This window comes from Citrobacter sp. HN-141 (assembly GCF_033341895.1).
Classification (GTDB): Bacteria; Pseudomonadota; Gammaproteobacteria; order Enterobacterales; family Enterobacteriaceae; genus Citrobacter.
Genome location: NZ_JAWPBF010000008.1, coordinates 57,672 through 115,342, shown reverse-complemented (window position 1 = coordinate 115,342; position 57,671 = coordinate 57,672). Strand labels below are relative to the sequence as shown.

The following is a 57,671-nucleotide window of genomic DNA, read 5'->3' as shown; positions in this document are numbered from 1 at the left end:
GCGACGTTATCATCCTGGCGGCGTGCTCGGTGCTACATTGCTGAGCTGGTTTAGCGAACAGAAGTGGATTAAAACGCAGACAGGTAGCCGCCACGTCACCTTTACCCCCCTTGGTGTGCGCAAACTTCAGACGGAGTTTGGCATTAAACCGACACGGTAGATCCCTCATTTTTGCGAAAGCGTTCCCGGAAAAATGTCATATATCTGTCACACTCTGTGGTGATTGATAACAACAAGAGGTCGTAGGGATGAAAAAATCGTTAATCGCCACCGTCGTGGCGGGGGCTGTATTGCTGTCAACGGCTGCACAGGCGCAGACGGCACCAGAAGGTTATCAGCTTCAGCAAGTATTGATGATGAGCCGACATAACTTACGTGCACCTTTAGCCAATAATGGCAGCGTTCTCGAGCAGTCGACCCCCAAACAATGGCCGGAGTGGGATGTCCCGGGCGGACAACTCACCACGAAGGGCGGCGTGCTGGAAATTTATATGGGCCATTACATGCGTGAATGGCTGGCAGAACAGGGCATGGTGAAATCCGGTGAATGTCCGGCACCGGGCACGGTTTACACCTATGCTAACAGCCTGCAGCGGACAGTGGCGACGGCGCAGTTTTTTGTCACGGGGGCTTTCCCGGGGTGTGACGTTCCGGTCCATCATCAGGAAAAAATGGGTACCATGGACCCCACTTTTAACCCGGTGATCACCGATGATTCTGCGGCATTCAGTCAGCAGGCTGTTCAGGCGATGGAGAAAGAGCGCGGCCAGATGCAGCTTGACGAGAGCTACCAACTGCTTGAGCAAATCACAAACTACAAAGACTCGCCGTCGTGTAAAGAAAAACAGCAGTGTTCCCTGACTGATGCGAAAGACACATTCAGTGCGAAGTATCAGCAGGAGCCTGGTGTTTCCGGGCCACTGAAGGTGGGGAATTCGCTGGTTGATGCCTTCACCTTGCAATATTACGAGGGCTTCCCGATGGACAAGGTCGCCTGGGGGGAGATCAAATCCGATCAACAGTGGAAGGTGCTGTCGAAGCTGAAAAATGGTTATCAGGACAGCCTGTTCACCTCTGCAGAAGTGGCGCAAAACGTCGCCAAACCGTTGGTCAAATATATCGACAATGCGTTGGTGACTGAACGGGCGAAAGCGCCGAAAATTACGCTGCTGGTGGGACATGACTCGAACATTGCTTCATTGCTCACGGCACTGGATTTTAAACCGTATCAGCTTCATGACCAGAACGAACGTACGCCGATTGGCGGTAAAATTGTCTTCCAGCGCTGGCATGACAGCAACGCAAATCGCGATCTGATGAAAATTGAGTATGTGTATCAGAGTGCACAGCAGCTGCGAAATGCGGAGGTTCTGACGCTCAAATCCCCGGCCCAACGTGTGACGCTGGAACTGAAAGGCTGTCCGATTGATGCCAATGGCTTTTGCCCTGTTGATAAATTCGATAGCGTACTGAATGAGGCTGCGAAGTAAGCCAGGAAAACTCCCCCGTGTAAACGGGGGAGTCAGAATGCTAAACGTTTTTGCGTTCGATAGTCTGTTCACCCCAAAAGAGTGAATCTTTGTCAGTTTTCTCAAAGGCTTTGATCAGTACCTCATCGCTACCTTCTTCCCAAATCTTTTCCGCCAGTTTCTCGTCATAGTGAGCGACTTCAAAAATGGCTTCGGCTATTTCTGGCGATGTGTTGCGCAGACTTGCCCATTCGCCGACGCGATGGGCTTTCGCTTCTTGAGTTGGCATTCGAATCCTCCTGTTGAAGATTAGCCGTTGAGTTTTACTGCCAGACCTGCGACATATTCACCCTGATAGCGGGCGATAGATAACTCTTCCTGACTTGGCTGTCGGGAGCCGTCACCCCCGGCAATGGTGGTTGCGCCGTACGGCGTACCGCCACGAACTTGTGAGACATCAAACAGCTCTTGCGCCGCATAACCAATGGGAACAATCACCATCCCGTGGTGGGCAAGCGTTGTCCAGGTCGATGTAATGGTTTGTTCCTGACCGCCGCCAGTGCCTGTTGAGCTGAATACGCTGGCGAGTTTGCCGTAAAGGCCGCCAGATGCCCACAGTCCTCCAGTCTGATCCAGGAAGGTACGCATCTGACCTGACATGTTGCCAAAGCGCGTGGGAGTACCAAAAATAATGGCGTCGTAATCAGCCAGTTCCTGCGGGGTTGCGACTGGTGCGTTTTGTGTTTTACCGCCTGCTTTCAGGAAGATTTCAGGCTGCATTGTCTCTGGCACACGCTTAATAATGACTTCCGCGCCATCTACCTTATTTGCGCCTTCTGCGACTGCATGGGCCATGGTTTCAATGTGTCCGTACATGGAATAATAAAGCACCAGAACTTTTGCCATTTTACACTACTCCTCGAGTTAACCGTGTCCGTAGCGATTCGCTACCTCCCTTTAAAGATATGACGTACGGCCAGGAGTGCAAATTTCACAATCACTTCTTTGATTTATAACAATTTTTATAACAACTGTTTTTGTTGCAAAATGATACATTTTTAACCGGACGGAATTTGGTAGCCATAAGAAAGACTTATTGATTTCACGCTGCGATTATTAACATCTTGTGGCCATTCCTGTTGCAGAATATTACAGTTCGTCGGTCATCCGGTTACTCTTCACTATGCTTAATCCCACGCAGTAAACATCAGGGCACGGCCCATGCGCTGCGTGAGGTATCACTCCTCAGTACCTATGCAATATGATGGCTAATCAATGACGGAGGTCAGTAATGGCAAACCATCGGGGCGGTTCCGGCAACTTTGCGGAAGACCGTGAAAGAGCATCAGAAGCAGGTCGAAAAGGTGGCCAGCACAGCGGGGGCAACTTCAAGAATGACCCGCAACGCGCTTCAGAAGCAGGCAAAAAAGGGGGCAAGAATAGCCACGGCAATAACAAATCGTAATTGTCGGGCTGTCTGTTAGAGATATCGTGACGGCTGAGTGTTCAGAGACAGACGTTACGTCGCCACCGCCGCCGGGTCGTTCCGGCGGTTTTTTTTGTCTGCAAGGTTGAACTGTAACAAAACGCAACGCAGACTAATGACATTCAGCTAATCGGGTGTCTCATGTCATTACTTTCTCGTTATTCCTTCTCTGTTAAACCCCAGGAGGCGATCCTCATTGTGATCACCATGTTCTGGGGCGGAACGTTTTTGGCTGTGCAATATGCTGTCACGCTGAGCGGTCCCTTTTTCTTTGTCGGCGTGCGCTTTGCGACAGCGGCACTGGCGGTGGCGTTGCTGTCATTGCGTACATTGCGTGGGCTGACATGGCTGGAAGTCAAAGCCGGAGTGGCGATTGGCGTAGCAATTGCACTGGGCTATAGCCTGCAAACCTGGGGATTACAGTCTATTCCCAGCAGCAAGTCGGCATTCATTACTGCGATGTATGTACCACTGGTACCGCTGCTGCAGTGGTTGTGTCTGGGACGAATGCCAGGAGTTATGCCGTGCGTCGGTATTGTGTTGGCCTTTATCGGACTGATCTTTCTTGCCGGGCCGGATGGCAATTTACTGGCGCTTGGTGAAGGGGAGTGGATCACGCTGGTGGGTGCGGTGGCGATAGCGGCAGAAATTATCCTGATCAGCGCATGGGCTGGAAAAGTGGATGTACGTCGGGTCACGGTGGTGCAACTGGCAACCGCTTCGGTGGTGGCGTTTATTGCGATGGGGCCCGCAGGTGAGTCGGTTCCTCCCATGTCGACAGGCTTGCTGGTCGTGGCATTAGGATTGGGTATTTTTAGCGCGATTATCCAGGTTACCATGAACTGGGCGCAGCGCAGCGTTTCGCCGACACGCGCAACGGTAATCTATACCGGTGAGCCTGTATGGGCGGGGATTTTTGGTCGGCTCGCAGGGGAACGCCTGCCGCTGCTTGCTCTGTTGGGGGCGGCATTCATTATCATTGGCGTACTGGTCAGCGAACTGAAGTTCAAAAGGAAGAAAACCGTTCAGCAGGAGGCTCCGCCCGAGTCGCTTTAATTTAACGTTTCAGTGTGCGATTTGTTATGCTGGCGCCCTCAGAACAAGGAGAGGGTGCATGGCTCAAGGCGCAGAGAAAAAAACAGGTAAACGCTCGCAGGCCGTGAGTGCAAAACGCCAGGCTATCTTAACCGCGGCATTAAATGTCTTTTCCCAGTATGGCATTCATGGCACGCGTCTGGAGCAGATTGCGGAACTGGCGGGGGTGTCTAAAACGAATCTGCTTTATTACTACCCTTCTAAAGAGGTGCTCTATATTGCCGTATTACGCCAGATCCTCGATATCTGGCTGGCGCCGCTGAAGGCCTTTCGTGAGGACTTTGCACCGCTGGTGGCGATAAAAGAGTACATCCGACTCAAACTGGAAGTGTCCCGCGATTATCCTCAGGCATCGCGACTGTTTTGTATGGAAATGCTGGCAGGCGCACCTTTGTTGATGGCGGAATTAACGGGCGATCTTAAAACGTTGATTGACGAGAAATCCGCATTGATTGCCGGATGGGTCAGCAGTGGAAAACTGGCGCCGGTTGACCCGCATCATCTGATTTTTATGATTTGGGCTTCAACGCAACATTACGCTGACTTTGCCCCACAGGTCGAGGCAGTGACGGGCGCAACGCTGCGTGATGAAGCCTTTTTTAACCAAACGGTGGAGAGCGTACAGCGAATGATTATTGAAGGGATCCGTGTGCGCTAGTTGGCGGGGGGTAACGGGCAGCTTAAGTCGCCCTCTTCACATTGCAAGAGGGAGGCGAGAAATGCTTCTCGCTCGTTGGTTTTGTCCGTTAAACACTGGCTGGTGATCATCGACTGTATGCTGCCGCCTTCCGTGCCTGAACTGATCAATGCGCAGTCTGCATCACGCAGGGTAATCCATGCGACCTGTGCTTTTTTCAGTAAATCACGTTGGGTGGGGGCGGCGCGTTTCAGTGCATTCTGATAAGTCTCATTTAGCTTTGTGTCGGCCGTCTTATACTGCTCAGCGGCGCAGGTATTCATTTCAAGCTGGTTGTTTGCGTTTGCGCAGTCATCCGCCAGTGCGTGACTGCTTAGCAGCAGTGCTGCACAGGTCAGTACAATTCGTTTCATGCTTCCCTCTGGCTTAATAAAAAAGGCCCCGTAACCGGAGCCTTAATTAACCATAACCTTAGCCGATTGTCATCAGGCTGGCGTTCCCACCCGCCGCGGCGGTATTCACGCTCAACGAGCGTTCAATATACAGCCTCTCCAGCAGGATATTGCTCTCGCCGCGGGCAAATCCTTGTACCGAAACAATCGCACCTTCCCGTGCCGCTACCGATTCGCACAGTGCGCGTAGCTGGTCGGAATCGCCGTGGAAGATAACGGCATCGAACGGCTGCGCGGTGAGGGTGTCTGCTTTGGCAAACTGAATGCGCCCACAGAGGGCCGCAGGCAGACGTTTTGCCAGTTCGCGATGGAAAGCATCATCTTGCCACAGGATAAGACTGCCAACCGAGGCCACGGCAGCAACCTGCACCAGCGCATCCTGCTCGTTATCGGCCATACACAGCACGCGTTCACGCGGCAACAGCGTCCAGGTATTGCGCTCGCCGGTTGGCCCTGGCAGCAAACGCTGGGTTCCGGCTTGTGCCAGTTCGGCAAACTGTTGGCAGAGCGCATGCAGCGACGGACGATCGCTTGCCCATGCGGTGAGCGCCTCCAGCGGTTGAATCAGCGCTGATTTAAGCTGTGCATCGACAGGGTAGTCTGCATCCTGGCGGGCCAGCGTGACGGCCAGTGCATTTTCCGGACGGTTTGCCAGCAAACGGTACAGATACAGTGGGCCACCGGCTTTGGGTCCGGTTCCTGACAATCCTTCGCCACCAAATGGCTGCACGCCGACCACAGCACCGACCATATTACGGTTAACGTACAAGTTACCAACGTGCGCGGACCCGGTGACCTGCGCGATGGTTTCATCAATACGAGTATGCACGCCAAGCGTCAGGCCGTAACCGGACGCATTGATTTGCTCAATCAAATTGCCGAGGTTATTACGGGTGTAACGCACGACGTGCAACACCGGGCCGAACACCTCTTTTTGTAGCTCATCAAAGCTTTCCAGCTCAATCAACGTTGGTGCAATAAAGGTCCCGGTTTGCCATTCACGCGCATCATCGCTGTTCTCACGTACGGCCTGGAATACCGGACGTCCTTTGGCACGCATGGCCTGAATATGACGTTCAATATTGGCTTTGGCTTCTTCATCAATAACTGGCCCAATATCGGTGGTCAGACGGCCTGGATTACCCATACGACATTCGGCCATCGCGCCGCGCAGCATTTTCAGCGTATGGTCGGCAATATCATCCTGCAGGCACAGGACGCGCAGTGCCGAGCAACGCTGTCCGGCGCTGTCAAACGCAGAGGCCAGCACGTCCACCACAACCTGTTCTGTTAACGCGGAGGAGTCGACGATCATGGCGTTCATCCCGCCTGTTTCAGCGATGAGCGGAATTGGACGACCCTGCGCATCCAGACGAGTAGCAATATTTCGCTGCAACAGCGTGGCGACTTCCGTTGAACCGGTGAACATGACGCCGCGTACGCGTTCATCGGAGGTGAGTTGCGCGCCGACGGTTTCCCCTTGGCCTGGCAACAGTTGTACCACGCCTGGCGGTACACCGGCTTCCAGCAAAATAGCGATGCCCTGAGCGGCAATCAGCGGGGTTTGCTCCGCAGGTTTTGCCAGCACGCTGTTACCTGCTGCCAGCGCAGCCGCAATTTGCCCGCTGAAAATGGCCAGTGGGAAGTTCCACGGGCTGATACAGACCACCGGGCCGAGCGGACGATGCGTTTCGTTGTCGAAATCATCACGAACCTGGCCGGCATAGTAGTGCAGGAAGTCAACGGCTTCGCGCACTTCCGCAATGGCGTTGCTGAAGGTTTTACCCGCTTCACGCACCAGAATGCCAATCAGTTGCTGCATCTGGCCCTCCATTAAAATAGCGGCGCGATGCAAAATGGCGGCACGTTCTTGTGGCGGTGTAGCAAACCAGATAGGGGCATTATTGACGGCGTTCTGTAGCGCCTGCTCCACTTCAGCGTGAGTCGCTTCTCGCACGTATCCCACAATGTCTTTCGGCTCAGCCGGGTTGACAACCGGCGTCATTTCACCGTCAGCGACCGGATGTTCGAGCATCGGTTTGGCGTGCCATTTTTGCAGCGCGCTATTGAGCAGGGCAGAAGACAGCGAGGCCAGGCGGTGTTCATTCGCTAAATCCAGCCCTGCGGAGTTTTCGCGGCCTTTGCCATACAGGGAACGCGGGAGCGCAATCTTCGGATGCGGCAGCCCGGCCTGACCTTCCTGCTGCGCCAGTTTCTCGACCGCTTCAACGGGATCGGCGACCAGTTCATCCAGCGGCAGGGTGGTATCCGCAATACGGTTGACGAACGAGGTGTTGGCGCCATTTTCCAGCAGGCGACGAACCAGGTAAGCCAGCAGCGTTTCATGTGTGCCGACGGGGGCATAAATACGGCATGGGCGGTTGAGTTTACCGTCCGCGACTTTGCCGGTGACCTGCTCGTACAGCGGTTCACCCATGCCGTGCAGGCACTGGAATTCGTACTGGCCCGGATAGTAGTTTTGGCCTGCTAACTGATAAATTGCCGCCAGCGTATGCGCGTTGTGGGTGGCAAACTGCGGGTAGATCAGGTTCGGTACCGCAAGCAGTTTTTTCGCACAGGCCAGATAGGAAACGTCGGTGTACACCTTACGGGTGTAGACCGGATAGCCTTCCAGACCGTCCATCTGGGCACGTTTGATTTCACTATCCCAGTACGCACCTTTAACCAGACGGATCATCAGGCGACGGCGGCTACGGGTTGCCAGGTCGATCAGGTAGTCGATGACGTACGGGCAGCGCTTCTGGTAGGCCTGAATAACAAAACCGATCCCGTTCCAGCCTGCCAGTTCGGGTTCAAAGCACAGTTTTTCCAGCAGATCGAGGGAGATCTCCAGTCGGTCAGCCTCTTCGGCATCGATGTTAATGCCGATGTCGTACTGACGCGCCAGCAGGGTCAGCGACTTCAGGCGCGGATAAAGCTCATCCATCACGCGGTCATACTGCGCACGGCTGTAGCGCGGGTGCAGTGCAGACAGTTTGATGGAGATCCCCGGGCCTTCATAAATACCGCGCCCGTTTGAGGCTTTACCAATGGCATGGATCGCCTGCTGATAGGAGACCATATAGGCCTGGGCATCGGCGGCGGTCAGCGCGGCCTCACCCAGCATGTCATAGGAATAGCGGAAACCTTTCTCTTCCAGTTTACGCGCGTTAGCCAGTGCTTCTGCAATGGTTTCTCCGGTGACGAATTGCTCACCCATCAAGCGCATCGCCATGTCGACGCCTTTACGCACCAGCGGTTCACCGCTCTTGCCGATGATGCGGTTCAGCGAGCGTGAGAGGCTGGCTTCGTTATGAGTGGAGACCAGACGACCGGTAAACAACAATCCCCACGTTGCAGCGTTAACGAACAGAGACGGGCTGCGTCCGATGTGTGATTGCCAGTTGCCGTTGCTGATTTTGTCGCGGATCAGCGCATCGCGAGTGGCTTTGTCGGGAATACGCAGCAGTGCTTCAGCCAGACACATCAGCGCGACGCCTTCCTGTGAGGAAAGGGAGAATTCCTGCAACAGTCCCTGGACCATGCCGGCACGCCCGCTGGCCGTCTTTTGGTTGCGCAGTTTATCGGCCAACTGATAGGCCAGTTTATGGGCCTGCTCTGCGATAGGTTGCGGCAGACGAGCCTGTTCCATCAACATTGGCACCGCATCGGTTTCAGCACGGCGATATGCCGCGGTAATGGCCGCACGGGAAACAGACTGCGGCAGGATCTGCTCTGCAAATTCAAGGAAAGGCTGGTGCGCTTCATTTTGTTGCGCAGTGGATTCCTCGCTCTCATTTGCTGCACCCGCCAGCAGGGCAGGCAGCTCCGGGAGCGCATCGTCATTTTCCAGTCTTTCGAGATAATTAAAGATGGCCTGCTTGATAAGCCAATGCGGCGTGCGATCGATTCGTGATGCTGCTGTTTTAATCCGCTCGCGTGTGGCGTCGTCCAGTTTAACCCCCATCGTGGTGGTTCCCATGCCATTTACTCCTGTTGTACTGAAATACGGGGCTGATAGTTACCGAGAAATATCCACCATGTTGCAACTTTGTGCAACCATGTTAAATGTGACTTGGTTTGCAAGCTTGAAAATGAATGAAATGTTAATAAAGATGATGTTTATAACAAGGGCTGTAAAAAACGCAGAATCTTTTTCTCTGCGGTAGTTAACACTTTTTAAAGGTGCAACCAGAAAAAATGTGAGAGAGTGCAACCTACAGAAAAATGCTATCTACTCTGGATCAAAATTGATGTAAATGGTGTGTTAAATCGATTGTGAATGGCCATGGCTTCCGGCAGGATACGGTCGCCCTGGTCAATACAGATATCTTTGCCACGTTCCGGCAGGGTAATAAAACGGCAAGCCACGGCATTGCCGATACATAATTTTGGAGAGTTTTGATGGCTATTAGCACACCGATGTTAGTCACATTCTGTGTCTATATTTTTGGCATGATATTGATAGGGTTTATTGCATGGCGTTCGACCAAAAACTTTGATGATTATATTCTGGGTGGACGCAGTCTGGGTCCGTTCGTAACGGCGTTATCCGCTGGGGCATCCGACATGAGCGGCTGGCTGCTGATGGGGCTGCCAGGTGCGATTTTCCTGTCGGGGATTTCAGAAAGTTGGATCGCTATCGGTCTGGTATTAGGTGCCTGGATCAACTGGAAACTGGTGGCCGGGCGTTTACGTGTACACACCGAATATAATAACAATGCACTGACGTTGCCGGATTACTTTACCGGCCGTTTTGAAGATAAAAGCCGCGTGCTGCGTATTATTTCCGCACTGGTTATTCTGCTGTTTTTCACCATCTATTGTGCTTCAGGTATTGTGGCAGGGGCGCGTTTATTCGAAAGCACCTTTGGTATGAGCTACGAAACTGCGCTGTGGGCGGGAGCGGCCGCGACGATCATTTATACCTTTATTGGTGGCTTCCTCGCGGTGAGTTGGACCGATACCGTACAGGCCAGCCTGATGATCTTCGCACTGATCCTGACACCGGTGATGGTGATTATTGGTGTCGGCGGATTTGAAGACTCGCTGGAAGTGATTAAGCAAAAGAGCATTGAAAACGTCGATATGTTCAAAGGGCTTAACTTTGTTGCCATCATTTCCCTGATGGGATGGGGACTGGGTTATTTCGGTCAGCCGCATATCCTGGCACGCTTTATGGCTGCCGATTCCCACCATAGTATTGTCCACGCACGTCGCATCAGTATGACCTGGATGATCCTGTGTCTGGCTGGCGCTGTTGCCGTTGGTTTCTTCGGCATTGCTTACTTCAATAACAACCCGTCGTTGGCGGGTGCCGTGAACCAGAACGCCGAGCGCGTGTTTATTGAACTGGCGCAGATCCTGTTCAACCCGTGGATTGCCGGTATTCTGTTGTCTGCGATCCTTGCAGCGGTGATGTCGACGCTGAGCTGCCAACTGCTGGTATGCTCCAGTGCGATTACCGAAGATTTGTACAAAGCGTTCCTGCGTAAAAATGCCAGCCAGAAAGAGCTGGTATGGATTGGGCGTATCATGGTGCTGGTCGTGGCGCTGGTGTCCATCGCGCTGGCGGCAAACCCAGAGAACCGCGTGCTCGGCCTGGTGAGCTACGCCTGGGCTGGCTTTGGTGCTGCCTTTGGTCCGGTTGTTCTGTTCTCCGTAATGTGGTCGCGTATGACCCGTAACGGCGCGCTGGCAGGGATGGTCATTGGTGCTGTGACGGTTATCGTCTGGAAGCAGTTTGCCTGGTTGGGTCTGTATGAAATCATCCCGGGCTTCGTGTTCGGCAGTATCGGGATTGTGGTCTTCAGTCTGTGGGGTAAAGCGCCATCAGCAGCAATGCAGAAACGTTTTGCCGAGGCTGATGCTCATTACCATTCAGCACCGCCGTCGCGTTTGCAGGAAGAATAACCGCTGTATTGTTTTTAAAGCCCGCCGCGAGCGGGCTTTTTTATGTCTCCATCCCTTCGATCCAGCGTGCAATAACTGTTACCCACCTAACTGTTTACATTAAGTCATCATTCTCAAAACATTCTGCTTGAGTTTTTCCTTGCTGTAATGATAATCACTATCACTGTAATTTACTTTTCTTTGCATCAGTTGACTGAGAATAACGTTAAAGGGTACTTCGCATGTTTGTTCCATTTCTAATTATGTTGCGCGAAGGGTTAGAGGCCGCGCTGATTGTCAGCCTGATTGCCAGCTACCTGAAACGGACTCAGCGTGGTCGCTGGATTGGCGTGATGTGGATTGGTGTGTTGCTGGCGGCGGCGCTGTGCCTCTCGCTGGGAATTTTCATCAATGAAACCACGGGCGAATTCCCGCAAAAAGAGCAGGAGCTCTTTGAAGGTATCGTGGCGCTTATTGCCGTGGTGATTCTGACCTGGATGGTCTTCTGGATGCGTAAAGTATCGCGCAACGTCAAAGTTCAACTGGAACAGGCTGTCGATAACGCGTTACAGAAAGGCAATCATCATGGCTGGGCGCTGGTGATGATGGTCTTTTTTGCCGTCGCTCGTGAAGGGCTGGAGTCTGTCTTCTTTCTGCTGGCGGCATTTCAGCAGGATGTGGGTATTTGGCCACCGCTAGGTGCGATGCTGGGACTGGCAACTGCGGTGGTACTGGGTTATCTGATTTATCTCGGTGGGATTCGCCTCAATCTCGGGGCTTTCTTTAAATGGACCAGTCTGTTCATTTTGTTGGTTGCCGCAGGTCTTGCTGCGGGGGCCATTCGTGCATTCCACGAAGCTGGGTTATGGAATCATTTCCAGGACGTGGCGTTTGATATGAGCAGCGTTCTGTCAACGCATTCGCTGTTTGGCACATTGATGGAAGGGATCTTCGGCTATCAGGAAGCGCCAAGTGTTAGTGAAGTTGCTGTCTGGTTTATCTATCTGATTCCGGCATTGATTATGTTTGCACTGCCACCTCGTTCAGGCACTACGGCATCACGGACCGCACCCTGATAAAACGTGATGCAAGAATATCATTTAGTTACAACATACTTTTTATAGGGATGGGTCATGACGATTAATTTCCGCCGTAGTGCGCTGCAGTTGGGTATTGCCGCGCTGTTTACTTCTGCTTTTACCGCTCACGCTGCTGATATCCCGCAGGTAAAAGTCACGGTAAATGACAAACAGTGTGAACCGATGACAATCACGGTGAATGCCGGGAAGACTCAGTTCATCATTCAGAACCACAGTCAAAAAGCGCTGGAGTGGGAGATCCTCAAAGGCGTGATGGTGGTCGAAGAGCGTGAAAACATTGCGCCCGGTTTTAGCCAGAAAATGACGGCTAACCTACAGCCGGGTGAATATGATATGACCTGCGGTCTGCTGACCAACCCGAAAGGCAAGCTGATCGTGAAGGGGACGGCAACGGCAGATGCCGCGCACAGCGATGCTCTGCTGAGCCTGAGTGGTGCAATTACTGAATACAAAGCCTATGTAACGGCAGAAACAGCGCAACTGGTGACAGGCACGAAAGCCTTCACGGATGCCATTAAAGCAGGCGATCTGGAGAAAGCCAAATCGCTGTATGCGCCAACCCGTCAGCATTATGAGCGTATTGAACCGATTGCTGAACTGTTCTCCGATCTCGACGGCAGCATAGATGCGCGTGAAGATGATTATGAGCAAAAAGCCGCCGATCCTAAATTCACCGGCTTCCACCGCCTGGAGAAAGCGCTGTTTGGCGACAATACCACTAAAGGTATGGACAAGTACGCCGACCAATTAAACAGCGATGTTCTTGACCTGCAAACGCGTATTAGCGAACTTGCTTTCCCGCCGTCTAAAGTGGTTGGCGGGGCAGCAGGGCTGATTGAAGAAGTCGCAGCCAGCAAAATCAGTGGAGAAGAAGATCGTTACAGCCACAGCGATTTGTGGGACTTCCAGGCTAACGTTGATGGCGCGCAGAAAATCGTCGATCTCCTGCGTCCTCAGTTACAAAAATCCAATGCTGATCTGTTGGCGAAGGTGGATGCGAACTTCAAAAAAGTCGATACCATTCTGAGCAAGTACCGTACCAAAGACGGCTTTGAAACCTATGACAAACTGACCGATGCCGATCGTAATGCGCTGAAAGGGCCAATCACGACGCTGGCGGAAGACTTGTCGCAATTACGCGGTGTTTTGGGCCTGGATTAAGCACTATGCAGCACGATAATGAAAACGGCGTGAGCGAACCGTCACGCCGACGTTTACTGAAAGGGATGGGGGCGCTGGGTGGGGCACTGGCGCTGGCGGGCGGATGCCCGGTCGCTCACGCGCAAAAAACGCAAAGTGCGCCGGGAACACTGTCACCTGATGCACGCAGTGAGAAACAACCGTTTTATGGCCAGCACCAGGCCGGTATCCTGACGCCGCAGCAAGCCTCAATGATGCTGGTGGCGTTTGATGTGCTCGCCAGTGATAAAGCTGACCTTGAGCGTCTGTTTCGTTTACTGACCCGCCGGTTTGCATTTTTGACAACCGGAGGGCCGGCACCAGAAACGCCGAATCCACGTTTACCGCCAATGGATTCCGGTATTCTTGGGGCATACATAGCGCCGGATAATCTGACGATGACGCTGTCGGTTGGATCTTCACTGTTTGATGATCGCTATGGTCTGAAAGCACAGATGCCGAAAAAACTGCAAAAAATGACGCGTTTTCCGAATGATTCACTGGATGCGGCGCTATGTCATGGCGATTTGCTGTTGCAGATTTGCGCCAATACGCAGGACACCGTTATCCATGCGCTGCGCGATATCATTAAGCACACGCCGGATCTGCTCAGCGTACGCTGGAAACGTGAAGGGTTTATCTCTGATCATGCCGCACGCAGTAAAGGTAAAGAGACTCCCGTCAATTTGCTGGGATTTAAGGATGGAACCGCGAATCCAGACGCTGCCAATGCCACGCTGATGCAAAACGTGGTGTGGGTCACTGCGGAGCAGGGAGAACCGGCATGGGCACAAGATGGTAGCTATCAGGCCGTCAGGCTCATCCAGTTCCGCGTGGAATTCTGGGACCGTACGCCGCTAAAAGAGCAGCAAACGATTTTCGGCCGCGATAAACATACCGGCGCACCGTTGGGAATGCAGCACGAGCATGATGTGCCGGATTACGCCAATGATCCCGAAGGCGAGGTGATCGCACTCGACAGCCATATTCGTCTGGCGAACCCGCGCACGAAAGAAACAGAGACCAGCCTGATGATGCGTCGTGGCTACAGCTATTCGCTTGGCGTGACCAATTCCGGGCAGTTGGATATGGGACTGTTGTTCGTTTGCTATCAGCACGACCTGGAAAAAGGGTTTTTGACGGTTCAGAAACGCCTGAACGGTGAAGCGCTTGAGGAGTATGTCAAACCTATTGGTGGGGGCTACTTCTTTGCTTTGCCTGGTGTCAAAACCGCCGACCACTATCTGGGGCAAGCCCTGCTCGAAGCATGATGATTGTGCCCCGCAGTGCTGCGGGGCATTTCCTGACACTCTGATGAATGAAAAAATTATTTTTCATGATCGGCGGCGACTGAAATAATTCTGTCATCTCTCTGCAAGAGACTGTTGCTGGCGATAAGATGAAATTAAGTTAACAACAAGTAAAAATATTGTTGCATTAACGAAAGGTTATGATGTAATTATAAGTAATAGCGGTAGTTCCCGGCGGTGATAGTCATTCACTATGGAGATCGCGAATGGAAAAGTCCTGTACTGGACACGTTTTTCAAAGTTATTGCAGTCCCTTACGCGGACGTTTCTCTTCCGGTAGCCATCTCGTCACCGTTAAATCTCTCTCCCTTTCACTTCTTATCCTTGTAACTGACACCCTGTACGGTGCGCGTAGCCGTGTATGGCGTCTTATCCGAAGGCAGGCAATGGCTTACAAGGAAGCCAACCCTCAGATGTTCGTGCGCATAATCGTGCCGCCAACGGCGCGTGTGATGTATACCTACAACTCAAGGTGCTATCCATGGGAAGACAAAAAGCAGTGATCAAAGCTCGTCGCGAAGCAAAACGTGTGCTGAGGCGGGATTCGCGTAGCCATAAACAGCGCGAAGATGAATCGGTCACCTCGCTTGTGCAGATGGGCGGTGTTGAAGCGATTGGTATGGCGCGTGATAGTCGCGATGCCTCACCGATCACGGCGCGAAATGAAGCTCAGGCGCACTACCTGAATGCTATCGAGAGTAAGCAGCTGATCTTCGCCACGGGCGAAGCAGGGTGTGGTAAAACCTGGATCAGCGCGGCGAAAGCAGCAGAAGCCCTGATCCACAAAGATGTGGACAGGATCATTGTAACCCGTCCAGTTCTGCAAGCTGATGAAGATCTCGGCTTCTTACCTGGGGATGTCTCTGAGAAGTTCGCTCCCTATTTTCGTCCGGTTTATGACGTGCTGGTAAAACGTCTGGGAGCCTCCTTTATGCAATATTGCCTGCGACCTGAGATTGGTAAGGTAGAAATCGCGCCGTTCGCGTATATGCGGGGACGTACATTTGAAAATGCCGTTGTTATTCTGGACGAGGCTCAGAATGTGACTGCTGCGCAAATGAAGATGTTTTTGACTCGCCTCGGAGAGAATGTGACGGTGATTGTGAATGGGGATATTACCCAGTGCGATCTCCCTGCTCATGTTCGTTCAGGGCTAAGCGATGCGCTGGCCCGTTTCGAAGAAGATGACATGGTTGGGATCGTTCGATTCAACAAAGATGATTGCGTTCGCTCGGCACTGTGTCAGCGGACGCTCAATGCTTACAACTGATCTGTTTTGCGTCTTCAAGGCCCAGGAAACCGGGCTTTGTTTTTTGTTCCCCTATGAGCACAACGGACTGATGGCGTGGCCGACATTGTTGGTGAGGTCAGGTGTTCACGTTGTATCCCATATGGGAAAATAGCAATAAAAAAGCCGCGGGTAGCGGCTTTTTAAACAAGACAGAGGTTACTGTGGGAACCACTGGTCACTGATTTTCTGGTACGTGCCGTCAGCTTTGATGGCGGCCAGCGCACTATTCAGTTTTTCCAGCAGGGCTTTGTTATCCGGGCGAACCGCAATGCCAAGACCGGTACCGAAGTATTGTGGATCGGTCACTTTGTCGGTAGCCACGCCTAACTGCGGGTTAGTTTTCAGCCACTCGTTAACGACGGCGGTATCGCCAAATACGCCATCAATACGGCCATTTTTCAGGTCGATAATCGCATTCTGATAGCTGTCGTAGGCCACGGTTTTTACTTCAGGATGTTTGTCCTGCAGGTACTTCTGGTGCGTGGTGCCGTTTTCCATCCCGATACGTTTGCCTTTCAGATCATCAAAGCTCTTATAGGTGTCTTTCTTCGCAATCACCAGCGCTGAGTTGGCATAGTACGGCTGGGTGAAGGAAACCTGCTTGCTACGTTCAGGCGTGATGTCCATACCGGAAATCACCGCATCATATTTTTTGAATTTCAGCGCGGGGATCAGGCTGTCGAAAGCATGATTAGTAAAAGTACATTCAGCCTGCATTTGTTTGCACAATGCTGTTGCCAGATCGATATCAAAACCGACAATTTTATTGCTGGCATCCAGTGATTCGAAAGGCGGGTAGGTTGCGGATACACCGAAACTAATCTTATCAGCAGCTGCGGCGCCAGCGGCGAAAGTAGCAAGTAATGCGGCCAGTACTAACTTTTTCATGGTGGAACTCCCGTCTGTCAATCTTATGATTATTTACCGTGTCTGCGGCGTGGATTCACAATGCCATTTAATGAATTTATATGCAATAAAAATGATTAACTATTTTTCAGGTATAAAAAAAGACGGACAATTTAGGTTCTTGTCCGTCTTTATGTTTTTTACTTTATGCACATTTTGTCGGATGGTCTGACGCCATCAGGCATGAACATCGTTAATTCCGGTGTTCAAACGCCAGAGCTTTACGTTCGATCAGGCGCATCATCAACGTCAGCAAGCCATTGACGATCAGGTAAATCACGCCCGCGGCACCGAAGACCATGACGTCATAGGTACGGCCGTACAGCAGTTGGCTGTAGCCCATGACTTCCATCAGTGTGATGGTGTACGCCAGAGAGGTACTTTTAAAGACCAGTACCACTTCGTTGGAATACGAGGAGAGGGCGCGTTTAAAGGCATACGGCAGCAGAATGGCCAGCGTATCCTTTTTGCTCATCCCCAGCGCACCACAGGACTGCCACTGGCCTTCCGGGATTGCTCGAATCGCACCGTAAAACAGTTGCGTGGTATAGGCCGCACTGTTTAACGACAGCGCAATTAACGCGCACAACCACGGTTCAGAGAGTAGATGCCACAGTACCGGATATTCTTGCAATGCCGGAAACTGCCCTGGTCCGTAGTAGATCAGGAAGATTTGCACCAGCAGCGGTGTACCGGTAAACAGCGTGATATAAGCGCGAACCAGCCAAACCAGCACCGGCGTTTTCAGTGTCAGGATAACAGTGAAAACCAACGCCAGAACCAGTGCCACCACAATCGAGGCGACCGTCAGCGTCAGGCTGGTGTGCAGCCCTTTCAGTAGTTCAGGTAAATACTCAAGCATTAGCCTGGTCTCCGCTCAAAACGTGTCGCGCGCAGGTCAATGCGTTTGAGAATGTACTGACTCACCAGCGTAATCACCAGGTAAATAGCCGCCGCGACGATGTACCAGGTAAAGGGTTCCTGAGTACGGGTCGCAATGCTTTTGGTTTGTAGCATCAGATCGTTCACGCTGATAAGGCTAACCAGCGCGGTATCTTTCAGCAACACCAGCCACTGGTTTCCCAGACCCGGCAGAGCATGGCGCCACATTTGCGGCATCACCAGGCGAAAGAAAATCGCGGTTTTAGATAAACCCAGCGCCTGGCCTGATTCCCATTGTCCAAGCGGAACCGCTTTCAACGCACCGCGCAGCGTTTGTGAGGCATAGGCTGCGTAAAGCAATGACAGCGCAATCACACCGCACAGGAACGGGCTGACGTCGAAGTTTTCAATCTGCATCTGAACGGGGATTTGCACGAACCCGAGATTGATCGTAAAGCCATCGGCCAGCGTCAGCAGCAGTTGAGAGGAACCGAAATAGATAAACAGAACGACCAGAATTTCTGGTAACCCGCGCAGAATAGTGACCAGCGCTGAACCTGCCCATGCCACTGGACGCCATTTTACAGACTCCCAGACGGCAAAGAACATGGCGAGCGCAAGGCCAATAATCAGCGCACAAACGGCAAGGCCGACGGTCATCCCGGCGGCGCTTGCTAAAGGAAAAAATTCATTCATCAAATATTACTTCTGGAACCATTTGTTATAGATGGTTTCGTAAGTCCCATCTTTCTTCACTTTTTCCAGCGCAGCGTTAAATTTCTGCTGCAGCTCGGTATTACCCTGGCGCACCGCGATGCCCAGACCGGTACCGAAGTAATCTTTATCCGTCACTTTATCGCCAACGGCAGCCAGTTTCGGATTGTCTTTCAGCCATTCGGTTACCACTGCGGTATCACCAAAGACGCCGTCAATACGACCGTTTTGCAGATCCAGTTTGGCATTCTGATAGCTGTCATATGGCACGGTCGTCACTTCCGGATGTTTATCCATGATGAATTTCTGGTGCGTGGTACCGTTTTGTACGCCGACTTTTTTGCCTTTCAGCTGGTCGATGCTGGTGTATTTACCCTGCTGGCCGACAAACAGTGCCGAGTTGTCGTAGTAAGGCGTCGTGAACAGGACCTGCTTTTCACGTTCTGGTGTGATGTCCATACCGGCCATTACCGCGTCAAAGCGGCGGAACTTCAGGCTGGGGATCAGGCTGTCGAAGGCCTGATTGGTAAACGTACAGGTGGCGTCAATCTCTTTACACAGCGCATTCGCCAAATCAACGTCAAAGCCCACGATCTTGTTATTAGCATCGATGGATTCAAACGGAGGATAGGACGCTTCGGTAGCGAAACGAATGGTTTGGGCTGCGGTAGCGGAAAGACTAAAACCTGCGATTAGCGCGGCAATCAGAACTTTTTTCATTGTATTGTCCCGAATCTTAGTGAGAAAGATAGTTTTTAAACGCTTCGGTTTGCGGGTTGGCAAAGCAGCTCGCATCCCCAAACTCGACGATATGACCGTTTTCCATATACACCACACGACTGGCTGTTTTACGTGCAACTTCCACTTCGTGGGTGACGATCACCTGAGTAATTTTGGTTTCCGCCAGCTCACGAATGATGCTGACGATTTGGGCCGTGATTTCCGGGTCAAGCGCTGCGGTAGGTTCGTCAAACAGCAGCACCTGCGGTTCCATCATCAACGCACGGGCAATCGCTACACGCTGCTGTTGGCCACCGGACAAATGCAGTGGATAGCGATCGCTGTAAGGCTTCAGGCGCAGACGCTCAAGCAGTTTTTCAGCACGCGCCAGTGCTTGTTCTTTCGTCAGACCAAGTACGCGGCAGGGCGCTTCAATCAGGTTTTGCTGTACCGTCAGGTGCGGCCAAAGATTGTATTGCTGGAAGACCATGCCCACGTTTTGACGCAGCTCACGAATGGCTTTATCTGATGGGGTTTTCGTGAAGTCGAAACGGTTACCCGCAATAGAGAGCGTGCCCGAGCGCGGCATCTCAAGCAGATTGAGTACACGCAGTAGCGAGCTTTTCCCGGCTCCACTTGGGCCAAGTAACACCAGTGTTTCACCCTGAGGGCAATCCAGCGTGATATCGAACAGCGCCTGATGTGCGCCGTAGAAGCAGTTAATGCCGTTTAATTGAATACTCATTGATTCTCGTATGCTGGCAGTCTGATAGCTATACACTTCATCCTTCAAGCTGCCTCTTTGTTGGCTGCGTTCATTCACTCCAGTCACGTACTATTCGTACGCTCCTGGAGATTCATTCACTTGCCGCCTCGACGCATCATGAATGATTTTGTGTATATTGAAGCCGCAGATACTACCTTTGACAGAATAGTTATGCAATATTTATGCGTTAAAAGTTAAATGCAAACCGCATTCTTATCTAAACATAGCACAAAATAGCGGGGCTACCAGTGGGCAAGAATAATTGTCGGCATTCTATGCAGAATGCCAGACAATTTATGGGGGTTATGATTCAGGTGGGTGAATGGGGCGGTTAGCGGTTTTCGACAGACTGGCGCAGCGTCCCGGCCGGCGCGTGTACGCTGCCGCCCAGATAACGCACATCATCGACCACCCAGCACTGGCCTTCACGGATCATCAGCACTTCATCGCGCCAGCTCTGATCGCCTTGTTTGAGTTCGACGCGCAGAGGAATATTGCGTGCATCACTATTCGGAATGGTTGATGCGCTGGCGACGCTGGCGCTGTCCGGTAACGTGGCGCGACTGGAGAACGGATCGCTGTTAAACAGTTCGCGATGCGCGTTATCACGGCTGGCATCGTTCAGCAGTTTCGCCAGGTTGTCACTTAAGTACGGGCGCAGGGCGGTAATGTCATTGTTACGATGCTGGATGCGGTAATCATAGAATTGCTGGGCCACGCTGTCTGGCCCGCCTTCTACGCATGAACCGCTACGCGTGCCGTTATCTTTATAGACCGGCGTCACGGTAGTACAGGCGCTGAGAAGAAGTGCACAGGGGACCAGCAGAGAGAGTTTCGAGTAGCGCATAATGATTTCCTTATTAGCTTTCTACGATTAGTGTTCTACGTTGATAGAATATATCCTTTCAATGATAGTGGATCGGTTCGATAATGCTTTTGAGATCGTGCTCTTAGCGCAACAAGGAGATTAACCATGCAGTTTTCGACTACCCCTACGCTTGAAGGGCAGAGCATCGTGGAATACTGCGGTGTGGTAACCGGCGAAGCTATTTTAGGCGCAAATATCTTCCGCGATTTCTTTGCGGGTATCCGCGATATCGTCGGTGGGCGCTCCGGCGCGTATGAAAAAGAATTACGTAAAGCGCGTGAAATTGCTTTCCAGGAACTCGGCGAACAAGCCAAAGCATTGGGCGCTGATGCGGTTGTCGGTATTGATATTGATTACGAGACCGTCGGGAAAGATAGCAGTATGCTGATGGTCAGCGTCAGCGGTACCGCGGTAAAAACTCGCCGATGAAGCGTCTGCTGTGGTTGCTGGCGTTCACGCTGCTGTTGGCCGGGTGTGCCGGCGAGAAAGGGATTATCGATAAAGACGGGTATCAGTTAGATACCCGCCGTCAGGCTCAGGCGGCCTACCCCCGCATTAAGGTGTTGGTTATTCATTACACCGCAGATGATTTTGATTCATCACTGGCTACGCTGACGGATAAAAACGTCAGCTCACATTATTTGATCCCGGCGGTGCCGCCGTTATATCACGGCAAGCCACGTATCTGGCAACTGGTCCCGGAAAAAGATTTGGCCTGGCATGCAGGGATTAGCTTCTGGCGTGGCGCCACGCGCATCAACGACACATCAATTGGTATTGAGCTGGAAAATCGCGGCTGGCAAAAGTCGGCGGGAACGAAGTATTTCACCCCGTTTGAAGCAACACAGATTCAGGCGCTGATCCCGCTGGCAAAGGATATTATCGCCCGTTACGACATCAAGCCACAAAACGTCGTGGCTCATGCGGATATCGCGCCACAGCGTAAAGACGATCCTGGCCCCCTGTTCCCGTGGCGTGAGCTGGCGGCACAAGGTATTGGCGCGTGGCCGGATGCGCAGCGCGTCACGTTTTATCTCGCTGGACGTGCGCCTCATACGCCGGTAGACACCGCCTCGTTGCTCGATGTGTTGTCGCGCTATGGCTACGACGTTAAACCAGAAATGACGCCACGTGAACAACAGCGGGTGATTATGGCGTTCCAGATGCACTTCCGGCCGGCGTTGTGGAACGGCGTGGCGGATGCTGAAACCCAGGCGATTGCCGAGGCGTTACTGGAGAAATACGGGCAGGGTTAGCGCGGTAACTTGCCGTGGTCGCGTAACCAGGCCGCGGTACGTTCAATCCCTTCGTCCAGCGTGACTACGGGCTGATAGCCTAACTCTTCCTGAGCGCGCGTTGTATCCAGCGTAAAATCAAAATTAAGCTTCGACACACCGTAATGCGTGAGCTTGGGTTCTTTAGCCGATTTATTACCAAGACGTTCCATGCTGCGGGCTATCATGTCCAGCATCGGATAAGGAACCGAACGAATACGGCAATCAATATTCAGCTCATCAATGAGCTTCTGCACGATGCTGCGCAGGGTGCGATGCTCGCCGTTGGTAATGTTATAGGCACGACCTGACGGCAGTTTATCGCAGGTTGTCTGGCTTGCCAGCCACATCGCATGCACTGCGTTCTCGTAATAGGTCATATCTACCAGCGCACTTCCGCCGTGCGGCAACAGAATGCTGCCATAGTGATGCATCATATGCGCCAGACGCGGGATAAACACTTTATCATGAGGGCCGAACAGACTTTGCGGACGCAAGACCGTAAAACGGGTCTGCGGGTTGGCCTGAGCTAACAGTGCAATAACCTCTTCACCAGCGGCTTTGCTGCGGGCGAATTCGTTGGCGAAGCGATGTGGGCGGAAGTCCTCTTTGATATCACGATGGTGGTGATAGTCAAAATACAGTGAGGGAGAGGAGATATGAATAAAGTTACGCACGCCCCAGGCAACGGCCCACTCGCCCAGACGACGGGTAGCGCGGACGTTGGCCAGATCGAAGGCTTCCTGCGTGCCCCACGGTGAGGTGAAACTGGAGCAGTGCCATAGTGTGTCGATACCTGCGAGCATCACTTTTGCCTGCGAAGAGACCAGCTCGGTCAGATCCGCATGGACAAATTCTGCCCCCATTTTTTCCAGCAGCTTACCCATCGCTTCGTTGCGACCGGTGGCCCTGACGCTGATGCCTTTCCTGCACAAAAACTCAACCGCGTTTCGGCCCAAGCCGCTGGTGGCTCCGGTAACCAGTACCTTCATATCAATCCACTGTGTTTAAAAAACGTCGTGCGCATTCTTCCGTGAAATACGCTCGTATGCAATGGGAAACATGAAAGAATACAGTCTCTTTTTATCATTAGTTTGTGATTTGTTCTGCAAGTTTGGCAATACGCTTCGCCATCCCTCTGAAAATGAACAAGTGCGCTGGGATCATCAACAGCCAATAGAAGAGACCGGGCATCCCGTGCGGGTGCCACCATGCCCGGACATCAATGCGTCGGTGATCGCCTTTTTCTTCCAGCGTAAAGCTCAGACGACCAAGACCTGGGGCCTTCATGCCAAACAGCAGCGTGAGCTGCTTTTCCGGTTCAACGATGATGACTTTCCAGCTATCAACGGTATCACCCACCTGCAACAATGGATGTTGAGGCCGACCTTTCGCCAGCTTGTGACCCACCAGCAGGTCCAGCGCCGCACGTGTCTTCCACAAAATATTGCCAAAGAAATAACCTTCTTTACCCCCGAGGCGGTTCACGACCTGCCACAACGCTTTCCGGCTGGCGGAGGTCTCCACGCTAAAACCGGCTTGTTTGGCAAAATACCCATATTCAGGACGCCAGCGTGCAAAAGCCTGAGCGTCGTAACCCCAGTCGCTGGAGTTAACCAGTTTTTCTTCTTCTTTCAGCGTACTGCGAACCGCGTCGTCGAAGGCAATCAGCGGTTGTGGGATCAGCATCCGTAGTTCGGTGTCATCAGCCAACAGATCGTGCTTAAGCCCCTGGATTAGCGCTTTCGCCGTCGTCGGCGGAACCGAAGTAATGACATTTAAAAACCAGACGGAGATCCAGCGGGTCGGAAAGGGGATAGGGACCAACAGCCGATGCTTACCGCTGACTGTCATAAAGTGCTCAAACTGCTCCTGGTAGCTTAATACCTGCGGGCCTGCTGCTTCGAGTACGCGGTGTTTGCTTGCCGGATGGTCCAACAACGCCACCAGGTAATACATCAGGTTTTCCAGCGCGATAGGCGTGGTGCGAGAACGTACCCAGCGTGGCGGGGTTAACACGGGGAGGTTATAGACCATGTCGCGCATGACTTCAAACGCAGCGGAACCTGCGCCAACGATAATGCCTGCACGTAGCTCAGTCACCGGTACACCGGATTCGCGTAGCGTATCTGCGGTGATCTGGCGCGCACGCAGGTGATCGGACTGCTCATGTCTGGGAGCCTGCAATGAGCTCAGGAAGATCAGTTGTTTGACCGGGGTCGTACGCAGTGCATCGCGCACGTTTTCTGCGACCAGGTGCTCATGGGCAATAAAGTCGCCCCCTTCGCCCATGCCATGAACCAGATAGTAAACGGTATCAATACCCGCCAGCAGCGGCGGCAAAGTATCCGGTACATTTAAATCGATCTTATGACAGTTAACATTGGCCAGTTGCTGCTTTTCCAGCCGCTCAATGCGACGTGCCGCAGCCAGCACCTGATGCCCTTGCTGGCTGAGCGCCTGAACCAGATGCTGACCAATGTAGCCACTGGCGCCAAGAACCAAAATCCGTTGCGGCACGCCTGACTCCTTAGCGGGTTAAAAAAGCGCGCCAGTGGGCGACGACTTCAGCAAGCTGTGTACGTGACACGTCCAGATGCATCACCAGACGTACAATCGGGGAGGCGTTAATCAGCACATCATGTGCCTTCATATACTCGCCCAGTGCTGCGGCATGTTCTTCACCAACACGGATAAACAGCATGTTGGTGTCGTGACGCATGACGTCCGCTCCCGCTTCACGCAACTGTTCTGCCATCCAGGCCGCGTTGTCGTGGTCGTCTTGTAAGCGCGCGACGTTATTTTTCAGCGCATACAGTCCGGCTGCCGCCAGAATCCCGGCCTGGCGCATCCCGCCGCCGGTCATTTTGCGCCAGCGAATCGCGCGTTTGATATAGTCATGACTGCCGACCAACAGTGAACCCACCGGCGTTCCCAGCCCTTTGGAGAGACAAATTGTGAACGAGTCGCAGTATTGGGTAACGTCTTTTAACTCACAGCCGTAGGCGACGATGGCGTTAAAAATACGTGCGCCATCAACGTGCAGGGCAAGGTTTCGCTCACGGGTAAATTCCCAGGCATCCTTCAGGTACTCACGTGGCAACACTTTACCGTTGTGGGTGTTTTCCAGACTGAGCAGGCGTGTGCGGGCAAAATGGATATCATCCGCTTTGATTTTTGCCGCCACTTTATCCAGTGGCAGAGAACCATCTGGCGCAGCATCAATAGGTTGGGGTTGGATACTCCCGAGCACTGCGGCGCCGCCAGCTTCATACAAATAGTTATGAGCCCCCTGACCGGCGATATATTCCTCGCCGCGCTGGCAATGGCTGAGTAACGCAACCAGATTAGCCTGAGTGCCGGTAGGCAGGAAAATAGCCGCTTCTTTACCAGAAAGTTCAGCGGCGTATTGCTGAAGGGCGTTAACGGTAGGGTCATCTCCGTAAACGTCGTCCCCGACCGGGGCCGCCATCATTTCTTCCAGCATGGCGCGACTCGGGCGGGTGACGGTATCACTGCGTAAATCAATCATGGTATCTCCTTATTACACTTCATCCTTCAAGCTGCCTCGGCGTTGGCCGCGCCCTTAAACCCCAGTCACATAGTATGCCTATGCTCCTGGGGATTTTCGGGCTAGCCGCCTTGATGCATCATGAATGATTTTGTGTGTGATTTAATAAGGATGTTTTACCTTAGCCAGTTAGTTTTCGCCAGTTCGATCACTTCATCACCGCGCCCGCTGATAATTGCGCGCAGCATATACAGGCTAAATCCCTTCGCTTGTTCGAGTTTTATTTGTGGTGGAATGGCGAGCTCTTCTTTCGCCACAACGACATCGACCAGCACCGGACCATCGATTGACATGGCGCGTTGCAAGGCCTCATCGACCTCAGAGGATTTCTCTACGCGGATGCCGGTAATACCACAGGCTTCGGCGATACGTGCGAAGTTGGTGTCGTGTAGTTCCGTTCCGTCCGTCAGATAACCACCCGCCTTCATCTCCATCGCCACAAAACCCAGTACGCTGTTGTTAAACACGATTATCTTCACCGGGAGCTTCATTTGCACAACTGAGAGAAAATCGCCCATTAACATGCTGAAGCCACCATCGCCGCACATCGCGACGACCTGACGGCCTGGTTCAGTCGCCTGCGCACCGAGCGCTTGTGGCATGGCGTTTGCCATTGAACCGTGGTTAAACGATCCTAGCAGACGGCGTTTACCGTTCATTTTCAGATAGCGTGCGGCCCACACCGTTGGCGTACCAACGTCGCAAGTGAAGATGGCGTCGTCCGCGGCAAAGTGGCTGATTTGTTGTGCCAGATATTGTGGATGAATGGCTTTATCGCTGGGCTTGGCTAAATCATCCAGCCCTTTTCGTGCATCGCGATAGTGCTCCAGCGCTTGGTCTAAAAACTGTCGATCGGTTTTTTCTTCTAGCTGTGGAAGCAGGGCGCGAAGCGTGGATTTAATATCGCCCACCAGCGCCATATCCACTTTGCTGTGTGCGCCAATGCTCGCCGGGTTGATATCAATCTGGATAATTTTGGCATCGGTAGGGTAGAACGGACGATAAGGGAACTGGGTGCCGAGTAAGATCAGCGTGTCGGCATTCATCATGGTATGGAACCCGGAAGAAAAGCCGATTAATCCGGTCATGCCGACGTCGTACGGGTTGTCGTATTCAATGTGCTCTTTACCACGCAGGGCGTGAACAATTGGGGCTTTGATTTTAGCGGCAAATTCGACCAGCTCTTTATGTGCCCCGGCACAACCGCTGCCGCACATCAGGGCAATGTTGCGGGAATAACGCAGCAGTTGCGCCAGCTTTTTAATTTCTTCTTCTGCTGGCGTAACTATTGGCAGCGGTGCGTGATACCAGTGCGTACTGGCGCTTTCCGGCGCGGGTTTCAGCGCGACGTCGCCAGGTAAGACGACAACTGAGACACCGCGATTTAATACGGCTTTTCGCATCGCAATCGCCAGTACCTGGGGGATCTGCTCAGGACTGGAAACCAGCTCGCAATAATGGCTACATTCGCGGAACAACTCCTGCGGGTGAGTCTCCTGAAAATAACCACTGCCTATCTCACTGGAAGGAATATGTGCAGCAATTGCCAGCACCGGGACATGGTTGCGGTGGCAATCAAACAGGCCGTTAATTAAGTGCAGGTTTCCCGGTCCGCATGAACCGGCACAGACGGCCAGCTCGCCGGTCAGTTGGGCTTCTGCGCCTGCGGCAAAAGCGGCAACCTCTTCATGGCGGGTTGGCATCCAGTCAATCGTTCCCATACGATTCAGACTATCGCTGAGGCCATTCAGTGAGTCGCCCGTCACGCCCCAAATACGTTTAACGCCAGCTTGTTCAAGGGTTTTAGCAATAAAAGCGGCAACCGTTTGTTTCATGGTTTTCCATCTCCTTTAATGTGATACCGGTTACAAGTTTAGATGAAGATAATAGTTATGCTTCTCATTACCCCCTTATTTTCGGCAGCTTACATTTCACGAAGATAAAGCGTAGCTTGGCAGAAGACATGGTAAAACAAGGAATAAATTCAAATGGTTACAAAACTATTAAATGCAGTTAACCGGACGCTGACGCACGAAGATTTTGGCAAGTTTTTGTTACGCCTCGCTGTTGGGGGGCTGATGCTGTTTCATGGACTGCATAAGCTGTTCGCGGGTATTGATGGCATCAGTGGCATGCTGATAGCCAAAGGGTTCCCCGGCTTTATTGCATACGGTGTCTTGCTGGGGGAGGTTGTTGCGCCTTGCCTGATTATTCTAGGGATACTGACACGCCCGGCGGCATTAGGGCTGGCGTTTACAATGATTGTGGCGTGGCTGATGGTCGGGATGGGAGAAACCTGGTCTCTGGACAAAACCGGCGCCTGGGCGATTGAGAGTCTGGTGTACTTTTTTGTTGGCGCGATGGCGGTGGTGTTTCTGGGCGCAGGAAAATATGCCCTGGGCGGCAATTCAGCCTGGCGGTGATAAATGACCGGACGACGGTATTAATACTTCGTCCGGCCTACAATGGTTCTTGTAGGCCGGATAAGTATGCCATCCGGCAATGACTATTTACGCAAGTACCAGATCGCCCTGCGGGTGACAGGAACACGCCAGAACGTAACCTTCCGCAATTTCCGCATCGGTCAGCGTCATGGTGCTGCTGACCGTGTAGTTACCATCAACCACTTTGGTTTTGCAGCAACCGCACACGCCTGCGCGACAGGCGGCAACGACCGGAACCTTATTGCTTTCCAGTGCTTCCAGTAGCGTCGTGCCAACCGGCGCATAGAACTCTTGTGCGGGTTGCAGCTTGGTGAACTTCAGACCGCTGGTTGCCGCTTCGGCCACCGGAGTGAAGAACTGCTCTTTAAAGAAGCGTGTTACGCCAAGCGCTTTCACTTCTTTTTCGACCAGATCCATATACGGGGCCGGGCCACAGGTCATCACGGTACGTGAGGTAAGATCCGGGACGTTCTTCAGCAGTTCGGTGGTCAGTCGGCCAGAAACAAAACCCTGAGAGGCATTGTTTTCAGCGACTAATGTCACCGGATACTCACGCCATTCATCGGCAAAGATGACATCTTCTGGCGAGCGAACGTTGAAAATCACCTGCACGTCGGCTTGTGGACGGTACTTCGCCAACCAGCGACGCATCGACATGATAGGCGTTACGCCACAGCCGGCAGCCAGCATCAGGAACTTGTCTTCCGCTTTATCTTCACAGGTAAATTCACCCATGGCATCGGACAGCCAGATGTAGTCGCCGCGCTTCACGTCGCGGGTTAACCACTGAGAACCTGCACCGTCGTCAATGCGGCGGATGGTCAGCGTGATGTATTCGCTTACGCCCGGCGTTGAAGAGATGGTGTAAGCACGCAGCGTATCCGCTGAGTTACGAACGCTGACCAGTGCATACTGCCCGGCACGATAGGGATAATAGTCGTGGCATAGCAACGAAATTGTCCACACATCCGGCGTTTCCTGATGGATGTGATGAACCTGCATCCGCCACGGGCACTGATGGGTTGGCATTGTCATTCTTTACTCCTTACGCGCTCAGCAGCTGCTTCATGTCTTCTTCAACGGTGGTCACGGAACGCAGACCAAATTTCTCGTTGAGTACAGCCAGCAGATCGGGTGTGAAGAAGCCAGGTGCAGTTGGGCCAGTCACGATGTTTTTCACACCCAGTGACAGCAGGGTCAGCAGGATGACAATCGCTTTCTGTTCGAACCAGGAGAGCACCAGAGACAGTGGCAGATCGTTCACGCCACAACCCAGTTTCTCAGCCAGAGTGACGGCCAGGATAATGGCAGAGTAGGCATCGTTACACTGACCGGCATCGACCAGACGCGGCAGACCTTCGATATCGCCGAATTCCAGTTTGTTGAAACGGTATTTACCACAGGCCAGAGTCAGGATCAGGCAGTCATCCGGTACGCTGGTGGCGAAATCGGTGAAGTAGTTACGTTCACCGCGTGCGCCGTCACAACCGCCAACCAGGAAGATGTGACGTAGTTTTTCGCGGCTCACCAGGTCAATCAAGGTATCAGCTGCACCCAGCAGCGTTTGACGACCGAAACCGACAGTTATCAGGTGCGGAATTTCGCTGTACGGGAAGCCAGCCATCTGCTGCGCCTGAGCAATAACCGGACCGAAGTCATCACCTTCGAGGTGGCTCACACCCGGCCAACCGACGATGCTACGGGTCCAGATGCGGTCATCGTATGCGCCAACGGTTGGGTCGATGATGCAGTTAGAGGTCATGACGATTGGGCCAGGGAAACGAGCAAATTCAACCTGCTGGTTCTGCCAGCCGCTGCCATAGTTACCGATCAGGTGTTTGAACTTACGCAGTTCCGGGTAGCCGTGTGCTGGCAGCATTTCACCGTGGGTATAAACGTTAACGCCGGTGCCTTCAGTCTGCTCAAGCAGATTGTACAAATCTTTCAGGTCGTGACCGGAGATCAGAATGCACTTCCCTTCGGTTGCTTTCACGTTGACCTGGGTTGGGGTTGGGTGACCGTATTTTGTGGTTTCACCGGCATCCAGAATGCTCATCACTTTAAAGTTCATCTGGCCGATTTCCATTGAGCACTCCAGCAGAGCGTTCATGTCGGAAGGCCAGGTACCCAGCCATGCCATGATTTTGTGGTACTGAGCGTAAATATCGTTGTCGTACTGGCCGAGAACGTGTGCGTGCTCCATGTAAGCTGCCGCACCTTTCAGACCGTACAGACACAGCAGACGCAGGCCGAGGATATTCTCGCCGATGGTCGCTTTGTCTTTATTCGGGGTAAATTCAGCGGCCTGACGTTGCAGGTCGCCCAGATCGTCGCTGACCAGTTGCAGGTCGGCCATTGGGTTTTCAACAGTAGCGTTAGCATCAATGTTCAGGCACTGCGCTTTCAGAGCATCGCGCATGGCGATAGCTTCACGAGCATAGCCAACAATACGCGGGGAATCGAAGTTCACGTTGGTCAGCGTGGAGAAGAATGCACGCGGCGCGAAGTTATCAACTTCATGGTCGATGATGCCGTATTCACGGGCTTTAACAGCCCATGCAGACAGACCTTGTAGGGAAGCAATCAGCAGATCCTGCAGATCGGAGGTTTCAGCCGTTTTACCGCACATACCCTGCGCGTAAGAGCAGCCGTTTCCTGCCGGAGTACGGATGGTTTGTTCACATTGCACACAAAACATGGTCACACCTTTTAAAGTTATATTTGATATACATGTTTAAGGTTATGCCTGCGTGCGAAGGGATTAAAGGGATTTCTGCTACAACTTGCAGGGAGATTGATTTAGCGCAATTTTGGCGGTAGCTGACTACCGCCAGAGAGGTATTTGTCTGTGTATCAGGCGGAGAAAAAGGCCATTAACAGTGGTACTAACAGGCTCAGAATAAAGCCGTGCACAATGGCTGCGGGAACCATCTCCAGACCGCCACTGCGTTGTAACACGGGCAGCGTGAAATCCATTGATGTCGCCCCGCAAAGACCCAATGCGGTTGAACGACTGCGGACCACCAGTCCAGGGATCAGCATAATGGCAATTAACTCACGCGCCAGGTCGTTAAAGAAGGCGGCGCTGCCAATTACGGGACCGAATGATTCGGTCAACAGAATGCCTGACAGGGAATACCAGCCAAAACCCGATGCCATCGCCAGTGCTGTTTTTAACGGCAGGCCGAGGATCAGCGCATTAATGACGCCACCCAGCAGAGAACTGGCCACCACGACCACGGCAACAATCATGCCCCGACGGTTCAGTACGATCTGCTTTAATGTCATACCGCTGTTTCGCAGTTGGATCCCAACCAGGAATAATAAAAAGATCAGCGTATATTCGCTGGCTTCAGTAGCGTGTTGCAGTACCGACAATCCGGTAAGGCCCAGCAGAAAACCCAGCACCACGACGCCGCAAAGCTGTAGAGACTCCAGCGCCATCGCGATTCGCGAGGGGAGCTTCTCTTGCTGGTGGCTGTGCCGCCAGGGGAGTGAGCGCTCCAGCCACAGCAGCGCTGCGATATTACACAGCAGAATGACCGTCACACTGACGGCAGAATAATAAAGAATGGATAACAGATTACTGGCGAGATTATCCAGAAACGCCAGACTGATCCCCATAAAAAAGAGAATAAGGTAGACGATCCAACTCAACAGCCGATTGATGAGTTTTAATGCGGCTCTGTGTCGAAGCGGAATGAGATAACCCACAATAAGGGGTACCAGAATGATTAACAGCCCTGAGAACATGAAACCCCGATCCTTGCTGAGAAGTAAGACGAAATGCGCCTGCACACACTACTGAAAGCAAAGAGGGGAGTAAAGTTGCAAATAAAAGGAAATATAGCGAGGAAAAAAAAGGCCTGACAGTTCATCAGGCCTTGTTGTTAGCGATTAATCGCGTTTTTCCAGCAGGGTGCGGTAAATAAGACCGCCGACGATCCCGCCGATAATCGGCATAACCCAGAACAACCAAAGCTGTTGCAATGCCCAACCACCCTGGAAGATAGCAACCGCAGTGCTACGCGCCGGGTTTACGGACGTATTGGTGACCGGGATACTGATCAGGTGAATCAACGTTAATGCAAGACCGATGGCAATTGGCGCAAAACCTGCCGGAGCATGTTTATCGGTCGCACCGTGGATCACTAATAAGAAACCTGCGGTCAGAACGATTTCAATTACGATGGCAGAAAGCATGGAATATCCGCCAGGTGAATGCTCGCCGTAACCGTTTGAGGCGAAGCCACTGGCTGCTGCATCAAAACCGGCTTTGCCGCTGGCAATAAGATAAAGTACCGCTGCTGCTACAATACCGCCCACAACCTGAGCAATAACATAACCAATAACGTCTTTCGCCGGGAAGCGACCACCAGCCCATAAACCGAATGTCACTGCAGGGTTAAAATGGCCACCTGAAATATGACCCACAGCGAATGCCATGGTTAATACAGTCAGACCAAACGCCAGGGCGACACCGGCAAACCCAATACCTAACTCCGGGAAAGCTGCGGCCAGAACGGCACTACCACACCCGCCAAAAACAAGCCAAAACGTGCCGAAGAACTCGGCTGCTAATTTCCTGAACATAACCACCTCAATTAAAAGTTCCGGGTTAGTTTTTCTATCCCGGTATTTCATCGCTAAAAGGGACGATGATTAAAGCGCGCTTATTCTAGAAAAAAATCTCATCCCTTCGCCACTTAAATTAATAAAAAAATTTGATTTAAGGCAATGTGATGCGAATCCTTTTTGGAGTTCAGGTGAATAAAGCGTAGTTCAGTTATCAGAAATCTGATGATTGACGTCTGAAATTATATTCAAAAGTAATTTTTAAAGAGAATATTCTTAACTCTTTCGATTTATCTGCGGATGATATTGGGTGTTCTGAGCGCCCGCTTACCGTTATACTCCTGATAACTTGAAGGAAAAAGTGAGCATTTCCGGAGGCTATATGATTCTCGAACGCGTTGAGATTGTTGGGTTTCGTGGTATTAATCGGCTGTCGTTGATGCTGGAGCAAAACAACGTGCTGATTGGGGAAAACGCGTGGGGTAAGTCCAGCCTGCTGGATGCGTTAACCCTGCTGTTGTCGCCGGAGTCGGATTTGTACCACTTTAACCGCGAAGATTTCTGGTTCCCGCCGGGAGACATCCAGGGCCGGGAACATCATCTGCATATTGTCCTGACATTTCGTGAATCACAACCGGGTCGCCATCGTGTGCGCCGATATCGCCCGTTAGAAGCGTGCTGGTCGCCGTGCCATGATAACTATCACCGTATTTTTTATCGGCTGGAAGGCGAGTGCGCTGATGACGGCAGCGTCCTGACATTACGCAGTTTTCTTGATGGCGAAGGCCGCCCGTTGCCCATCGATAATATTAACGATCAGGCGCGTCATCTGGTGCGTTTGATGCCAGTATTACGTTTACGTGATGCGCGTTTTATGCGGCGGATCCGGAATGGAACGGTGCCGGATTCCGCTGATGTTGAAGTGACTGCGCGTCAACTGGATTTTATGGCACGTGAGTTGGCCACCCGACCGCAGAATCTGACGGATGGGCAGATTCGCCAGGGGTTGTCGGCGATGGTTCAACTGCTGGAGCACTACTTTTCAGAACAAGGTTCCGGTCAGTCCCGCTATCGTCTGATGCGCCGACGCTCCAACAACGAGCAACGCAGCTGGCGTTATCTGGATATTATCAACCGTATGATTGATAAACCCGGAGGGCGTACGCACCGTGTGATTCTGCTGGGGCTGTTTTCCACGCTGTTACAGGCCAAAGGGTCGCTAAGACTGGATAAAGACGCTCGTCCGTTGCTATTGGTAGAAGATCCTGAAACGCGCTTACACCCCATTATGTTGTCTGTTGCCTGGCAACTGTTGAATCTGCTTCCCCTCCAGCGAGTGACGACGACCAACTCTGGTGAATTGTTGTCGCTTACGCCCGTGGAACATGTTGTCCGTCTGGTACGAGAATCTTCCCGCGTCGCCGCCTGGCGACTGGGACCGGGAGGACTCAATGCGGAGGACGGGCGGCGCATTGCCTTCCATATCCGTTTTAATCGGGCGTCTTCACTGTTTGCCCGTTGCTGGCTGTTGGTGGAGGGAGAAACAGAAACATGGGTCATTAACGAGCTGGCTCGTCAGTGTGGGCATCACTTTGATGCCGAAGGGATTAAAGTCATTGAATTTGCCCAGTCAGGGCTTAAACCCCTGGTGAAGTTTGCCCGCCGGATGGGAATTGAGTGGCATGTGCTGGTCGATGGCGATGAGGCGGGGAAAAAGTATGCGGCCACGGTACGCAGCCTGCTGAACGATGACAAAGAGGAAGAGCGCGAGCATTTGACCATGTTACCTGCGCTGGATATGGAACACTTTATGTATCGCCAGGGGTTCTCGGACGTCTTTCATCGGGTGGCGCAAATACCGGAAAATGTGCCGATGAATATGCGGAAAATTATCGCGAAGGCGATCCATCGCTCGTCAAAACCGGATCTGGCGATTGAAGTGGCGATGGAGGCGGGGCGACGCGGTGTTGAAGCGGTGCCAACGTTGCTGCGGAAAATGTTTTCCCGCGTGCTGTGGTTAGCACGCGGGCGAGCGGATTAGCGGCGGAACATGACTGATAACTGCGAGTGGATACTGTCGAGTAACTGATAGCGGCGGCGATATTCCGCGCGCTTCTTACTGGCAATATCTGCTTCGCTTTTACGCGCCAGCGTACGCGGAATATGATAGTAGCCATTGCGGTCACATTCGCCGCCCACTGACTCCCAAAATGAATTGTAGTCAGAATGAATCACCTTGTTTTTATCATGGTAACGCTGGCTGCGAAAAATATGCTGGTCATTGCTGACGGCCAGTACTTGTTCAATATTCAATTGTTCTGCAAAACGACAAATAGCTTCCATTACAATACGTTTAGGAAACAAACCATGGCATGATTTTGTCGCTTTTTGAATTTCTTCGTGCGGCATTAATCGGTTTCCCCCCTGTAAGCCACCAATAAAAAGCGCGCTGCGCCCTTCATAGTTGCACAGGGTGAAGGTCATTTCTGCTAATGTCTCGCCCTCACTATTACGGACAAGAATGGTACTTTCACCTTCTTTATCCAGGGCAATAAATGATGACATTATAATGGTGTATATTGCGCTGTCTTTGCCTTCAATTTGTGCCAGTTGTAGCCCATCTGCACTTAAATAATCATTAAATTCTGTCGATGAAAAAGCGTTGCGGATAACATTGTAATGAAAACGCACAGCATCGAGTTTTGCTTTACGATCAAGGTTGACTGCGAGATATGCGCGATGCAGGCGAACCGGTATACGGGGTTGGATCGCGAGAATTTCCTCGAGATCCGGCCATTGCGCCAGCTCAGCCATCCATTCACGTGTTAATCGTGGCATCAGCAATGAACGCCATACAAACTTACGGCGAAAGCTGCGTTGATGCCAAAATTTACCTGGTCGCCATTGTCCGGTTGTCAGACGACAAAAAAGACTAAAACTTGTGGCGGGTCTGGAAGAATGAAAAGTGCTTTCTGTTAGCTGGCTCATAATAACAATCCAATAGATACTCTGATACTAATTTCAGCACAGTGGACCTTAACGGTTCATCAATAACTCTGTTATTCTTTGCACTTTTCAACGTCTGTTAATTTATCGTTGATGGTTATCACTCCACTCTGGTAGGCGTATTGGGGGACACTGGGACATTTATGAAGCTCAAGGGAAAAATTAAAAAACGGTATTTTCTCCTCGCCATCATCATTATTGTGGCGATGATTTCACTTTGGCGAACGCTTAATGCGCCACTACCTCAGTATCAAACGTTAATTGTACGTCCAGGCGATCTCCAGCAAAGTGTGCTGGCTACCGGGAAACTGGATGCGTTACGCAAAGTTGATGTTGGTGCCCAGGTGAGTGGGCAGTTAAAAACGCTGTCAGTAGCCATTGGCGATAAAGTTAAAAAAGATCAGTTGCTCGGCGTTATCGATCCTGAGCAGGCGCAAAACCAAATCAAAGAAGTAGAAGCGACGCTCATGGAGCTGCGGGCTCAGCGTTTACAGGCTGAAGCTGAGTGGAAACTGGCACGCGTAACGCTTTCTCGTCAGCAACAACTGGCGAAAACGCAGGCGGTTTCGCAGCAGGACCTCGACACGGCAGCGACCGAAATGGCGGTCAAGCAGGCACAGATTGGCACTATTGATGCACAAATTAAGCGTAATCAGGCTTCCCTTGATACGGCAAAAACGAACCTCGATTACACGCGAATCGTCGCACCAATGGCAGGTGAAGTGACGCAAATCACCACCCTCCAGGGGCAAACCGTTATTGCCGCCCAGCAGGCGCCTAACATTTTGACGTTGGCAGATATGAGCACCATGCTGGTAAAAGCGCAGGTCTCCGAGGCAGACGTTATTCACCTGCAGCCGGGCCAAAAAGCCTGGTTCACTGTGCTGGGCGATCCGCAGACACGGTATGAAGGTGTGCTCAAAGATGTCCTGCCGACGCCTGAGAAGGTGAATGACGCCATCTTCTACTATGCGCGCTTCGAAGTGCCTAACCCTAAAGGGATCCTGCGCCTTGATATGACCGCACAGGTGCACATCCAGCTCACCGACGTTAAAAATGTGCTGACGATCCCGCTGTCGGCGTTGGGCGATCCTATTGGCAACAACCGCTATAACGTCAGGCTGCTGCGCAATGGTGAAACTCGCGAACGCGAAGTGGTCATCGGCGCCCGTAATGATACCGACGTAGAAATTGTGAAAGGGTTCGAAGAGGGTGATGAAGTGATCACCGGTGAGGGTAAAGCGGGAGTGGCACAATGACGGCATTGCTTGAGTTGAGCAATATCCGCCGCAGTTACCCGTCAGGCGAGGGACAGGTCGAGGTATTAAAGGACGTTTCCTTGCGCATTCAGGCCGGCGAAATGGTGGCGATTGTCGGGGCGTCTGGCTCAGGTAAATCGACGCTGATGAACATTCTGGGATGCCTGGACAAGCCGACCAGTGGAACCTATCGGGTTGCGGGGCGGGATGTTTCCACCCTGGATAGCGATGCGTTAGCGCAACTGCGACGTGAGCATTTCGGCTTTATCTTCCAGCGTTATCATTTGCTGTCACATCTAACGGCGGCGCAAAATGTTGAAGTCCCGGCGGTGTATGCCGGGACTGAACGTAAGCAGCGTCTGGCTCGTGCTCAGGAGTTACTTCAGCGCCTGGGATTGGGTGACCGCATTGATTATCAGCCTTCCCAGCTTTCCGGTGGTCAGCAGCAACGTGTCAGTATTGCCCGTGCGTTGATGAACGGTGGTCAGGTCATTCTGGCCGATGAACCCACTGGCGCGTTGGACAGCCACTCCGGCGAAGAGGTGATGGCTATTCTGCATCAGCTACGCGATCGCGGGCATACGGTCATTATCGTCACGCACGACAGCCAGGTTGCCGCCCAGGCAGAACGCGTCATTGAAATTCGTGATGGCGAGATTGTGCGTAATCCGCCACCACAAAAGCCCGCTGCCGGACGTGATATTGCTGAACCAACGGTGACGACGGCTTCTGGCTGGAGCCAGTTTGTCAGCGGTTTTCGTGAAGCATTGACCATGGCCTGGCTGGCCATGGCCGCCAACAAGATGCGTACACTGCTCACAATGCTGGGTATTATCATCGGCATCGCGTCGGTGGTGTCGATTGTGGTGGTGGGCGATGCGGCAAAACAGCTGGTGCTGGCAGACATTCGTGCTATCGGTACGAATACTATTGATATCTATCCAGGCAAAGATTTCGGTGATGACGATCCACAGTATCAGCAGGCGCTGAAGTATGACGATTTAGTCGCGATTCAGAAGCAACCCTGGGTCAGTTCCGTTACGCCTGCGGTATCGAAGAACCTGCGCCTGCGCTATGGCAATATTGATGTTGCCGCCAGCGCAAACGGCGTTAGCGGTGATTACTTCAACGTCTATGGTATGACGTTCAGTGAGGGGGCCACCTTTAATGCAGAGCAACTGGCGGGGCGGGCGCAGGTGGTGGTACTCGACAGCAATACCCGACGTCAGTTGTTCCCCAGCAAAGCGAAAGTGGTGGGCGAGGTCATTTTGGTGGGAAATATGCCAGCCACTGTTATTGGCGTCGCGGAAGAAAAACAATCGATGTTTGGCAGCAGTAAGATCCTGCGCGTCTGGCTGCCATACAGCACCATGTCAGGGCGGATCATGGGGCAATCGTGGTTAAACTCTATTACCGTGCGGGTAAAAGAGGGGTTTGATAGCGCCCAGGCCGAGCAGCAACTCACCCGTCTGTTATCGCTGCGTCATGGCAAAAAAGATTTCTTCACCTGGAACATGGATGGCATCTTGAAAACCGCCGAAAAAACCACACGTACATTACAGCTCTTTCTGACGCTGGTGGCGGTGATTTCGCTGGTGGTGGGCGGGATCGGCGTGATGAACATTATGCTGGTATCGGTGACAGAGCGTACGCGTGAAATCGGTATTCGGATGGCCGTGGGGGCGCGGGCCAGCGATGTGTTACAGCAATTCTTAATTGAGGCTGTGCTGGTGTGTCTGGTGGGAGGCGCGCTCGGCATCAGTTTGTCGATGTTAATTGCCTTTACGCTACAGCTGTTCCTGCCCGGGTGGGAAATTGGTTTCTCCCCTGTCGCGCTGTTAACGGCTTTCCTGTGTTCAACCGCCACCGGAATTTTGTTTGGCTGGCTTCCGGCCCGTAATGCAGCGCGTCTGGATCCCGTTGATGCCCTGGCACGAGAATAACGTGTTGTATTGCATAAGAAATAAAAATGCCAGCCTCAGGGGCTGGCATTTTGTCTGCGGGATGTACACAATGAGACAGAAGAGCTATGCGACAGCTTCTGCTTCAATGACGGGCACGATAAGACTGGCATGATTGCCTTTTGGCCCCTGGTGGACATCAAACTGGACAGACTGTCCGGCTTTTAGCGTTCTGTAACCATCCATCTGAATGGTGGAATAATGGGCGAAGATATCTTCACCACCGCCTTCGGGGCAGATGAAACCAAACCCTTTGGCATTGTTGAACCACTTAACAGTACCCGTTTCCATACTTCGACATCCTTCGTAAATCTTATATAAGTAAGATGGAATGAACCGGTGGCGGAGTGGGGGCTGTTCAAAACCTCGCCAACTCTCGAAACTACAATTTAGAGAAATCAGGCGAGGCGTCAAGCGCCAGGCAGGTGGAATAGGGTAAAAATGCATCAAAATTTGAAGCAGTTAACGCTATTGTCGGATATGTGACAGATGTCGCGGATGACACTGATAGATGATAGTTATCTAATAATTGAGGTAGATTGATTGTGCGCATAGGCTCTTGTCAGCGGCAAGTTATTCTGCCGGTAACCGTAACTGAAGATGACGACTGACAATGGGTAAGACGAACGACTGGCTGGATTTCGAACAGCTGGCGGAAGACAAATTGCGCGACGCGCTAAAACCGCCATCTATGTATAAAGTGATATTAGTCAATGATGATTACACTCCGATGGAGTTTGTTATTGACGTGTTACAAAAATTCTTTTCTTATGATGTAGAACGTGCAACGCAACTGATGCTTGCCGTTCACTATCAAGGTAAAGCCATCTGCGGCGTATTCACCGCCGAGGTTGCTGAAACCAAAGTGGCGATGGTGAACAAATATGCGAGGGAAAACGAGCATCCGTTGCTGTGTACGCTGGAAAAAGCCTGAATGCAGGCATAAATATTGGGGGAGGTGCCTATGCTCAATCAAGAACTGGAACTCAGTTTAAACATGGCTTTCGCCAGAGCGCGCGAGCACCGACATGAGTTTATGACCGTCGAGCACTTGTTACTGGCGTTGCTCAGTAACCCATCGGCCCGCGAAGCGCTGGAAGCGTGTTCTGTGGATCTGGTGGCGCTCCGTCAGGAACTCGAAGCCTTCATTGAACAAACCACACCCGTATTGCCTGCCAGCGAAGAAGAGCGCGACACGCAGCCGACGTTGAGTTTTCAGCGTGTTTTGCAACGTGCTGTCTTTCATGTTCAGTCCTCCGGGCGCAATGAAGTGACTGGCGCTAATGTGCTGGTTGCTATCTTCAGCGAGCAGGAGTCACAGGCGGCCTATCTGCTGCGTAAGCATGAAGTCAGTCGCCTGGACGTGGTGAATTTCATTTCTCATGGCACGCGTAAAGACGAACCGAGTCAGTCTTCTGACTCCGGGAATCAGCCAAATAACGAAGAGCAAGCTGGCGGGGAGGACCGTATGGAGAACTTCACGACTAACCTTAACCAGCTGGCTCGCGTGGGCGGGATTGATCCGCTTATTGGCCGCGAAAAAGAGCTGGAGCGAGCCATTCAGGTACTGTGTCGTCGGCGTAAAAATAACCCACTGCTGGTGGGTGAATCCGGCGTGGGGAAAACGGCGATTGCCGAAGGTCTCGCCTGGCGTATTGTCCAGGGGGATGTGCCGGAAGTGATGGCTGATTGTACGCTGTACTCTCTGGATATCGGTTCATTGCTGGCGGGTACCAAATACCGCGGTGATTTTGAAAAACGCTTTAAGGCGCTGCTGAAACAACTGGAACAGGATACCAACAGCATTCTGTTTATCGATGAGATCCACACCATTATCGGTGCGGGTGCGGCATCGGGCGGCCAGGTGGATGCGGCTAACCTGATCAAGCCGCTGCTCTCCAGCGGGAAAATTCGTGTGATAGGTTCAACCACTTATCAGGAGTTCAGCAATATCTTTGAGAAAGACCGTGCGTTAGCGCGTCGCTTCCAGAAGATCGATATCACTGAGCCGTCAGTGGAAGAGACCGTGCAGATCATCAACGGTCTGAAACCGAAGTACGAAGCGCACCATGACGTTCGCTACACCGCCAAAGCGGTACGTGCAGCGGTCGAACTGGCGGTGAAATACATTAACGATCGCCACCTGCCGGATAAAGCGATTGACGTGATTGATGAAGCGGGCGCGCGGGCACGTCTGATGCCGGTCAGCAAGCGCAAGAAAACCGTCAACGTGGCAGATATCGAGTCCGTGGTGGCCCGCATTGCGCGGATCCCGGAGAAGAGCGTTTCACAGAGCGATCGTGATACGCTGAAAAATCTGGGCAGCCGTCTGAAAATGCTGGTATTCGGGCAGGATAAAGCCATTGAAGCACTGACGGAAGCGATCAAAATGAGCCGTGCCGGTCTGGGTCATGAGCATAAACCTGTCGGTTCGTTCCTGTTCGCCGGACCGACTGGCGTCGGTAAGACCGAAGTTACGGTGCAGTTGTCTAAAGCGCTGGGCATCGAACTGCTGCGTTTTGATATGTCCGAATATATGGAACGTCATACTGTCAGCCGCTTGATTGGTGCGCCTCCTGGGTATGTCGGTTTCGACCAGGGCGGTTTACTGACCGATGCGGTGATTAAACATCCGCATGCTGTACTGCTGCTGGATGAAATTGAAAAAGCGCACCCGGATGTCTTTAACCTGCTGCTGCAGGTCATGGATAACGGTACGCTGACTGACAATAACGGGCGTAAAGCGGATTTCCGCAACGTGGTGCTGGTGATGACGACCAACGCCGGGGTACGTGAAACTGAGCGTAAATCGATTGGGCTTATTCATCAGGACAACAGTACTGATGCGATGGGCGAAATCAAAAAAGTGTTTACGCCGGAATTCCGTAACCGCCTCGACAACATTATCTGGTTCGATCATCTCTCTACTGAGGTGATTCATCAGGTGGTGGATAAATTTATTGTCGAGTTGCAGGTTCAGCTGGATCAGAAAGGTGTCTCTCTGGAAGTGAGTCAGGAAGCACGTAACTGGCTGGCGGAAAAAGGCTACGACCGCGCAATGGGCGCACGTCCGATGACGCGAGTGGTTCAGGACAACCTGAAAAAACCATTGGCCAACGAATTGCTGTTTGGTTCGCTGGTGGATGGCGGTCAGGTTACCGTCGCGCTGGATAAAGAAAAAAATGAGCTGACCTACGGTTTTCAGAGTGCGCAAAAGCACAAGCCAGAAGCTGCACATTGATTTCTAATCACATAATAAGCCGGGCGTAATGCCCGGTTTTTTTTGCCTGAAAGTCGTGATTTGAATTGGGGGGGCTCAAAGAGTTTAAACGGCAGGCAAAAAATAAGCCTGCGTAAGGGAGATTACGCAGGCTAAGGAGGTGGTTCCTGGTACAGCTAGCATTTATGGGTTATGTTTTTCAGCGGGTGGGATAATACCCTTAATGAACGAAACGGTATGTGATCGATTTCTAAGAATCTTCCGAACGCTGAAAAATAACCGTAATTAACTACTTAGCATGTGGATTGCGCGTGGACTCACCGGCAAAATTACGCATCAGTAATGCATAATTCAGATCGATATCCTGCGGTACGGGCATCCATACGGTATAACCATCACCAGGCGCAACTGGCATAGCTTCGCCTTTGGCGTTTTCCATCTGCTCAAGGGTGAAATTGACGTTACCCTGCGGCGTCATCAGCTCCAGACTGTCACCGACGGTGAATTTGTTTTTCACCAGCACAGCGGCCAGATCGCCTTTGCGTTCGCCGGTGAATTCACCGACAAACTGCTGACGTTCGGAAACAGAAAAACCGTATTCGTAGTTCTGATAGTCGTCATGCGTGTGGCGGCGCAGGAATCCTTCGGTATAACCACGGTGCGCCAGGCCTTCCAGCGTTTCCAGCAGTTGCGGATCGAACGGTTTACCGGCTGCAGCATCGTCAATGGCTTTACGATAGACCTGTGCGGTACGGGCGCAGTAATAGTAAGACTTGGTGCGGCCTTCGATTTTCAGCGAATGTACGCCCATCTGGGTCAGGCGTTCAACGTGGGCAATTGCGCGTAAATCTTTTGAGTTCATGATGTAAGTGCCGTGTTCGTCTTCGAACGCGGTCATGTATTCACCCGGACGCTGGGCTTCTTCAATCATAAACACTTTGTCGGTAGGCGCGCCGATCCCAAGCGTCGGTTCCACGTTTTGTACCGGGATGGGTTCGTATTTGTGCACGATATTACCCACCACATCTTCTTTACCTTCCTGCACGTTGTATTCCCAGCGGCAGGCGTTGGTACAGGTACCCTGGTTAGGGTCGCGCTTGTTGATGTAGCCGGAGAGCAGGCAGCGGCCGGAGTAGGCCATGCACAGCGCACCGTGAACGAAGATTTCAATCTCCATATCCGGAACCTGGGTGCGGATCTCTTCAATTTCTTCCAGCGACAGTTCGCGGGACAGGATCACGCGGGTCAGGCCCATTTGCTTCCAGAATTTTACCGTTGCCCAGTTTACGGCGTTAGCCTGTACCGACAGGTGAATGTCCATATCGGGGAAGTTCTCACGCACCAGCATGATAAGACCTGGATCGGACATGATCAGCGCATCCGGCCCCATTTCCACAACGGGTTTCAGGTCACGAATGAAGGTTTTCAGCTTGGCGTTATGCGGGGCAATGTTAACCACCACATAGAATTTTTTACCCAGTTCATGGGCTTCATTAATGCCGAGCTGCAGGTTTTCGTGATTGAATTCGTTGTTGCGCACACGCAGAGAGTAGCGCGGTTGGCCCGCATACACAGCATCTGCGCCATAAGCGAAAGCGTAACGCATATTTTTCAGCGTTCCCGCCGGGGAAAGGAGTTCCGGTTTAAACATAATTTTCTCGTTCTGATGACAGGTCAGACTCGCTTCACTGAATGAAACGGTTGGGGGAGTGCCCCCATATTAAGGGCGGGCATTGTATCGCTGCGTGACGGGCAGGTAAAGTTATTGTGCCGGGGGGGCGTTTTGCCTTACCCGGCCTTGATTGACTTCTGGCAGATTAAGCAATCCGGCAGGCATCGGCTTCCCAGCGATATCCTACGCCATAGACCGCGCGGATAAACGACTGCTCTGCATCCAGCGATTCCAGTTTACGGCGCAGGTTCTTGATATGGCTGTCGATGGTGCGGTCGGTAACGACGCGGTAGTCATCGTAGAGATGGTTGAGCAATTGCTCGCGGGAGAACACTTTTCCCGGTTCATGCGACAGCGTTTTGAGTAAGCGAAATTCAGCGGGCGTCAGGTCGAGCATTTTTCCACGCCACGATGCCTGAAAACGGCCTTCATCGACGATCAGCGGACTTTCTGCATCCATCTGTTGCAACTCGCGCTGTGGCTTACACCGGCGCAGGATCGTTTTCACTCGTGCGACGACTTCCCGCGGGCTGTACGGTTTACAAATGTAGTCATCTGCGCCGATCTCCAGCCCCAGCAGGCGGTCAATCTCTTCGATTTTGGCGGTCACCATCATAATCGGGACGTCAGAGAAACGACGAATTTCCCGACACAAAGTCAGACCGTCGGTACCTGGCAACATCAGATCTAACAAGATCAGGTCGGGTGGCGTCTGGCGTACGTAAGGCAACACCTGATCGCCGTGGTTGATGAGCGTAGGGGCATAGCTTGCCGCACGCAGGTAGTCGATGAGCAGTTGCCCCAGCTTGGGTTCGTCTTCCACGATCAGAATACGCGGCGTGTTTTCATCAATGGGTAACTCAGTCATACATCTCTCTGTAAGTCGCGTTCCAGCGGTAACTCTACTGTAATGCTAACCCCGCCAAAAGGCGAATGGGCGGCGCGGATCAGACCATTATGCGCCTGGACAATGTTGACACAAATCGCCAGCCCCAGCCCGGACCCTCCGCTGGCCCGGTTACGGGACCCTTCGGTACGATAAAAACGTTCAAACAGTTTCTGTAGCTGTTCGTCGCTAACGCCGGGAGCGGAATCGGCGAAGGTTAGTAACACCATCCGCTCGCGCTGTTCGGCGCTGATATGCAGACCGCCACCGCTGTCGGTGTAGCGTAGGCTGTTTTCCAGTAGGTTGTTAAACAGTTGCATCAGGCGATCCCTGTCGCCAAAGACCGTCATGCTGTCCGGGAGTGAAAGTTGGATCGTCAGTCCACGGCTGGCGAAGCGTTCGCGAAACGCGCCGCTCGCCACTTCCAGCAGAGGGATCAGGTCCAGCGAGGTTTTCTGGTAGGCCAGCGCCCCTTCATCAGACATAGAAAGCTGGTGGAGATCGTCTACCAGTTTGGTGAGCGTACCCACTTCAGCCTGCAAAGAGGCAACGGAGTCGGGCGTGAACTGGCGGACACCATCCTGAATGGCTTCGAGTTCGCCGCGCAAAACAGCCAGCGGCGTGCGCAGTTCGTGAGAGATATCAGCCATAAAGTCCCGGCGCATCTGCTGGTTTTTTTCCAGCGTACTGGCGAGCTGGTTGAAATCCTGCGCCAGTTTACCCAGTTCATCGGTACTGGTGGGAACCACGCGGGTGGTAAAATCGCCGGCCGCCAGTTTGTGTGTGCCTTCCACCAACCGCTTAACCGGGGCCAGCAGGCTGCGCGCCAGCGTAAACGTCGCCAGCGCGGCAAGGATCGTGGAGAGCGCCACAATAAGCCAACTGGATCGTCTTTGCTGCATGTCGAAATTGATATCCGTATTCCGCGTCAGCCGTTCTACGGGGGAGGCGATCACGGCGCCCACTTCGCTACCGTTAACGCGTATGGGATGGCGCATGCCGTCGCGAGGAACTGGGCCGCGCGGGCCGACCAGCACACGGGCACTTTGATCGACCACCCAAAATTGCGTACGCCAGCCGTGCGGCGGCATGCCGGGTCCCGGTTTATCATCGTCATTGTCGTGTTCAAAAGAGCGCAGGATCTGGAAAACAAAACGATCGTTATTGCGTAAGAATCGCCAGTTGCCGTGCTGCTCGTACTGCTCGCTTAACGCATCGCTGAGCATTTGCAGCCGCTGTTCGTTACCGTGCTTGATATAGTCAATAAAACCGCGTTCGAAGCTAATGCGCACGGCCCAGTGCATACTGATCAGCAGCACAATGCAGGTGGCGAAAATAGCCAGGAAGAGTTTGCCGGTGATACCGGGCCGCCAGAACTTCATCAGGTGCTCCTTTTGCGCCGTGAAATCACCGCGTTGGTCTGCGTGTCGTTCGGCACGCGGGCAAAAATGAGGGCGGGCAGTGCGATAAGGAACGCAATGCACAACCAGGTATACATAAAGACGGTATGCGTAGACGCGCTGTCGATGGCGATATGCTGTTGCCCGAACATGCCTAACAACAGACCGGCGATGGTTACCCCAATACTCATCGACAGTTGCATGATCATTGACAGCAGGCTGTTGCCGCTGCTCGCGAGGTCATCCGGCAGGTCTTTTAGCGTCAGCGTGTTCATTGATGAGAAGCGGGTAGAATTGACCATCCCCTGTAAGAACAGTATGAACGGCAGGGCGTAATACCAACCGAGTAACGCGGTGCTCATCAGCAACAGGCTGACCATCGACAGGCCAAGCGTGGTGGTGACCAGTACGCGACGGTAGCCAAACCGGTTGACGACCTGGACCACGATGCGTTTCATTCCCATACTGCCCAGCACCATCGGAATCATCATCAATCCGGCATGAAATGGCGAAAACCCTAATCCAATCTGCAGAAATACCGGGGTCATGAACGGCAACATCCCGCTACCAATCCGCCCGGCGAAGCTGCCGAACAGCCCTAACGAGAAGGTGTGTGTACGAAACAGATGCAGACTAAACAGTGCACGAGGGTTGTTGTGGGCGTGTTTCAGATACAGCAGGATCGCCAGTACGCCACAGACAACCAGCGCTGCCAGCGTGATATGGGAAATGCCGGTTCCCTTACTACCATCGAGCGCTAACGTGAGTACCGCCATGCCGACAGCCAGCATAATGAATCCAGAAAGATCGAAACGGCGAGTTTGCATGGTGTAGTTGGGCATCAGCATTAACGTCGCTATTGCCCCGACAATGCCAACCGGAATGTTAATCAGAAATATCCAGTGCCAGGAGGCATATTCCACCAGGATGCCACCTAATGCCGGGCCCAGAAGAGGACCAATCTGACCGGGCAAGGTGACGAATGTCATTGCCGCCATGTATTGCTCGCGTGGGACGATTTTCATCACCGTCAACCTGCCGACGGGCACCATCATCGCGCCGCCTACACCTTGTAACACGCGAGCCATCACCAGTTCATTCAGCGTTCCGGACCAGGCGCAAAATAGCGATCCCAGCGTAAACAGAATGATCGCGGTGAAGAATATATTGCGCACACCGATTTTATCGGCCAGCCAACCGCTGGCAGGGAGCATTACGGCGACGGTAAGTACATACGACACAATGACCATGTGCATATGCAGTGGGCTTTCCCCGAGGCTTTTGGCCATCGAGGGAAGCGCGGTGTTGACGATGGTGGTATCCAGCGACTGCATAAAAAAGCCAAATGCCACAATCCAAAGTTGCCAGCGGGTGCTGTCGGGAAGTTCTGTCATAACTCTGCTACCGGTTTGCTGTTTTTACGCGAAAAACGCAGACGCAGACGGTCGAAAAAGAGATAGACCACCGGAGTGGTGTACAGCGTCAGTAGCTGACTGACAACCAGCCCGCCAACAATAGTTATCCCCAATGGTTGACGTAGTTCAGAGCCGTCACCTGCGGATAATACCAGCGGCAGCGCACCAAACAGGGCCGCCAGCGTGGTCATCATTATTGGGCGAAAGCGCAGCAGGCAGGCCTGGAAAATCGCTTCTTCCGGCTGCAACTTGCCATTTCTCTGCGCTTCCAGCGCAAAATCGACCATCATGATGGCGTTTTTCTTCACAATGCCAATTAATAGCATGATCCCTATCAGGGCGATTAGGCTGAACGGGGCATTGAACAGCTCCAGCGCCAGTAAGGCCCCAACGCCGGCAGAAGGCAGCGTGGAGAGAATAGTCAGTGGGTGAACATAGCTTTCATACAGCATACCCAGCACGATATAGACGGTGGCGATGGCGGCGATAATCAGGATCACCTGTGAGTTCATGGTGTCCTGAAATACCTGCGCGGTACCCGCAAAGCTACCACGTACCGTTGACGGTACTCCAAGCTGGGTCATGGTTCGGTTGATGGCCTCCGTCGCTTCAGAAAGTGAAGAACCGGTCGGCAGGTTAAATGATACGGTTGAGGCGGCAGACAACCCCTGGTGATTCACCGATAGCGGCGCATTTGCCGGTTGCCATTTGGCAAAGTACGACAACGGTATTGCTTTGCCATCGCTGTTGATGACGAACATTTTGTCCAGGGCGCTGATATCCTGGGTGTAGCGTGGGTCGACTTCCATCACCACTTTGTACTGGTTCATCGGCTGATAGATGGTTGAAATTTGTCGCTGACCAAAGGCGTTATTCAGCAGGCTGTTGGCAGCTTCAACGTCGATTCCCAGACGTGACATGGTGTCACGATCGTAGATCAGATTCATTTCTGCGCCGTTGTCCTGCTGATCGGAGTTAACGTCCGCCAACTGGGGCAGGGCGGCCAGCGCCTTACGAATTTTCGGTTCCCATTCGCGTAGTGCGGCGAGGTCATCTGACAACAGAGTGTATTGGTAGCTGGCATTAGCCTGACGACCGCCGACGCGAATATCCTGCACCGCCATCAGAAACAGGTTTGCGCCGGGTTCTTTGGCAAGCTTCACACGCAGGCGGTCGATCACCTGTTGCGCCGTTTCGTGGCGTTCTCCACGAGGCTTCAGGGTGATAAATATCATTCCGCTGTTGACGCGTGAACCGCCGGTAAACCCGGTGACGTTATTCACCGCAGGATCGTCGCGGATGATCTTCATAAAGTCCTGCAGTTTGCCTCGCATCGCCTGAAACGAAATGCTCTGATCGGCCTGGATACCGCCCATGAGTACGCCGGTATCCTGTTCCGGGAAGAAGGTTTTGGGGATTGAAATATAGAGCCAGACGTTCAGGGCAATGGTTGCGAGTAGCACCACGCCCACCATGCGTGTGTGGCGTAGCACCCACTTCAGCGAAGTGGCGTAGCTTTGTTGTAATGCCACCAGTACACGGCCAAATCCCCGCTTACGTGATTGTTCGCGTGGCGTGCTGGATTTGAGCATCCAGCCGCACATCATCGGCGTCAACGTCAGCGATACCAGCAGTGAAATACCGATAGCCACCGACAGGGTGACGGCAAACTCGCGTAACAGTCGCCCTGGCAGCCCGCCCATTAACAGCAGTGGCAGAAACACCGCCACCAGCGACAGGCTCATGGAGAGAACGGTGAAACCCACCTCGCGCGTGCCTTGTAGCGCCGCCTGTAACGGTTTCATTCCCGCTTCGAGATGGCGTGCAATGTTCTCCAGTACCACAATGGCATCATCGACGACAAAACCCGTTGCGATGGTTAGCGCCATCAACGACAGATTGTTGAGGCTAAATCCACACAGATACATCGCGGCAAACGTACCAATCAGCGAGACCGGAACCGCCACAGCGGGGATTAGGGTGGCACGCCCGGAGCGCAGGAAGACAAACACCACCAGGATAACCAACGCCACGGAGATAATCAGCGTTTGCTCTACTTCAGCCAGCGAGGCGCGGATAGTGGGTGAACGATCCTGGGCGATTTGCAGATCGATAGCGGCCGGGACCATCGTTTGTAGCTCCGGTAGTTTGGCGCGAATGCTGTCGACCGTCTGAATAATATTGGCTTCCGGCAGTTTGCGGATCATCAACAGAATGGCCGGTTTGGCATTGGTCATCCCCGCATTGCGTACGTCCTGCACCGAATCACTGACAGATGCAACATCCCCCAGTCGCACAGCTGCGCCGTTGTTATAGTGGATGATAACTGGCTTATATTCCGCCGCGGTTTTTAGCTCATCGTTGGTTTGTACCTGCCAGCGATGGGTTTCATCTTCGATAGCGCCCTGCGGTTTACGTACGTTGGCGTTATCGATAGCGCTACGCACCGCGTCCAGCGATACCCCCTGGTTAAACAGCGCCTGCGGATTAAGCCCCACGCGCACGGCGGGAAGAGCGCTTCCTCCGACATCCACATCACCGACGCCGTTGATTTGTGCGATGGTCTGCGCCAGTTGCGTCGAGGCGAAATCGTATAATTCACCTTGCGAGTACGTGTCCGATGTCAGCGTCAGGATCATGATCGGGGCATCTGAAGGGTTGGCCTTCCGATACGTTGGGCGGCTGGGCATCCCGCTGGGCAGTAGGCTTTGCGCCGCGTTAATGGCGGCCTGTACGTCCCGTGCTGCACCGTTGATGTCGCGGTCAAATTTAAATTCGAGAATAATGCGCGTGCTACCAAGCGAGCTGCTTGATGTCATCTCATTTACGCCCGCGATCCGCCCAAGCGAGCGTTCCAGTGGGGTTGCTACAGATGACGCCATTGTTTCTGGTGATGCTCCCGGTAGTGATGCACTGACCATGATTACCGGAAAATCAACCTGCGGCAGGGGGGCCACTGGCAACAGACGAAAGCCCAGTATGCCGCACAGGGTAATGGCGACGGAAATAAGAATGGTCGCCACCGGGCGATGGATGAAAAGCGCAAAAAATTTCATTTACGCGTCCTCTCGCTGACGCGGGAAGCGGTTTTTCACATACAGCGACAGTCGGTCAAACAGCAGGTAAATCACCGGTGTGGTAAACAACGTCAGGACCTGGCTGACCAGCAAACCGCCAACCATGCCAATACCTAATGGACGGCGTAACTCTGCACCTACACCGGTACTTAGCATCAGTGGCAACGCCCCCAGTAGCGCTGCCAGCGTGGTCATCAGGATAGGGCGAAAACGCAGCAGACAGGCCTGGAAAATGGCATCGCGCGGTGACATTCCCTGCTCACGTTCCGCGGCAAGGGCAAAGTCGATCATCATGATGGCGTTTTTCTTCACGATCCCGATGAGCAAAATAATGCCGATGATCGCGATCACGTCCAGTTCGCTGCCGGCAATCATGAGCGCCAGCAACGCCCCGACACCCGCAGTGGGAAGCGTAGAGAGAATCGTAATCGGGTGAATAAAGCTTTCGTACAATACGCCGAGCACGATATACATCGCGACCACTGCTGCCACAATCAGCCAGATGGTGTTGCCCAGGGCAGCCTGGAAGGCCAGCGTACTGCCCTGGAACTGAGTGGTGATATTTGCGGGCAGGTTAAGTGTTTTTTCGGCATCCTGAATCGCCTGTACCGCATCGCCCAACGACTGATTATCTGGCACATTGAACGAGATAGTCGTTACCGGGAATTGATCGAGATGGTTAATCGAAAGCGGGGCAAAACGCTGCTCAATGCTGGCGATAGCGCTGAGCGGTACGATTCCGCCATCGCTACTGGTCAGACGAATGGTATCCAGCGCGGCAAGTCCCGGTGTGCTGTCAGTGTTATGCTCTAACACCACGCGATACTGGTTTGCCTGTGTGTAGATAGTCGAAATCAAACGCTGTCCGAAGGCGTTGTACAGGGCGTTATCGACATCCGCCATACTGATCCCTAAACGGCTGGCGCTGTCACGATTGACGTTCACATACGCGACCAACCCTTGATCCTGCCAGTCGCTGCTAACATCAGACAATTGTGGTAACTGCTGCAATTTTTCAAGCAGCTGTGGGACCCACGTGCTGAGGGCGTCAAGAGAGTTAGCTTGTAACGTAAACTGGTATTGCGTTCGGCTGACCTGGGTATCAATCGTCAGATCCTGCGTGGGCTGGAGATAAAGGTCAACGCCAGGGACTCTGTCTACCTCATCCTGTAATCGGGCGATCACTTTCTGTACGCGATCGTCGCGTTCATCCAACGGTTTAAGATTAATTTGCAGACGTGCACTGTTCAGCGCGGGGTTAGTGCCGTCAACCCCCACGAAGGCCGTCAGGCTTTCTACCGCAGGATCGTTGAGGATCACATCGGAAACCTGGCGTTGACGCTGAGCCATGCTGGCAAATGAACTGGATTGTGGAGCCTGCAGCGTACCCTGAATAATGCCGTTATCCTGAATTGGGAAGAAGCCTTTTGGGATAAACACCCACAGCATGACGCTCAGGGCCAACGTACCGAGGGCTACGCTAAGCGTTAACCACGGGTGGTTAAGTACCTTTGCCAGCCAGTGTCCGTATCCGGCAATCACCCGATCGAACATTTTTTCTGAGGCGCGGGAGAAGCGGTTTTGTTTACGCAATGACGCCTGACTGAGCATGCGCGCACACATCATCGGCGTAAGGGTTAGCGATACGACGGCGGAAATCAGAATCGCTACCGCCAGCGTAACGGCGAATTCGCGGAACAAGCGCCCGACGATATCGCCCATGAATAGCAGTGGGATCAATACTGCAATCAATGAAAACGTCAGGGAGATGATGGTAAAACCAATCTCGCCTGCACCTTTCAGGGCTGCGGTCAGTGGTTTTTCCCCTTTTTCGATATAGCGCGAAATATTCTCGATAACCACAATGGCATCATCCACCACAAAACCCGTGGCGATGGTCAGCGCCATCAATGTCAGGTTGTTGATGGAGAAATCAAGAAAGACCATTACCGCGAAGGTCCCGATCAGCGATAGCGGAACGGCAACTGCAGGAATGATGGTGGCAGGAATATTGCGCAGAAACAGGTAGATAATCATGACGACCAACGCAATTGCCAGCATCAGTTCGAACTGAGTGTCGGCAACGGAAGCGCGAATATTGGTCGTACGATCCGAAAGTACAGTTACCTTCACCGATTTCGGCAGGCTTTCCGTCAGTTGCGGCAGCATTTGCCGAATACTGTCCGCCGTGGCGATAATATTTGCGCCAGGCTGACGCTGTACGTTCATCACGATGGCTTGTTGTTTGTTGGCCCATGCCCCAAGCCAGCTGTTTTCTGCACCTTGTTCGACGGTGGCGACATCACCAAGTCGTACTGGTGCACCATTTTTATAGGCAACGATTAACTGGCGATACTCATCTGCAGACTGCATCTGGTCATTAGCGGAAAGCGTAACGGCGCGCGTTGGTCCATCAAGACTCCCTTTGGCGGAATTGACGTTGGCGCCGGTAATCGCCGTACGGATGGTTTCGCTGGTCAGACCGAGCGCTGCAATCGCCTGTGCATTAAGCTTCACGCGGACCGCCGGACGCTGGCCGCCAGAAAGTGTCACCAGGCCAACACCGGAAACCTGGGAGATTTTCTGCGCGACACGGGTTTCCACCATATCTTCCACTTGCGTCATCGGCATGGCGCTCGAGGTGACGGCCAGCGTCATGATCGGCGGATCCGCTGGATTAACTTTGCTGTAAACCGGTGGGTTAGGTAGGTCACTCGGTAATAAATTGGTGGCAGCATTGATGGCGGCCTGAACTTCCTGCTCGGCAACATCCAGTGGCAGGGTCAGTTGAAACTGCAACGTGACGACCGATGCCCCACCGGAACTTTGGGAGGACATTTGTTTCAGGCCGGACATCTGCCCGAACTGGCGTTCAAGCGGAGCGGTAACCGCAGACGTCATGACATCCGGGCTGGCTCCGGGATAGAGCGTTATGACCTGAATGGTGGGGTAATCCACTTCCGGTAATGCCGCAATGGGCAGGAAACGGTAGCCGATGATACCGGCAAGCAGAATCGCGACCATCAGCAAAGTGGTAGCGACGGGGCGCAGAATAAACAGGCGGGACGGGCCGCCTGTATTGCCGGGAGGTAACACCTGCATCAGGAGCTCGCTCCTTTTTTGCCATAACCGCGCGGTGCGGCTTTGTCGTCGCTAGCGGTGGCGGCGTGAGCCTCCACGACCTCGACTTTAGCCCCTTCCGTCAGACGATCAATTCCGTCGGTGACGACGCGATCGCCCGCGGACAGTCCGGCGGAGATAACGACGTTCTGGCTGTCCTGAATACCTGGTTTAACCAAATGTTTGCTGACTTTGTTGTCGCTGTTCAGCACCCAGACAAAGTGGCCTTCGTTACCCATTTGTAGTGCGGCAGTCGGGATCACGACGGCATTTTGTTCGGTATCGACGAGCATGCGAGCGTTAACAAACTGATTCGGGAACAAGGCATCGTCCTGGTTGTTAAAGCGGGCCTTTGCTTTGATGGTGCCGGTGGTGGCGTCAATCTGGTTGTCGAGGCTCAGCAGCACGCCTTCGCTCAGTTTTTGCGAGTTGGTACGGTCCCAGGCCTCAACTTTCAGTGGCGTCCCCGATTTCTGTGCCTGTACGACGGTCGCGATATCGTTCTCTGGCAGAGTGAAAACCAGATCAATAGGATGGGTTTGTGTAATGACGACAATCCCGGTGGTATCGCTGCTGGATATCTGGTTACCCACATCCACAAGCTTCAGGCCTACCCGACCATCAACTGGAGCCGTTATCCGGCTCCAGTCGAGTTGCAATTGCGCGCTGGCGACGCTGGCTTCATCGGCTTTTATCGTCCCTTGTGTTTCGTTGACCAGCGCCTGTTGCGCATCCAGTTCCTGACGAGAGACCAGATTCGTTTTGACCAATTGCTGATAGCGGGCGAGGTCGCGACGAGCATTGGCCAGCGTGGCTTTATCTTTCGCTAACTGTCCCTGCGCCTGCGCCAACGCAACGTTAAACTGGCTCGGGTCGATCTCGGCGAGCAGATCGCCGGCTTTCACCTGTTGCCCTTCCTGAAAGTGTATGGCGATGAGTTGGCCGTCCACGCGACTGCGTACCGTCGCGGTGTTCGCGGCAGTAATGGTACCCAGCCCGGTCAGATAGCGTGGAACGGCTTGTTCGACTGCCGTCGCCGCCTGAACCGGAGCCAACGGACCGGAACGCATTCCTCGCCGTCCCGTTGCCGGAGCGGGCTGTGTCTGACGGGTCGCGCCGGGGGCTGTTCCCTGAGGTTCGCTGCGACTTTGCCAGAACCAGAAGGCGGCGATGGCGGCCACGACGATCACGATTACTATCACCCAGCGGGATTTGTTACGGCCTTTCATTGTTATGAGTTTCTCATCCTGAAACGTTTCGCGGAATGATACTAGTTTAGCCAGTGAACAAGGGAGAAAAATGGAGGAATTATGAAACACTGTAGGGATTCGTCTGAATGACGGCGCGGCTTTGCGAGGCATTACGCAACAATCAGCAGCGAAAATCACCAATGCGAAATAGTGTGCCAGAGTGTGGTCAAGGCAATAAGGAGGCAAGCCAGAGATTTCAGCGGGACGCTGGAACGGGAAAACCCCTCCCGAGGAAGGGGCCAAAAAAAGGAAAGGGTTATGATGAAGCAGGTCATCATACTGGTGATACTCTTAGTCATTAGCTTCTCGGCTTACTAAGACACCAGGGGGAGGGTAAAACCTCCCTAACCCTCACTCCTGAAAGTAATCCACAGTAACGATGATGTCAATACGCACGCTTTTCAGCCTGCGAGCAGCTTAGCGGAAAACCACTTCCGCCCAGCGAGCCAGCCCGGCGGTGACAGAGCCGAAGTCATCGCCACCGGCGATAGGGATCCCCGGAAGCTGTTCAGCAAGGGCTTTTTTGATCAGCGGTGAACGGGCGCTACCGCCGGTCAGATAAATGACATCCGGTTTTTCCTGCGCGTTATCCAGCGCTAACTGAACCTGCTCAAGAATACGTGCCAGCGGTTGGTTTAACGCCGCTTCCAGTCCTTGCTGGCTGATAGCAGTGGCCAGCGCATCGCTGATAAACGGCAGTGCCGCGGTAACGTTTGTCTGGTCAGAAAGCGCAATTTTGCTCTCTTCTGCGCTGCGAACCAGGCGATAACTCAGGCGTTCACGCCAGACTTTAAGCAGCAGCGCCACTTTATCTGCTTCACGTGCATCGCGGATCAGATCGTTGAGTAAACGTCCGTTGGCGGTGCTGTAGAAATCACTTTGTGCCGGAACATCGTTGATCGCGACCGCGTTCCACCAGGGTAAAATCGGCAATGCGATGCCTTTTTCCGTTTCGCCGCCCATACCCAACAGTGGCATCAGATGTTTAAAGGCCAGCGCAATATCCAGATCGTTACCGCCCACGCGGCAGCCGCTGTGTCCCAGCAGGCTGTTTTCGCGATCGGCGCGCTGATGCCATTGCGGTCCCATTAGCAGTAGCGAACAGTCAGTGGTACCACCGCCGATGTCCACCACCAGTACGCGTTTTTCTTCCTGCAAGGTTGCTTCAAAATCCAGACCCGCGGCTACCGGCTCGTACTGAAAAACCACATCCTGAAAACCAGCACGCTTTGCCGCACGCGCAAGAATACCCTGCGCCTGGGCGTTGGCATCATCGCCACCTAACCCCTGGAAGTTGATCGGGCGACCAATAACGGCCTGGGTGATGGCTTCAGGTAGCTGCTTTTGCGCCTGATTGCGAATATGCAGCATCATCGCGCAGACCAAATCCTCAAATAGCGCAACCTGCTGCGGCTTCAGGCCGCTGGCACCCAGGAATGATTTTGGCGATTTAACAAAGTAAACCTCTTCCGGGTCGTCAATGTATTGCGCCAGTGACGCCAGTCCAAACTGCACGCTATTGGCGCTAACATCGATGTCTTCATCGCGGTTATAACGCATCGCACGACTCAGAAGCGCCTGTGTTTCGGCATCCGTCGTGGGGACATCATGATGGCGATACAACCATTCGCTCACCGCTTCACGCGTAGGCGCACAAAGCATTGAGGGCAGTAGCGTGCTGTTATTTTCCATTTTGAGCAAGTGTGGCTGCCCGTCACGCATTACGGCTACTGAACAGTTTGCCGTACCGTAGTCAAAACCAATAAACACCGTAGAAATCCCCATGCCAGTGAAGAAGGGGCGTGACTTTAGCGAAATGTTGCCGCCCCGACAACTGGAATATGAAAGCAAGGCGTATCGATTGAATACCGTTTATGCTGTAGCTTTAACTAAAAAGGACACCTGAATGTTAACACTGAGCTGGCAGCCGCCCTATGACTGGTCCTGGATGCTAGGGTTTCTTGCCGCCCGTGCGGTGGAAGGCGTCGAAACCGTCGGGGAGCTGTATTACGCCAGGAGCCTGGCAATCGGTGAGTATCGCGGGCTGGTGAGTGTAGTGCCTGACCTGAAGACACACCAGCTTCAGGTCAGGCTAAGTCCGGGGTTACAGCCCGTTGCACCAGACTGCCTGGCCAAAATTGAGCGGTTGTTCGATCTTGGCTGCTGTCCACAGCATATTGTTAACGCTCTCGGCAGCCTGGGCGCAGCGCGTCCTGGCCTGCGGCTGCCGGGCTCTGTCGATGCTTTTGAGCAAGGTGTGAGGGCGATATTAGGCCAGTTAGTGAGCGTTGCCATGGCGGCAAAACTGACCGCGAAAGTTGTACACGCCTACGGTGACAGGCTTGATGAGGTGCCTGAGTATGTGTGTTTTCCCACACCACAAGCGCTGGCTGCTGCTGAGCCTTTGCATCTGAAAGCCTTAGGGATGCCGCTCAAACGCGCCGAAGCGCTCATTCATCTGGCACGAGCAACGCTTACCGGAAGGCTTGCATTGGTTGCACCAGCTGATATTGAGCAAGGCGTAAAGCACTTACAAACGTTTCCCGGTATAGGACGCTGGACTGCCAATTATTTCGCGCTACGCGGTTGGCAGGCGAAAGATGTTTTTCTTCCTGACGATTATTTGATCAAACAACGCTTTCCGGGCATGACACCAGCCCAGATCCGGCGCTATGCCGAGCGCTGGAAGCCGTGGCGCTCCTATGCGTTATTGCATATCTGGTATACGGAAAGGTGGCAGCCGTCAGTTGATAGCGAAGTTGCTGGTATTGAGT

General features: G+C 52.9%; 49 protein-coding genes (3 of these 49 running past the window's edge). 20 read left to right on the top strand and 29 right to left on the bottom strand.

Translation table 11 applies throughout. The features are described from left to right. Positions 1 to 160, top strand: partial view of a winged helix-turn-helix domain-containing protein gene (locus RYZ59_RS11750; protein ID WP_318047996.1) — the 3' portion only. Its footprint begins 548 nt before the window's first position; the window shows 160 of its 708 coding nt (coding positions 549-708); its start codon lies off the left edge, out of view; it ends in the stop codon at positions 158 to 160. A gap of 88 nt (positions 161 to 248) precedes the next feature. Further along, positions 249 to 1,490: a bifunctional glucose-1-phosphatase/inositol phosphatase gene (agp, locus tag RYZ59_RS11745; protein WP_318047997.1), complete on the top strand. Its 1,242-nt coding sequence runs from the start codon at positions 249 to 251 to the stop codon at positions 1,488 to 1,490. A 40-nt stretch (positions 1,491 to 1,530) separates the two neighbouring features. On the opposite strand, the gene RYZ59_RS11740 is transcribed toward agp, so the two are convergent. Further along, complete coding sequence (locus tag RYZ59_RS11740) at positions 1,531 to 1,758, bottom strand: YccJ family protein (protein WP_003036015.1); 228 nt, start codon at positions 1,756 to 1,758, stop codon at positions 1,531 to 1,533. A 20-nt stretch (positions 1,759 to 1,778) separates the two neighbouring features. After that, positions 1,779 to 2,375, bottom strand: a complete 597-nt coding sequence (gene wrbA / locus RYZ59_RS11735; protein WP_003832057.1) for an NAD(P)H:quinone oxidoreductase — start codon at positions 2,373 to 2,375, stop codon at positions 1,779 to 1,781. A gap of 385 nt (positions 2,376 to 2,760) precedes the next feature. On the opposite strand from wrbA, the gene RYZ59_RS11730 reads away from it, so the two are divergent. From RYZ59_RS11730 to rutR, 3 genes are all read left to right on the top strand, one after another. Next, positions 2,761 to 2,934, top strand: a complete 174-nt coding sequence (locus RYZ59_RS11730) for a general stress protein (RefSeq protein WP_003036022.1) — start codon at positions 2,761 to 2,763, stop codon at positions 2,932 to 2,934. Positions 2,935 to 3,096: 162 nt separating this feature from the next. Beyond that, on the top strand, positions 3,097 to 4,011 hold the full coding sequence (locus tag RYZ59_RS11725) for a DMT family transporter (RefSeq protein WP_202038986.1): 915 nt from the start codon (positions 3,097 to 3,099) through the stop codon (positions 4,009 to 4,011). Between the two features lie 58 nt (positions 4,012 to 4,069). Further along, positions 4,070 to 4,708 carry an HTH-type transcriptional regulator RutR gene (gene rutR / locus RYZ59_RS11720; RefSeq protein WP_318047998.1) on the top strand — a complete coding sequence of 213 codons (639 nt, stop codon included), beginning with the start codon at positions 4,070 to 4,072 and terminating at the stop codon, positions 4,706 to 4,708. Here the strand turns inward: rutR and RYZ59_RS11715 are convergent. Continuing rightward, on the bottom strand, positions 4,705 to 5,100 hold the full coding sequence (locus RYZ59_RS11715; protein ID WP_318047999.1) for a lysozyme inhibitor LprI family protein: 396 nt from the start codon (positions 5,098 to 5,100) through the stop codon (positions 4,705 to 4,707). The two genes, rutR and RYZ59_RS11715, sit on opposite strands and share 4 nt — an antisense overlap. Positions 5,101 to 5,158: 58 nt before the next feature. Continuing rightward, positions 5,159 to 9,121 carry a trifunctional transcriptional regulator/proline dehydrogenase/L-glutamate gamma-semialdehyde dehydrogenase gene (gene putA / locus RYZ59_RS11710; protein ID WP_318048000.1) on the bottom strand — a complete coding sequence of 1,321 codons (3,963 nt, stop codon included), beginning with the start codon at positions 9,119 to 9,121 and terminating at the stop codon, positions 5,159 to 5,161. A gap of 422 nt (positions 9,122 to 9,543) precedes the next feature. Here putA and putP point away from each other — a divergent pair, with 422 nt between their 5' ends. The 5 genes from putP to phoH all read left to right on the top strand — a co-directional run bounded on the left by putP (position 9,544) and on the right by phoH (position 15,890). Beyond that, positions 9,544 to 11,052: a sodium/proline symporter PutP gene (gene putP, locus RYZ59_RS11705; RefSeq protein ID WP_202038983.1), complete on the top strand. Its 1,509-nt coding sequence runs from the start codon at positions 9,544 to 9,546 to the stop codon at positions 11,050 to 11,052. Between the two features lie 221 nt (positions 11,053 to 11,273). Further along, a complete protein-coding gene (efeU, locus tag RYZ59_RS11700; protein ID WP_271441337.1) occupies positions 11,274 to 12,107 on the top strand; it encodes an iron uptake transporter permease EfeU in 834 nt (277 codons plus the stop codon). Positions 12,108 to 12,164: 57 nt separating this feature from the next. Next, entirely contained in the window at positions 12,165 to 13,292 is a 1,128-nt protein-coding gene (efeO, locus tag RYZ59_RS11695; RefSeq protein WP_318048001.1) for an iron uptake system protein EfeO, read from the top strand. A 5-nt stretch (positions 13,293 to 13,297) separates the two neighbouring features. Further along, positions 13,298 to 14,581, top strand: a complete 1,284-nt coding sequence (efeB, locus tag RYZ59_RS11690) for an iron uptake transporter deferrochelatase/peroxidase subunit (protein ID WP_318048002.1) — start codon at positions 13,298 to 13,300, stop codon at positions 14,579 to 14,581. Positions 14,582 to 15,101: 520 nt separating this feature from the next. Then, complete coding sequence (phoH, locus tag RYZ59_RS11685) at positions 15,102 to 15,890, top strand: phosphate starvation-inducible protein PhoH (protein WP_170974359.1); 789 nt, start codon at positions 15,102 to 15,104, stop codon at positions 15,888 to 15,890. A 177-nt stretch (positions 15,891 to 16,067) separates the two neighbouring features. On the opposite strand, the gene artJ is transcribed toward phoH, so the two are convergent. The 6 genes from artJ to RYZ59_RS11655 form a co-directional block, all read right to left on the bottom strand. Continuing rightward, a complete protein-coding gene (gene artJ, locus RYZ59_RS11680; protein ID WP_318048003.1) occupies positions 16,068 to 16,799 on the bottom strand; it encodes an arginine ABC transporter substrate-binding protein ArtJ in 732 nt (243 codons plus the stop codon). A gap of 211 nt (positions 16,800 to 17,010) precedes the next feature. Further along, entirely contained in the window at positions 17,011 to 17,679 is a 669-nt protein-coding gene (artM, locus tag RYZ59_RS11675) for an arginine ABC transporter permease ArtM (protein WP_137382221.1), read from the bottom strand. Next, a complete protein-coding gene (gene artQ / locus RYZ59_RS11670; protein WP_040231854.1) occupies positions 17,679 to 18,395 on the bottom strand; it encodes an arginine ABC transporter permease ArtQ in 717 nt (238 codons plus the stop codon). The genes artM and artQ overlap by 1 nt, the downstream gene beginning before the upstream one ends. A 6-nt stretch (positions 18,396 to 18,401) precedes the next feature. Continuing rightward, positions 18,402 to 19,133, bottom strand: coding sequence for an arginine ABC transporter substrate-binding protein ArtI (gene artI / locus RYZ59_RS11665; protein ID WP_003027298.1), 732 nt, complete (start codon positions 19,131 to 19,133; stop codon positions 18,402 to 18,404). 16 nt (positions 19,134 to 19,149) lie between these two features. Beyond that, positions 19,150 to 19,878, bottom strand: a complete 729-nt coding sequence (artP, locus tag RYZ59_RS11660; RefSeq protein WP_137382222.1) for an arginine ABC transporter ATP-binding protein ArtP — start codon at positions 19,876 to 19,878, stop codon at positions 19,150 to 19,152. 352 nt (positions 19,879 to 20,230) lie between these two features. After that, the gene (locus tag RYZ59_RS11655) at positions 20,231 to 20,746 is read right to left on the bottom strand and encodes a lipoprotein (RefSeq protein WP_200000890.1); all 516 of its coding nucleotides are present in this window, start codon (positions 20,744 to 20,746) and stop codon (positions 20,231 to 20,233) included. A gap of 126 nt (positions 20,747 to 20,872) precedes the next feature. On the opposite strand from RYZ59_RS11655, the gene RYZ59_RS11650 reads away from it, so the two are divergent. Both RYZ59_RS11650 and RYZ59_RS11645 read left to right on the top strand, forming a co-directional pair. Continuing rightward, positions 20,873 to 21,196, top strand: a complete 324-nt coding sequence (locus RYZ59_RS11650) for a heavy metal-binding domain-containing protein (RefSeq protein WP_001160726.1) — start codon at positions 20,873 to 20,875, stop codon at positions 21,194 to 21,196. Beyond that, complete coding sequence (locus RYZ59_RS11645; RefSeq protein WP_318048004.1) at positions 21,193 to 22,023, top strand: N-acetylmuramoyl-L-alanine amidase; 831 nt, start codon at positions 21,193 to 21,195, stop codon at positions 22,021 to 22,023. The genes RYZ59_RS11650 and RYZ59_RS11645 overlap by 4 nt, the downstream gene beginning before the upstream one ends. On the opposite strand, the gene RYZ59_RS11640 is transcribed toward RYZ59_RS11645, so the two are convergent. The 4 genes from RYZ59_RS11640 to poxB all read right to left on the bottom strand — a co-directional run bounded on the left by RYZ59_RS11640 (position 22,020) and on the right by poxB (position 27,447). Beyond that, on the bottom strand, positions 22,020 to 23,033 hold the full coding sequence (locus RYZ59_RS11640; RefSeq protein ID WP_137382225.1) for an NAD-dependent epimerase/dehydratase family protein: 1,014 nt from the start codon (positions 23,031 to 23,033) through the stop codon (positions 22,020 to 22,022). The genes RYZ59_RS11645 and RYZ59_RS11640 overlap by 4 nt on opposite strands. 97 nt (positions 23,034 to 23,130) lie before the next feature. Further along, the gene (locus RYZ59_RS11635; RefSeq protein WP_318048005.1) at positions 23,131 to 24,561 is read right to left on the bottom strand and encodes an SDR family oxidoreductase; all 1,431 of its coding nucleotides are present in this window, start codon (positions 24,559 to 24,561) and stop codon (positions 23,131 to 23,133) included. Between the two features lie 10 nt (positions 24,562 to 24,571). Beyond that, a complete protein-coding gene (ltaE, locus tag RYZ59_RS11630; RefSeq protein WP_202038975.1) occupies positions 24,572 to 25,573 on the bottom strand; it encodes a low-specificity L-threonine aldolase in 1,002 nt (333 codons plus the stop codon). Between the two features lie 155 nt (positions 25,574 to 25,728). Beyond that, complete coding sequence (gene poxB, locus RYZ59_RS11625) at positions 25,729 to 27,447, bottom strand: ubiquinone-dependent pyruvate dehydrogenase (RefSeq protein WP_318048006.1); 1,719 nt, start codon at positions 27,445 to 27,447, stop codon at positions 25,729 to 25,731. A gap of 153 nt (positions 27,448 to 27,600) precedes the next feature. On the opposite strand from poxB, the gene RYZ59_RS11620 reads away from it, so the two are divergent. Next, positions 27,601 to 28,035 carry a DoxX family protein gene (locus RYZ59_RS11620; protein ID WP_318048007.1) on the top strand — a complete coding sequence of 145 codons (435 nt, stop codon included), beginning with the start codon at positions 27,601 to 27,603 and terminating at the stop codon, positions 28,033 to 28,035. A gap of 87 nt (positions 28,036 to 28,122) precedes the next feature. Here the strand turns inward: RYZ59_RS11620 and hcr are convergent, their stop codons facing one another. From hcr to aqpZ, 4 genes are all read right to left on the bottom strand, one after another. Continuing rightward, positions 28,123 to 29,091, bottom strand: coding sequence for an NADH oxidoreductase (gene hcr, locus RYZ59_RS11615; protein ID WP_318048008.1), 969 nt, complete (start codon positions 29,089 to 29,091; stop codon positions 28,123 to 28,125). 10 nt (positions 29,092 to 29,101) lie between these two features. Beyond that, a complete protein-coding gene (gene hcp, locus RYZ59_RS11610) occupies positions 29,102 to 30,754 on the bottom strand; it encodes a hydroxylamine reductase (protein WP_137382230.1) in 1,653 nt (550 codons plus the stop codon). Positions 30,755 to 30,909: 155 nt separating this feature from the next. Continuing rightward, positions 30,910 to 31,809 carry a lysine exporter LysO family protein gene (locus RYZ59_RS11605; RefSeq protein ID WP_318048009.1) on the bottom strand — a complete coding sequence of 300 codons (900 nt, stop codon included), beginning with the start codon at positions 31,807 to 31,809 and terminating at the stop codon, positions 30,910 to 30,912. A gap of 144 nt (positions 31,810 to 31,953) precedes the next feature. Next, complete coding sequence (aqpZ, locus tag RYZ59_RS11600; RefSeq protein WP_048212061.1) at positions 31,954 to 32,649, bottom strand: aquaporin Z; 696 nt, start codon at positions 32,647 to 32,649, stop codon at positions 31,954 to 31,956. A gap of 364 nt (positions 32,650 to 33,013) precedes the next feature. On the opposite strand from aqpZ, the gene RYZ59_RS11595 reads away from it, so the two are divergent. Further along, positions 33,014 to 34,672 carry an ATP-dependent endonuclease gene (locus RYZ59_RS11595; protein WP_318048010.1) on the top strand — a complete coding sequence of 553 codons (1,659 nt, stop codon included), beginning with the start codon at positions 33,014 to 33,016 and terminating at the stop codon, positions 34,670 to 34,672. Here the strand turns inward: RYZ59_RS11595 and RYZ59_RS11590 are convergent. Continuing rightward, positions 34,669 to 35,619 carry a VirK/YbjX family protein gene (locus tag RYZ59_RS11590; protein ID WP_318048011.1) on the bottom strand — a complete coding sequence of 317 codons (951 nt, stop codon included), beginning with the start codon at positions 35,617 to 35,619 and terminating at the stop codon, positions 34,669 to 34,671. The genes RYZ59_RS11595 and RYZ59_RS11590 overlap by 4 nt on opposite strands. Positions 35,620 to 35,780: 161 nt before the next feature. Here RYZ59_RS11590 and macA point away from each other — a divergent pair, with 161 nt between their 5' ends. Next, positions 35,781 to 36,896, top strand: a complete 1,116-nt coding sequence (gene macA, locus RYZ59_RS11585) for a macrolide transporter subunit MacA (protein WP_318048012.1) — start codon at positions 35,781 to 35,783, stop codon at positions 36,894 to 36,896. Then, a complete protein-coding gene (gene macB, locus RYZ59_RS11580) occupies positions 36,893 to 38,839 on the top strand; it encodes a macrolide ABC transporter ATP-binding protein/permease MacB (RefSeq protein ID WP_318048013.1) in 1,947 nt (648 codons plus the stop codon). The genes macA and macB overlap by 4 nt, the downstream gene beginning before the upstream one ends. Positions 38,840 to 38,923: 84 nt before the next feature. On the opposite strand, the gene cspD is transcribed toward macB, so the two are convergent. Beyond that, positions 38,924 to 39,148 (bottom strand): cold shock-like protein CspD, encoded by a 225-nt coding sequence (gene cspD / locus RYZ59_RS11575; protein ID WP_005128369.1) that lies wholly within the window; start codon positions 39,146 to 39,148, stop codon positions 38,924 to 38,926. A 322-nt stretch (positions 39,149 to 39,470) separates the two neighbouring features. On the opposite strand from cspD, the gene clpS reads away from it, so the two are divergent. Next, positions 39,471 to 39,791, top strand: coding sequence for an ATP-dependent Clp protease adapter ClpS (gene clpS, locus RYZ59_RS11570; RefSeq protein ID WP_005128368.1), 321 nt, complete (start codon positions 39,471 to 39,473; stop codon positions 39,789 to 39,791). 30 nt (positions 39,792 to 39,821) lie between these two features. Beyond that, the gene (clpA, locus tag RYZ59_RS11565) at positions 39,822 to 42,098 is read left to right on the top strand and encodes an ATP-dependent Clp protease ATP-binding subunit ClpA (protein WP_318048014.1); all 2,277 of its coding nucleotides are present in this window, start codon (positions 39,822 to 39,824) and stop codon (positions 42,096 to 42,098) included. A gap of 268 nt (positions 42,099 to 42,366) precedes the next feature. Here clpA and yegQ read toward each other — a convergent pair whose 3' ends face one another. The 7 genes from yegQ to RYZ59_RS11530 form a co-directional block, all read right to left on the bottom strand. Then, entirely contained in the window at positions 42,367 to 43,728 is a 1,362-nt protein-coding gene (gene yegQ / locus RYZ59_RS11560) for a tRNA 5-hydroxyuridine modification protein YegQ (protein WP_040231866.1), read from the bottom strand. Between the two features lie 166 nt (positions 43,729 to 43,894). Then, positions 43,895 to 44,617 carry a two-component system response regulator BaeR gene (baeR, locus tag RYZ59_RS11555; RefSeq protein WP_137382236.1) on the bottom strand — a complete coding sequence of 241 codons (723 nt, stop codon included), beginning with the start codon at positions 44,615 to 44,617 and terminating at the stop codon, positions 43,895 to 43,897. Next, positions 44,614 to 46,017 carry a two-component system sensor histidine kinase BaeS gene (baeS, locus tag RYZ59_RS11550; RefSeq protein ID WP_137382237.1) on the bottom strand — a complete coding sequence of 468 codons (1,404 nt, stop codon included), beginning with the start codon at positions 46,015 to 46,017 and terminating at the stop codon, positions 44,614 to 44,616. Before baeS ends, baeR begins: the two co-directional genes overlap by 4 nt. Further along, positions 46,017 to 47,429: an MFS transporter gene (locus RYZ59_RS11545; RefSeq protein WP_318048015.1), complete on the bottom strand. Its 1,413-nt coding sequence runs from the start codon at positions 47,427 to 47,429 to the stop codon at positions 46,017 to 46,019. The genes baeS and RYZ59_RS11545 overlap by 1 nt, the downstream gene beginning before the upstream one ends. Next, positions 47,426 to 50,506, bottom strand: coding sequence for a multidrug efflux RND transporter permease subunit MdtC (gene mdtC / locus RYZ59_RS11540; protein WP_318048016.1), 3,081 nt, complete (start codon positions 50,504 to 50,506; stop codon positions 47,426 to 47,428). The genes RYZ59_RS11545 and mdtC overlap by 4 nt, the downstream gene beginning before the upstream one ends. Further along, complete coding sequence (locus RYZ59_RS11535; protein ID WP_202038967.1) at positions 50,507 to 53,629, bottom strand: MdtB/MuxB family multidrug efflux RND transporter permease subunit; 3,123 nt, start codon at positions 53,627 to 53,629, stop codon at positions 50,507 to 50,509. After that, positions 53,629 to 54,876 (bottom strand): MdtA/MuxA family multidrug efflux RND transporter periplasmic adaptor subunit, encoded by a 1,248-nt coding sequence (locus RYZ59_RS11530; protein ID WP_318048017.1) that lies wholly within the window; start codon positions 54,874 to 54,876, stop codon positions 53,629 to 53,631. Before RYZ59_RS11530 ends, RYZ59_RS11535 begins: the two co-directional genes overlap by 1 nt. 279 nt (positions 54,877 to 55,155) lie before the next feature. On the opposite strand from RYZ59_RS11530, the gene RYZ59_RS11525 reads away from it, so the two are divergent. Then, the gene (locus RYZ59_RS11525) at positions 55,156 to 55,215 is read left to right on the top strand and encodes a type I toxin-antitoxin system Ibs family toxin (RefSeq protein WP_137378378.1); all 60 of its coding nucleotides are present in this window, start codon (positions 55,156 to 55,158) and stop codon (positions 55,213 to 55,215) included. Between the two features lie 99 nt (positions 55,216 to 55,314). On the opposite strand, the gene yegD is transcribed toward RYZ59_RS11525, so the two are convergent. Next, on the bottom strand, positions 55,315 to 56,667 hold the full coding sequence (gene yegD, locus RYZ59_RS11520) for a molecular chaperone (RefSeq protein WP_318048018.1): 1,353 nt from the start codon (positions 56,665 to 56,667) through the stop codon (positions 55,315 to 55,317). 136 nt (positions 56,668 to 56,803) lie between these two features. Here yegD and alkA point away from each other — a divergent pair, with 136 nt between their 5' ends. Then, positions 56,804 to 57,671: the 5' portion of a DNA-3-methyladenine glycosylase 2 gene (alkA, locus tag RYZ59_RS11515; protein ID WP_318048019.1), read on the top strand. The gene runs 2 nt beyond the window's last position; only the first 868 of its 870 coding nucleotides appear in the window; it begins with the start codon at positions 56,804 to 56,806; its stop codon straddles the right edge of the window (only 1 of its three bases is visible, at position 57,671). Then, a protein-coding gene (locus tag RYZ59_RS11510; RefSeq protein WP_318048091.1) for a diguanylate cyclase crosses the window boundary here: on the bottom strand, positions 57,641 to 57,671 show its final stretch. The gene runs 3,299 nt beyond the window's last position; the window shows 31 of its 3,330 coding nt (coding positions 3,300-3,330); its start codon lies off the right edge, out of view; it ends in the stop codon at positions 57,641 to 57,643. The genes alkA and RYZ59_RS11510 overlap by 33 nt on opposite strands.

Coding starts and splice junctions, on each gene's coding strand:
- RYZ59_RS11655 (WP_200000890.1), bottom strand. CDS start 20,746: ATGCGCTACTCGAAACTCTCTCTGCTGGTCCCCTGTGCACTTCTTCTC.
- RYZ59_RS11605 (WP_318048009.1), bottom strand. CDS start 31,809: ATGTTCTCAGGGCTGTTAATCATTCTGGTACCCCTTATTGTGGGTTAT.
- RYZ59_RS11545 (WP_318048015.1), bottom strand. CDS start 47,429: ATGACAGAACTTCCCGACAGCACCCGCTGGCAACTTTGGATTGTGGCA.
- poxB (WP_318048006.1), bottom strand. CDS start 27,447: ATGAAACAAACGGTTGCCGCTTTTATTGCTAAAACCCTTGAACAAGCT.
- wrbA (WP_003832057.1), bottom strand. CDS start 2,375: ATGGCAAAAGTTCTGGTGCTTTATTATTCCATGTACGGACACATTGAA.
- artQ (WP_040231854.1), bottom strand. CDS start 18,395: ATGAATGAATTTTTTCCTTTAGCAAGCGCCGCCGGGATGACCGTCGGC.
- efeO (WP_318048001.1), top strand. CDS start 12,165: ATGACGATTAATTTCCGCCGTAGTGCGCTGCAGTTGGGTATTGCCGCG.
- macB (WP_318048013.1), top strand. CDS start 36,893: ATGACGGCATTGCTTGAGTTGAGCAATATCCGCCGCAGTTACCCGTCA.
- phoH (WP_170974359.1), top strand. CDS start 15,102: ATGGGAAGACAAAAAGCAGTGATCAAAGCTCGTCGCGAAGCAAAACGT.
- aqpZ (WP_048212061.1), bottom strand. CDS start 32,649: ATGTTCAGGAAATTAGCAGCCGAGTTCTTCGGCACGTTTTGGCTTGTT.
- rutR (WP_318047998.1), top strand. CDS start 4,070: ATGGCTCAAGGCGCAGAGAAAAAAACAGGTAAACGCTCGCAGGCCGTG.
- efeB (WP_318048002.1), top strand. CDS start 13,298: ATGCAGCACGATAATGAAAACGGCGTGAGCGAACCGTCACGCCGACGT.
- mdtC (WP_318048016.1), bottom strand. CDS start 50,506: ATGAAATTTTTTGCGCTTTTCATCCATCGCCCGGTGGCGACCATTCTT.
- yegQ (WP_040231866.1), bottom strand. CDS start 43,728: ATGTTTAAACCGGAACTCCTTTCCCCGGCGGGAACGCTGAAAAATATG.
- RYZ59_RS11740 (WP_003036015.1), bottom strand. CDS start 1,758: ATGCCAACTCAAGAAGCGAAAGCCCATCGCGTCGGCGAATGGGCAAGT.
- RYZ59_RS11535 (WP_202038967.1), bottom strand. CDS start 53,629: ATGCAGGTGTTACCTCCCGGCAATACAGGCGGCCCGTCCCGCCTGTTT.
- RYZ59_RS11590 (WP_318048011.1), bottom strand. CDS start 35,619: ATGAGCCAGCTAACAGAAAGCACTTTTCATTCTTCCAGACCCGCCACA.
- RYZ59_RS11595 (WP_318048010.1), top strand. CDS start 33,014: ATGATTCTCGAACGCGTTGAGATTGTTGGGTTTCGTGGTATTAATCGG.
- hcp (WP_137382230.1), bottom strand. CDS start 30,754: ATGTTTTGTGTGCAATGTGAACAAACCATCCGTACTCCGGCAGGAAAC.
- baeR (WP_137382236.1), bottom strand. CDS start 44,617: ATGACTGAGTTACCCATTGATGAAAACACGCCGCGTATTCTGATCGTG.
- hcr (WP_318048008.1), bottom strand. CDS start 29,091: ATGACAATGCCAACCCATCAGTGCCCGTGGCGGATGCAGGTTCATCAC.
- RYZ59_RS11650 (WP_001160726.1), top strand. CDS start 20,873: ATGCAGTTTTCGACTACCCCTACGCTTGAAGGGCAGAGCATCGTGGAA.
- RYZ59_RS11715 (WP_318047999.1), bottom strand. CDS start 5,100: ATGAAACGAATTGTACTGACCTGTGCAGCACTGCTGCTAAGCAGTCAC.
- RYZ59_RS11530 (WP_318048017.1), bottom strand. CDS start 54,876: ATGAAAGGCCGTAACAAATCCCGCTGGGTGATAGTAATCGTGATCGTC.
- RYZ59_RS11620 (WP_318048007.1), top strand. CDS start 27,601: ATGGTTACAAAACTATTAAATGCAGTTAACCGGACGCTGACGCACGAA.
- clpA (WP_318048014.1), top strand. CDS start 39,822: ATGCTCAATCAAGAACTGGAACTCAGTTTAAACATGGCTTTCGCCAGA.
- baeS (WP_137382237.1), bottom strand. CDS start 46,017: ATGAAGTTCTGGCGGCCCGGTATCACCGGCAAACTCTTCCTGGCTATT.
- efeU (WP_271441337.1), top strand. CDS start 11,274: ATGTTTGTTCCATTTCTAATTATGTTGCGCGAAGGGTTAGAGGCCGCG.
- artP (WP_137382222.1), bottom strand. CDS start 19,878: ATGAGTATTCAATTAAACGGCATTAACTGCTTCTACGGCGCACATCAG.
- putA (WP_318048000.1), bottom strand. CDS start 9,121: ATGGGAACCACCACGATGGGGGTTAAACTGGACGACGCCACACGCGAG.
- ltaE (WP_202038975.1), bottom strand. CDS start 25,573: ATGATTGATTTACGCAGTGATACCGTCACCCGCCCGAGTCGCGCCATG.
- macA (WP_318048012.1), top strand. CDS start 35,781: ATGAAGCTCAAGGGAAAAATTAAAAAACGGTATTTTCTCCTCGCCATC.
- artM (WP_137382221.1), bottom strand. CDS start 17,679: ATGCTTGAGTATTTACCTGAACTACTGAAAGGGCTGCACACCAGCCTG.
- clpS (WP_005128368.1), top strand. CDS start 39,471: ATGGGTAAGACGAACGACTGGCTGGATTTCGAACAGCTGGCGGAAGAC.
- cspD (WP_005128369.1), bottom strand. CDS start 39,148: ATGGAAACGGGTACTGTTAAGTGGTTCAACAATGCCAAAGGGTTTGGT.
- RYZ59_RS11640 (WP_137382225.1), bottom strand. CDS start 23,033: ATGAAGGTACTGGTTACCGGAGCCACCAGCGGCTTGGGCCGAAACGCG.
- artJ (WP_318048003.1), bottom strand. CDS start 16,799: ATGAAAAAGTTAGTACTGGCCGCATTACTTGCTACTTTCGCCGCTGGC.
- agp (WP_318047997.1), top strand. CDS start 249: ATGAAAAAATCGTTAATCGCCACCGTCGTGGCGGGGGCTGTATTGCTG.
- putP (WP_202038983.1), top strand. CDS start 9,544: ATGGCTATTAGCACACCGATGTTAGTCACATTCTGTGTCTATATTTTT.
- artI (WP_003027298.1), bottom strand. CDS start 19,133: ATGAAAAAAGTTCTGATTGCCGCGCTAATCGCAGGTTTTAGTCTTTCC.
- RYZ59_RS11730 (WP_003036022.1), top strand. CDS start 2,761: ATGGCAAACCATCGGGGCGGTTCCGGCAACTTTGCGGAAGACCGTGAA.
- RYZ59_RS11725 (WP_202038986.1), top strand. CDS start 3,097: ATGTCATTACTTTCTCGTTATTCCTTCTCTGTTAAACCCCAGGAGGCG.
- RYZ59_RS11645 (WP_318048004.1), top strand. CDS start 21,193: ATGAAGCGTCTGCTGTGGTTGCTGGCGTTCACGCTGCTGTTGGCCGGG.